The organism is Kriegella aquimaris (assembly GCF_900103215.1).
GTDB lineage: Bacteria > Bacteroidota > Bacteroidia > Flavobacteriales > Flavobacteriaceae > Kriegella > Kriegella aquimaris.
In genome coordinates this window covers 57,672-115,342 of the sequence record NZ_FNGV01000007.1, presented here as the reverse complement: position 1 = coordinate 115,342, position 57,671 = coordinate 57,672, and the positions used below count along the sequence as shown (strand labels likewise).

General features: G+C 38.9%; 40 protein-coding genes (2 of these 40 cut by a window edge). 26 read left to right on the top strand and 14 right to left on the bottom strand.

Features of this window, described 5'->3' with window-relative positions; translation table 11 throughout:
• Positions 1–590: the 5' portion of an AraC family transcriptional regulator gene (locus tag BLS33_RS14615; protein ID WP_089890791.1), read on the bottom strand. The gene continues 295 nt to the left of window position 1, outside the view; only the first 590 of its 885 coding nucleotides appear in the window; its start codon is at positions 588–590; its stop codon lies beyond the left edge, outside the window.
• Positions 591–1,133: 543 nt separating this feature from the next.
• On the opposite strand from BLS33_RS14615, the gene BLS33_RS14610 reads away from it, so the two are divergent.
• On the top strand, positions 1,134–5,375 hold the full coding sequence (locus BLS33_RS14610) for a hybrid sensor histidine kinase/response regulator transcription factor (protein WP_089890787.1): 4,242 nt from the start codon (positions 1,134–1,136) through the stop codon (positions 5,373–5,375).
• A gap of 138 nt (positions 5,376–5,513) precedes the next feature.
• Here BLS33_RS14610 and BLS33_RS14605 read toward each other — a convergent pair whose 3' ends face one another.
• Positions 5,514–7,061 (bottom strand): alpha-L-fucosidase, encoded by a 1,548-nt coding sequence (locus tag BLS33_RS14605; protein WP_089890784.1) that lies wholly within the window; start codon positions 7,059–7,061, stop codon positions 5,514–5,516.
• Positions 7,062–7,451: 390 nt separating this feature from the next.
• On the opposite strand from BLS33_RS14605, the gene BLS33_RS14600 reads away from it, so the two are divergent.
• From BLS33_RS14600 to BLS33_RS14565, 9 genes are all read left to right on the top strand, one after another.
• Complete coding sequence (locus tag BLS33_RS14600) at positions 7,452–8,849, top strand: sulfatase-like hydrolase/transferase (protein WP_089891167.1); 1,398 nt, start codon at positions 7,452–7,454, stop codon at positions 8,847–8,849.
• Between the two features lie 45 nt (positions 8,850–8,894).
• Positions 8,895–10,310: a sulfatase-like hydrolase/transferase gene (locus BLS33_RS14595; RefSeq protein WP_245731470.1), complete on the top strand. Its 1,416-nt coding sequence runs from the start codon at positions 8,895–8,897 to the stop codon at positions 10,308–10,310.
• 39 nt (positions 10,311–10,349) lie between these two features.
• Positions 10,350–10,586, top strand: a complete 237-nt coding sequence (locus BLS33_RS25190) for a hypothetical protein (protein WP_245731468.1) — start codon at positions 10,350–10,352, stop codon at positions 10,584–10,586.
• A gap of 79 nt (positions 10,587–10,665) precedes the next feature.
• The gene (locus BLS33_RS14590; RefSeq protein ID WP_089890779.1) at positions 10,666–12,051 is read left to right on the top strand and encodes a glycoside hydrolase family 28 protein; all 1,386 of its coding nucleotides are present in this window, start codon (positions 10,666–10,668) and stop codon (positions 12,049–12,051) included.
• A gap of 4 nt (positions 12,052–12,055) precedes the next feature.
• Positions 12,056–13,624, top strand: coding sequence for a sulfatase family protein (locus BLS33_RS14585; protein ID WP_089890777.1), 1,569 nt, complete (start codon positions 12,056–12,058; stop codon positions 13,622–13,624).
• A gap of 47 nt (positions 13,625–13,671) precedes the next feature.
• A complete protein-coding gene (locus BLS33_RS14580; RefSeq protein ID WP_089890774.1) occupies positions 13,672–14,667 on the top strand; it encodes a family 43 glycosylhydrolase in 996 nt (331 codons plus the stop codon).
• 592 nt (positions 14,668–15,259) lie between these two features.
• Positions 15,260–18,268 carry a SusC/RagA family TonB-linked outer membrane protein gene (locus BLS33_RS14575; protein WP_176801397.1) on the top strand — a complete coding sequence of 1,003 codons (3,009 nt, stop codon included), beginning with the start codon at positions 15,260–15,262 and terminating at the stop codon, positions 18,266–18,268.
• Positions 18,269–18,299: 31 nt separating this feature from the next.
• On the top strand, positions 18,300–19,910 hold the full coding sequence (locus BLS33_RS14570) for a RagB/SusD family nutrient uptake outer membrane protein (RefSeq protein ID WP_176801396.1): 1,611 nt from the start codon (positions 18,300–18,302) through the stop codon (positions 19,908–19,910).
• A 253-nt stretch (positions 19,911–20,163) separates the two neighbouring features.
• Positions 20,164–21,642, top strand: a complete 1,479-nt coding sequence (locus BLS33_RS14565) for an FG-GAP repeat domain-containing protein (protein ID WP_089890764.1) — start codon at positions 20,164–20,166, stop codon at positions 21,640–21,642.
• A gap of 25 nt (positions 21,643–21,667) precedes the next feature.
• On the opposite strand, the gene BLS33_RS14560 is transcribed toward BLS33_RS14565, so the two are convergent.
• Positions 21,668–22,252 carry a transglycosylase domain-containing protein gene (locus BLS33_RS14560; protein WP_089890761.1) on the bottom strand — a complete coding sequence of 195 codons (585 nt, stop codon included), beginning with the start codon at positions 22,250–22,252 and terminating at the stop codon, positions 21,668–21,670.
• A 578-nt stretch (positions 22,253–22,830) separates the two neighbouring features.
• Between BLS33_RS14560 and BLS33_RS14555 the strand changes: the two genes are divergently transcribed.
• The 6 genes from BLS33_RS14555 to BLS33_RS14530 all read left to right on the top strand — a co-directional run bounded on the left by BLS33_RS14555 (position 22,831) and on the right by BLS33_RS14530 (position 32,259).
• A complete protein-coding gene (locus BLS33_RS14555) occupies positions 22,831–23,406 on the top strand; it encodes a Crp/Fnr family transcriptional regulator (protein WP_089890759.1) in 576 nt (191 codons plus the stop codon).
• Positions 23,407–23,480: 74 nt separating this feature from the next.
• Positions 23,481–23,978, top strand: a complete 498-nt coding sequence (locus BLS33_RS14550) for a GlcG/HbpS family heme-binding protein (RefSeq protein WP_262495077.1) — start codon at positions 23,481–23,483, stop codon at positions 23,976–23,978.
• Positions 23,979–24,006: 28 nt separating this feature from the next.
• Entirely contained in the window at positions 24,007–25,536 is a 1,530-nt protein-coding gene (locus BLS33_RS14545; protein WP_176801395.1) for a Dabb family protein, read from the top strand.
• Positions 25,537–25,613: 77 nt separating this feature from the next.
• Positions 25,614–26,333: a 3-ketoacyl-ACP reductase gene (locus BLS33_RS14540; protein WP_089890756.1), complete on the top strand. Its 720-nt coding sequence runs from the start codon at positions 25,614–25,616 to the stop codon at positions 26,331–26,333.
• Positions 26,334–26,893: 560 nt separating this feature from the next.
• Positions 26,894–30,262 (top strand): VCBS repeat-containing protein, encoded by a 3,369-nt coding sequence (locus tag BLS33_RS14535; protein WP_089890753.1) that lies wholly within the window; start codon positions 26,894–26,896, stop codon positions 30,260–30,262.
• 182 nt (positions 30,263–30,444) lie between these two features.
• A complete protein-coding gene (locus BLS33_RS14530; protein WP_089890751.1) occupies positions 30,445–32,259 on the top strand; it encodes a DUF5060 domain-containing protein in 1,815 nt (604 codons plus the stop codon).
• A 50-nt stretch (positions 32,260–32,309) separates the two neighbouring features.
• Here the strand turns inward: BLS33_RS14530 and BLS33_RS14525 are convergent, their stop codons facing one another.
• The 5 genes from BLS33_RS14525 to BLS33_RS14505 form a co-directional block, all read right to left on the bottom strand.
• Positions 32,310–33,902 (bottom strand): sulfatase-like hydrolase/transferase, encoded by a 1,593-nt coding sequence (locus BLS33_RS14525; RefSeq protein ID WP_089890747.1) that lies wholly within the window; start codon positions 33,900–33,902, stop codon positions 32,310–32,312.
• 10 nt (positions 33,903–33,912) lie between these two features.
• Entirely contained in the window at positions 33,913–35,178 is a 1,266-nt protein-coding gene (locus BLS33_RS14520; protein WP_089890746.1) for a glycoside hydrolase family 88 protein, read from the bottom strand.
• 104 nt (positions 35,179–35,282) lie between these two features.
• The gene (locus tag BLS33_RS14515; RefSeq protein ID WP_143017623.1) at positions 35,283–36,068 is read right to left on the bottom strand and encodes a carbohydrate-binding family 9-like protein; all 786 of its coding nucleotides are present in this window, start codon (positions 36,066–36,068) and stop codon (positions 35,283–35,285) included.
• Positions 36,069–36,082: 14 nt separating this feature from the next.
• On the bottom strand, positions 36,083–39,397 hold the full coding sequence (locus BLS33_RS14510; RefSeq protein WP_089890744.1) for a tetratricopeptide repeat protein: 3,315 nt from the start codon (positions 39,395–39,397) through the stop codon (positions 36,083–36,085).
• Between the two features lie 205 nt (positions 39,398–39,602).
• The gene (locus BLS33_RS14505) at positions 39,603–40,337 is read right to left on the bottom strand and encodes an HAD family hydrolase (RefSeq protein WP_089890741.1); all 735 of its coding nucleotides are present in this window, start codon (positions 40,335–40,337) and stop codon (positions 39,603–39,605) included.
• A gap of 193 nt (positions 40,338–40,530) precedes the next feature.
• On the opposite strand from BLS33_RS14505, the gene rpiA reads away from it, so the two are divergent.
• The 9 genes from rpiA (at position 40,531) to BLS33_RS14460 (ending at position 52,154) form a co-directional block, all read left to right on the top strand.
• Positions 40,531–41,205 (top strand): ribose-5-phosphate isomerase RpiA, encoded by a 675-nt coding sequence (gene rpiA / locus BLS33_RS14500; protein ID WP_089890738.1) that lies wholly within the window; start codon positions 40,531–40,533, stop codon positions 41,203–41,205.
• 173 nt (positions 41,206–41,378) lie between these two features.
• Positions 41,379–42,947 (top strand): protein adenylyltransferase SelO, encoded by a 1,569-nt coding sequence (locus BLS33_RS14495; RefSeq protein WP_089890735.1) that lies wholly within the window; start codon positions 41,379–41,381, stop codon positions 42,945–42,947.
• Positions 42,948–43,122: 175 nt separating this feature from the next.
• Entirely contained in the window at positions 43,123–43,524 is a 402-nt protein-coding gene (locus BLS33_RS14490) for a hypothetical protein (protein ID WP_143017622.1), read from the top strand.
• A 92-nt stretch (positions 43,525–43,616) separates the two neighbouring features.
• Positions 43,617–47,963, top strand: coding sequence for a CusA/CzcA family heavy metal efflux RND transporter (locus BLS33_RS14485; RefSeq protein WP_089890727.1), 4,347 nt, complete (start codon positions 43,617–43,619; stop codon positions 47,961–47,963).
• A 10-nt stretch (positions 47,964–47,973) separates the two neighbouring features.
• On the top strand, positions 47,974–49,107 hold the full coding sequence (locus tag BLS33_RS14480) for an efflux RND transporter periplasmic adaptor subunit (RefSeq protein ID WP_089890724.1): 1,134 nt from the start codon (positions 47,974–47,976) through the stop codon (positions 49,105–49,107).
• Positions 49,108–49,260: 153 nt separating this feature from the next.
• Entirely contained in the window at positions 49,261–49,848 is a 588-nt protein-coding gene (locus BLS33_RS14475) for an HD domain-containing protein (RefSeq protein WP_089890722.1), read from the top strand.
• 212 nt (positions 49,849–50,060) lie between these two features.
• Positions 50,061–50,873, top strand: a complete 813-nt coding sequence (locus tag BLS33_RS14470) for a universal stress protein (protein ID WP_143017621.1) — start codon at positions 50,061–50,063, stop codon at positions 50,871–50,873.
• Positions 50,874–50,889: 16 nt separating this feature from the next.
• Positions 50,890–51,279, top strand: coding sequence for a DUF302 domain-containing protein (locus BLS33_RS14465; protein WP_089890717.1), 390 nt, complete (start codon positions 50,890–50,892; stop codon positions 51,277–51,279).
• A gap of 38 nt (positions 51,280–51,317) precedes the next feature.
• On the top strand, positions 51,318–52,154 hold the full coding sequence (locus BLS33_RS14460; RefSeq protein WP_089890715.1) for a universal stress protein: 837 nt from the start codon (positions 51,318–51,320) through the stop codon (positions 52,152–52,154).
• Between the two features lie 5 nt (positions 52,155–52,159).
• Here BLS33_RS14460 and BLS33_RS14455 read toward each other — a convergent pair whose 3' ends face one another.
• From BLS33_RS14455 to BLS33_RS14435, 5 genes are all read right to left on the bottom strand, one after another.
• Entirely contained in the window at positions 52,160–52,357 is a 198-nt protein-coding gene (locus BLS33_RS14455; protein WP_089890712.1) for a DUF6132 family protein, read from the bottom strand.
• Between the two features lie 265 nt (positions 52,358–52,622).
• Complete coding sequence (locus BLS33_RS14450) at positions 52,623–53,612, bottom strand: Tll0287-like domain-containing protein (protein WP_089890709.1); 990 nt, start codon at positions 53,610–53,612, stop codon at positions 52,623–52,625.
• The gene (locus BLS33_RS14445) at positions 53,609–53,884 is read right to left on the bottom strand and encodes a heavy-metal-associated domain-containing protein (protein ID WP_089890706.1); all 276 of its coding nucleotides are present in this window, start codon (positions 53,882–53,884) and stop codon (positions 53,609–53,611) included. The genes BLS33_RS14450 and BLS33_RS14445 overlap by 4 nt, the downstream gene beginning before the upstream one ends.
• 102 nt (positions 53,885–53,986) lie before the next feature.
• Positions 53,987–54,391: a hypothetical protein gene (locus tag BLS33_RS14440; RefSeq protein ID WP_089891158.1), complete on the bottom strand. Its 405-nt coding sequence runs from the start codon at positions 54,389–54,391 to the stop codon at positions 53,987–53,989.
• A 244-nt stretch (positions 54,392–54,635) separates the two neighbouring features.
• Entirely contained in the window at positions 54,636–55,073 is a 438-nt protein-coding gene (locus BLS33_RS14435; RefSeq protein WP_089890704.1) for a hypothetical protein, read from the bottom strand.
• Positions 55,074–55,302: 229 nt separating this feature from the next.
• Between BLS33_RS14435 and BLS33_RS14430 the strand changes: the two genes are divergently transcribed.
• Positions 55,303–56,631 (top strand): ATP-dependent 6-phosphofructokinase, encoded by a 1,329-nt coding sequence (locus BLS33_RS14430; RefSeq protein ID WP_089890702.1) that lies wholly within the window; start codon positions 55,303–55,305, stop codon positions 56,629–56,631.
• Positions 56,632–56,817: 186 nt separating this feature from the next.
• Here the strand turns inward: BLS33_RS14430 and pckA are convergent, their stop codons facing one another.
• On the bottom strand, positions 56,818–57,671 hold the 3' portion of the coding sequence (gene pckA, locus BLS33_RS14425; RefSeq protein WP_089890700.1) for a phosphoenolpyruvate carboxykinase (ATP). The gene runs 781 nt beyond the window's last position; only the last 854 of its 1,635 coding nucleotides appear in the window; its start codon lies off the right edge, out of view; the stop codon is at positions 56,818–56,820.

Below are 57,671 nucleotides of genomic sequence, written 5' to 3'. Positions count from 1 at the left end.
TTTTCGGTAAGATAAGAAATGATTTTAGCCATTCGTTCCTTTTCACTGTTCTTGAAGGTATTATGAATACCTTCGGAGCAAAGGGGTACATAATTCTCACTAATCGATAAGACATCTAAGATCTTCAGAAGTCCTATAATACTAGATAAGCCCTGACTTCCTACCAACCCTACCATATGGCTATGTACCAAATAAGATACTGCCTTTGAGAATTTCAGGCCGCGATTAGCTTTCTGAAATAAATGCTGCAATTTTCTTGTTTCGTTTAACTCATCAAAACCTTGACCAAACAAATCGCGTTCAAACTTGACCACTATTAGGTCAACAGCACCTTCATCTCCCTCGTCTTCGTAGTACTCTTTGTGGTTTCTAAAAAGATGGGGTAGATTACTACCGATCAAATACAGTTCTCCTTCCTCAAAATTGCCTATCGAATTACCAACATAACGCGTACCTGTACTTTTCAAAAAATAGATGAGTTCCAATTCCTTATGAAAGTGCCAATTTTGCTCAATGCAGGGCATGGTATCCTTTCTGGCCAAAAAAGAACTTTCAGGTCTTAATTCGGTCTGCTTATAAGTCAGTTTCATTTATTAGGTGATTTTGTAAAAAGCATCATCCCACCTATTGAAGTATAGATGTTATAGGAGCCAGTTCCTCATTTATAAATATATAAAAAATTATACGCCAAATAATACCCATTAGGCGCCTTTTGTGTTAAAATAATGCCGATTAAAAAAATCTATTAGAATTTAATTCATCCTAGAAAACAATTCATATCTTATTTTCATAGGGCTAACACATAATTACAGGCACACAAGTTAACTTCATTGTTTATGCGTCATTTCGTGCCAATTCACCTGTAGTAATGCTAGATTTAAAACCCTAAAAGATTTATCACAATTGGATACTAACAAATAAATTTCTGAATTGACGGAGCATTACCTAACAAAATAGAAGTTTTGAAAGTCTAAATAAAAAAGTTAAAACCATATATGCTACGAATCTGAACATATGAAGCTATTGGTCTTAAAAATTCTCATGACCTTTAATCTATCTAAACAATATTGTCTTGTCCTTAGTTTTGAAGATTATCGATAACTTTAGGTTTCAAATGTAATCCGTTCTGTAAAATGTGCATTTCTATAAAATTTACTTTTCAATTGCAGCGGGTTGTACTCGGCATACTGCTCTTCGTATGTGCCGGCCCAAGTTATGGGCAGACTTCTGTTTTTTTCGACCACTTCACGACGAATGAAGGTCTTTCACAAAGTGATGTCAATTGTATTTTTCAAGATAATCTGGGTTTTATGTGGTTTGGAACCCATGACGGACTCAACAAATATAACGGTTACGAATTCACCGTACATAAACCAGAAATAGGTGATACAAACAGTATCAGCAGCAATCTTGTTTTTGATATTGCCGGAGATTCGGATGGAAATCTTTGGATCGGCACCACGGGTAGCGGATTAAATTACTTCGATAGATCAACCGAAACCTTTACCCAATTCAAAAACAATTATGAAGATCCCGAAAGTCTGAGCAATGACCATATCATCAAAGTTTTTCTAGACAGTAAAAAGAGATTGTGGGTAGGTACGAGAAAAGGTCTCAACATGACCGACTTGAAAAAATCAAGCGACAGAATAGGTTTCTTACGTTTGAATTTGGAAAGCAGTGAGCCCGTTTTAAATGTCAATTTCAATATGGTCAGTGCCATATGTGAAGATTCCATAGGTCAAATATGGGTAGGTGGCCCTACCGGATTGTTCAAGCTTACCAGAGATAGTAAAGGCGATTATTTCTTACTGCATATCAACGAGGCAATAGGTCTGCCAGAAGTTGGCGTGACAAGTATTGCGCAGAATGCAGATGGCCAACTTTTGATAGGCACAACTGATGGCCTATTTATGTTGCGTGAAAATGAAAAATCTACATCAATCCTAAAAATACATGAGGGGTATTATAATGATCTCCAGATAGATCAAGATGGTAATTTATGGGGAGCCACCAATGATGGATTGGTACAGTTCAAGTGCCAAAAAGATGATGGTCTTCTTATTTATGATGACCAATTTAAATATGACCCGAAGAATCCGGGGAGTTTAACAAAAAATGTTATTAAATCTCTTTTTCTAGACAAAGCAGGGATTCTTTGGATAGGTACTAACGGAGGTGGCATCAATAAATTAGATCCCTTAAGAAAACAATTCAAGCATATTCGAAAAACGTCAGACACGAATAGCCTTAGTTATGATAAAATAAGATCGATTTACGAAGATAGCAATGGTACGATTTGGATCGGCACAGAAGGAGGAGGCTTTAATATGCTTCAAAAAAGAGGCAATGCCAAGTACAGCAATTTTAAGAGTTTTGATGTAATCAAAAATACCTTTGCCATAACCGAGGTAAGTAGCATGCCACGTAAAACATTACTCGTGGGTGGTGAAGGCTCATTAGGACTATATAAAATTGATATTTCTCGCCCGAATGGTGTAACCAAGCGAAACATAGTTCCTTTTCAAAACTTTAAACATTCTGTTTTCTCATTATTGGAAGATCACAATAAAACTCTTTGGATCGGCACCTACGGCGGAGGCCTTCACCGATGGACACCAAACGGAAAGCTCGGCAGTTTTTTAAAAAGTAATTTCACCAATAATACCTTGGATTCTACAAGTATTTCCGATAATATCATTCGAAATGTGCTCGAAGATCGCCAAGGAAACCTATGGATCGCTACCGGAAATGGTCTCAGTCTAATATCGGCCAATCAGACTATGGCCGATCAACCAAATTTTAGAAATTTTAGAAATACCGTACAAGACAGCAGCAGCATAAGCCACAATTATATTCTATCACTTTATGAGAGTACTAACGGAGATATCTGGATCGGCACTTTTGGTGGGGGGTTAAACCGTTTCGTTCCTGGCAAAGATGGACAAAAAGATAAATTCATAGCCTACAAAGAACTTGACGGACTACCAAACAATGTTATAAAGGGAATTCTTGAAGATGACAATGGCCATTTGTGGCTATCGACCAATAAAGGACTTTCAAAGTTCGACCCGATTCAAAAAACCTTTAAAAATTACAATGTAAATGACGGCCTTCAGAGTAATGAGTTTCAAGAACTAGCATGCCTCAAGCGTAATAATGGCGAAATGCTTTTTGGAGGCGTGAATGGTTTTAATGCTTTTTTTCCAAAAGACATCAAAGATAATTCACAAGCTTCCGAAACGGTCATCACCAATTTTTCGATTCAAAATAAACCCATAGCAACAGGAGAAAAAATAAATGGTAGGACAGTATTAAAAAGATCGATAGAAAAAACAGATCAAATACGCTTGAAACATAATGAGAATAGCTTTTCGTTTGAATTTGTCTCCTTGCATTATGCTGCACCTATAAAAAATCGGTTTGCCTATAAGTTGGAAGGTTTTGACGACAATTGGGTACAGGCACCTTCGAACAACCGCTTCGCCACTTATACCAATATAGCCCCAGGTGAGTATACGCTGAAGGTAAAATCTTCAAATAATGATGGTTTGTGGGATCAAACACCCTCCAAAATTGAGATTACGGTTGTACCGCCATTTTGGAAAACCAATGCCGCCTATATAGTTTACACACTCTTGTTCTTGGGTATCTTGGCCGGGTTTTGGAAATATACGATCATTAGTGCCAGCAAGAAACATCAATTGGAGATGGAATATCTTGAAAAAGAAAAACAAGATGAACTACAGCGTGTTAAATTGGAATTTTTCACTAATATCTCCCATGAATTCAGAACACCGCTTACCTTGATCAAAGCCCCTTTGGAATACCTTCAGAAAAATAGCGGGAAAATCACAGAACGAGTAGTTCAAGAACAGTATGTACTAATGCAGAAGAACACCAATAATCTGCTAAAATTAGTAAACCAATTATTGGATTTTAGAAAAATAAATCAGGGGAAAATGCGCCTGGTCGTGCGACATACAAATATTGTCGCTTTTATAAAAGAGGTAGCCGAACCTTTCCAGTTTTTAGCTCATAAGAAATCGATAGATTTTACAGTAAATTCATCCGAAGATTTTATACGCACTTGGTTCGACCACGACGCCCTAGAAAAAATCACCAATAACCTATTGTCGAACGCATTTAAGTTCACTCCCGAATTTGGAAAAATTACCATTAATATATCAAAACAGAACGACAGTGAAAACGGCGGAGCGTTTGTGTTGATTGAAGTTAAAGACTCAGGAACTGGAATAAAGAGCAGCAAATTGAATACCATTTTCGAAAAGTTCTATGTTGAAAAAACCAAGAAGAAGATAAACGCCGAAGGAGTCGGAATCGGACTCGCATTTACCAAAAGCCTTATAGAATTACACCAAGGTTCAATACAAGTATCGAGTAAGAAAGGATTAGGTGCTAATTTTATAGTACAACTACCCATGTCTAAGGCAGCGTATGAAAGTATACCCGAGATTAGTTGTAAAGAAGTTTTCGACAACGATTTCTTGGTGCGTTCGTCGGAAACGGAATCTTTTGCAATCGGAATCAATGACGAGCTTGAAGATTTAAATCTTTCGAAATCAAGACCGAAATTGCCAGTATTGCTTATTGTCGATGATAATCCCGACATTCTTATGTTCATCAAACAGGCGTTGAGTGAGCAATACACCATTTTTGAAGCCGAGAACGGTAAAAAGGGATTGGAAGTTGCCAAACGGGTCACTCCCAATTTGATTATCACAGACCTTATCATGCCCATCATGGACGGTATTGAATTTTGTGAAGTCTTAAAAACTACGAAGACGACTAGCCATATTCCCTTGGTCATGTTAACCGCTAAGTCTTCACAAGAAAGTGAAATTGAAGGGCTTAAATACGGTGCCGATGCTTACATTCGAAAGCCCTTTAACGTAGAACTACTTGAGCTAAAACTTACAAACATTTTAAAACATCGTGAAGAATTACGGAAACGTTTTAAACAAGAGGTGACCTTACAGCCCAAAGAAATCACTGTAACCTCCCTCGATGAGAAATTTTTGCAGAATGCGGTCGAAGTTGTTGAGAAACATATGATGAATACCGATTTCAATGTAGAAATGCTGGTAAGGGAAATGGGGTATAGCCGTAGTAACCTCTACCTGAAATTCAAAGAACTAACGGGGCTTTCTTCCAGTGAATTCATACGTAACATTCGTTTAAAAAGAGCGATACAATTTTTAGACAGTAGTGATTTATCGGTTAAGGAAATCATGTTCCGGACCGGATTTAGTACGGCTTCCTATTTTTCGAAGTGTTTTAAAAAACAATTCGGTGTAGTTCCCAGTGAATATGTCCGTGGAATAAAAGGTGACAATAAAACCGCAAACCTTTAAAGCCCAAATCGAATACTACCCATACTAAATTCTGAACTATGGATGGTTGTACGTTTTTAACCCACAAACAAAAAAGCGTACCAATAAGTATTGATACGCTAAAAAAACTCAACTAACATTCTTCGACTCTAGATTTTGCTATAACGCAATCTCCAGAACGTGTGCAAATTCACCCGTCTTTTCTCCTAAATTCTTAACTAAAAGCCCTTGTTCAGCTTGTTCAAAACTTACTTTTGCATCACTTCCTAAAAGACGTACTCCCTTAATTTTCAAATCTTTGGTATATTCACCAAGGCTTCCCAATGATTTTATATTGATTTCGCCATTTTCTGGCCATGCCAACATGGTTGCAAACAATCTATTTCCTTTTTGTGTAAAGCGAATATCCTGACCGGTAAACTCTTTGTTCTGACCTTCGGAATGATGTCCTTTTTTAACCTCTGTAGGTCCTTCTCCGAACGTTTTCCAATACCTGGTATCGTAGATGGCATCTCCGTTTACAGCAAGCCAATCTCCAATCTGCAACAAGATTTTCTTTTGATCATCAGGAATAGTACCATCAGCTTTTGGACCAACATTCAACAATAGGTTTCCATTTTTAGAAACTATATCGACCAAATCATCGATTAATTGATTAGCCGTTTTTGAATCCCAATTGGTAACATAAGACCATGAATTTTTACCTATTGAAGTATCGGTCTGCCAGGGCAACTTTCTAATACCAGGAAGTTTACCACGTTCCAAATCGTAGATTACGGTTCCTTCAGGGAAGGCCTCATGATCAAAATTTTTGTCATTAATCAGTACTTCCTTGCCCCACTCTATACCCTTATTATAATAGTAAGCGGCCAATTTTGGACGCAAATCGGCAAAATCATCGATATCCACATAAAAATCGAAGTATAAAATATCTGGCTGATAAGTATCGATTAAATCGGTCGTTCTTTCCCACCAACGCTGTTTGAATTTTTCAGATACCGGTTCTGTAAGGTTCTTGCCCTTGCTCGAATACAAATCTGCATACTCTGGATCGACCGTATCGAACTTATCCTTTTTATTATAAAACGACCAATTAAAAGCAAAATGGGAAGAAGCGCCCATTTTGAGACCTTGCTTTCGACCTTCCTCAAAGAGTTCTCCCAAAACATCCCTTTTTGGCCCCATGTCAAATGCGTTCCAACGAGTGGTATGTGATTTGTACATAGCAAATCCGTCATGGTGATCAGCCACTGGAACTACATACTTGGCCCCTGATTTTTTGAAAAGGTCAATCCACTCTTTCGCATCAAATTTTTCGGCCTTGAACATGGGAATAAAATCTTTATACCCGAACTCCTTTTGATCGCCCCAAGTTTTTTTATGATGCAAATAAGTATCATTTGGCCCTGTTTTGCCTAATTTTAATTGGGCCGAAAATGTTGCGGTATCCATGTACATTTGTCGTGGGTACCATTCCGATCCGAAAGCAGGTACAGAATAGGCGCCCCAGTGAATAAAGATTCCGAATTTATCGTCGCTAAACCACTTCGGGTCTTTGTAATTTTTCTTGATGGATTCCCAATTCGGTTGAAATTTCGGAATCGAATCTGTAACGGCGTTTGCGCTATGTTCTGTTTTCTTTTCTGTCTTGCATGCCCCTAAAAATAAAAGCCCCATAAGTATCAGAAGTGAGTATTTCCCGCCCATAATGTCAATTTGATGATTAGTGTTTTCGAAATAACGATTTACTTCCCCGCTAAATTCCCCTTTTAACGGATAAACCAGAGCTACAGATGTCTTAAATACTGCAACAGATGGTTATTCGTCTATTAGCCAATCCTTTAAAACTGATTTTTTTTAATCTGACTTCCAAAATCCCTCTTAAGTTTCTCAAAGTGCATAGATTCTATTTCAGCAATTCGAGACTTGCCTTTTTTGCTACTATTCTCAATTAAAACATTTTCACTATCACATATGATCAAATTAGCACCATACATGATTTAAAAAACGCTATAAAATGTATGTATTCGTTACATTTATAGCCATATGACTCTGGAACCTATTGGTAAAACAATCAAAAGAATAAATACAGAAAACATGAAATCATTAACTTCTATAATAGTTTTTCTTGTTTTTCTTTCTGGAATCAGCGCTCAGAATCCGGCAGAACATAAAAAACCCAACATCATCGTAGTGCTTACAGACGATCAGGGTTGGGCCGACGTAGGCTTTAACGGAGCAACCGATATACCTACTCCAAATCTGGACAAATTGGCCTCTGAAGGTATTATTTTCGATAATGGTTATGTATCGCATCCGTATTGTAGTCCGTCTCGAGCTGGTTTGTTGACAGGGCGATATCAAGCCCGTTTCGGTCACGATTGTAATATGCCGTATGATGCCGAGAATAATGCTAGCGTGGGCACGCCACTTTCCGAAAAAATGATTCCGGAAGCACTAAAAGAGCAAGGATACCGCACCAGTGCGATCGGTAAATGGCACTTGGGTGATCACCCAAGCTTACATCCTATTCACCAAGGCTTTGACCACTGGTTCGGTTTTGTGGGCGGCGGAATGAACTATTGGGGGAAACCCGACGGTCCTTTAAAAACAATTGTTCGCAATGGCAAACCTGTTCCACAGCATGAATTGCAATACCTTACTGATGATTTTACTGATGAGGCAATCGATTTCATAACTAAAAACAATGAGAAGCCCTTTTTTATGTATTTGGCATATAATGCACCGCATGCACCAGATCATGCGACCGAACAATATCTCGAACACACCAAACACATAGAATATGGCGGTCGAAGTATTTATGCGGCAATGGTGAATGCTGTAGACGCTGGTGTCGGTAGAATAGATTCTACTTTGGCCGCTAATGGAATGAAAGAGAATACGATTTTGGTATTTCTAAGCGATAATGGTGGCCGCACACAACATGCCGACAATAGACCGTACCGAGGTCATAAGGGAATGTTGTTCGAGGGGGGTATCAAAGTACCTTTCTTTATCACGTGGCCCAAGAAGGTGAAAAAGGGTCAGCACTATAAAAAACCAATTAGTTCTTTAGATCTATTTCCCACGTTTCTAGAAGCTGCCGGAGGTCAACTCAAAAATGAAACACAATTAGACGGCACCTCCCTTCTGCCCTATATTTTAGAAGGGAAAACTTCAAATCCGCATGATAAATTATTTTGGCGCTCCGTTGGTGGTTTTGAGTATGCGGTTAGAATAGGTGATTTCAAACTTTATAAGAGTGCTTATAAAAATAAAACCTTACTCTTTGATTTGGAGACAGATCCTTGGGAGAGAAATGATGTTGCCGAGAAGCACCCAGAGCTAATCACCAAATTAGAAGTGGCATATAAAGAATGGGACTCAAAGAACCTAGTACCGGGTTGGTTCGACCCTCACCGTAAAAATGTCATCAAAGAAGAAAAAGCTTTTGAATCACTTCGAAAAAAGGCAACGGGACCTACGGGAGAATAAAATTCAAAAATTGAGATAACGATATACTATCAATTAAGCTCTAAAATGAAAAAGTATTCGAAATTAAAATCTTTCATGGCTTCGCTTATGTTGCTAGTTGTTTACCCGGCATCATCCGGTCAAATTGTGGGCCAAGATCGCCCTAATTTCATTTTCATCCTTACAGATGATCAACAATACGGCCTAATGGGATGCACGGGCAATAAAATTGTACAGACTCCCAATCTAGACGAACTTGCCAATGATGGGGTGCTTTTTACCAACGCCCATATTACCAGTGCCATCTGTACACCAAGTAGGGCAAGTATTCTCACGAGCCAATTTGAACGAAAACATGGTGTCAATTTTAATTCTGGCACCAGTTTGTCAGAAGAAGGCTGGGCGAACACCTACCCTATGGTCATGCGCGAAAATGGCTATTTTACTGGTTGGATAGGTAAAAATCATGTTCCTGTAGGCAAGGGTGGTTACGACAGCGGAGTAATGGAAAAAAGTTTTGATTATTGGTATGCCGGTCATGGCCATTTAGGTTTCTACCCCAAAGATCGCCATCAAATCTTTAAAGATGCCAAATCAGATACTCAAGTAGAAGTTGTAGGTGAAGGAATTCAAGATTTTTTATCGAACGAACAGAAATTAAGCGGCGCCTTAAAATTTATCGATCATCGACCTATGGATAAACCCTTTATGCTTTCGGTCTGTTTCAATCTCCCGCATGGGGCAGGAACCGGTTCGATGCAAATGCGTGATTCAGACGATGAGATCTATAAAACCCTGTATCGTGACAAGAATATTCCCCTACCCAAAAATTACATTGCCAGAAAAGACATTAAAACTCCTAAGCTTCCTGTTGAAATTCATCATGCCGAAGATAGACAAGTAGGCTATGATTATGTAGATACCACTGAAGGCCATCGCGAACGCTATATAAGACAAATGGAGGCCATGACAGGAATCGACCGTTTGATGGGAGAATTGCGTGAAACCCTAAAAAAGGAGAAGTTAGACAAGAATACAATCATTGTATTTACTTCGGACCATGGAATTTTCATGGGGCAGTTCGGACTTGGGGGCAAAGCATTTTGTTATGAGGTTACTACCCATGTACCATTGATTATTTTTGATCCAAAATCAAAAAAATACAATCGTGGAAAAACTTCCGATGCGTTGGTGCAAAGTATCGATATTGCACCAACCATGATGACTATCGCAGGGGTAGACATACCTGCAAGCTACCAAGGCAAGGATTTAACAGGAATACTTTCCGGCACTAAAACTTCTGTGCGCTCCTTTCTCTTTACTGAAAATTTATGGTCGACGCAATTCGGAAATCCTAGATGCGAAGCGGTACAAAATAAAGAGTGGAAATATATTCGGTACTACAAAAACGAAAACTTTTCTGCCCGTAAAAAAATAGAAACAGCGAAAGCAATGGGAATCAATAGTTCCAGCATGCTGTAAAAAGTACATGACCCCGATATTGCAGTTTATCGCGATTTTGTGGAAGGACCCTTGCAAGGTGAACCAGCTGTTTATGAAGAACTTTTCGATTTAAAAAATGACCCTGAAGAAACGACTAATCTGGCTATGGGTGATACCAATACACAAATGCTTGAAAAGATGAGAACTGTTTGGAAAAAGGAAATAAAAAATGCTCGTGGTTCAGATGCCCCCCAAGTTTTACGCTATACTTCAGATAGCGAATCGGAACGTGGAATGATCATTGATCCCAAATAATTTATAATGCAAAAAAAATGTCTTTTAAAGAAAACGCCCACCATATTGCAATTGCTACAAATTAAATTATCCAAATAAAATGCCTAAGACTCTTTATTTCTATAATGTCTTATTATGCCTTGTACTCATAGGATGTCACAAGAACACCCACACCTATCATGTTTCAGATTATGGTGCGATTGGCGACGGAAAAGTGATAAATACGGTTGCCATTCAAAATGCCATTGATGACTGCCATACCGAGGGTGGTGGTACGGTAACTCTTGAAAACGGAAACTATGTTTCGGGTACACTTTTGCTAAAAGACAATGTAAACTTGCATATTGCCGAAGATGCTAAATTAATAGGTAGTTCGAATCCGTTGGATTATCAAAGTATCGATACGTTTACCGATGCAACAGGCCAAGAACGAGGCAATTGTCTCATAGGTGCAAAAAATGCTGCACACATATCCGTCACAGGAAAAGGCACTATCGATGGCAATGGTGAAGCTTTTCTGAACAAGAACATCAAGGCAAAAATTAAGGAACTGAACATTATCGACACCAAAGGTTTTGGAACCAATAGGCCCTTTCTGTTGCGGTTCGTGAATTCTTCACAGATAAAAGTGCAAGATGTTCACTTGCGTCAGCCAGCGGCATGGACCTGCCATTTTTTCGAATCGAACGACATTTTAGTAGAGAATGTTACCATTTATAGTCATGCCCATAAAAATAATGATGGTATCGATTTAGACTCGAGCTATGACGCAGTTATCAGAAATTGTGATATCAATACGGGTGATGATGCAATTTGTCTTAAAACAACGAGCCCAAAACCAACCTATAATATACAAGTTAGCGATTGCAAGCTCAAAAGTGATTGGGGTTCCATTAAATTCGGCACCGAATCTATGGGCGACATGTACAATATAAACATCAAAAACTGCTACATTTATGACACCAAAGGTGGTGGAATCAAAATTTTAAGTGTCGATGGCGCCAATATCCATGATATCACAGTAGATGGTATTCAGATGGATAGGGTCGACATGCCTATTTTTATACGCCTCGGCGAACGCCTACGCACCTACCGAGATGCGAACAAACAAGATGTAGGCACGATTACCAATGTATTTATCAAGAATGTGAAAGGCGGCACTAGAGTTTTAGATAGTTCGAGAGTGAATCCGCCTTCAGGTATATTGATAAGCGGCACTCCCAACCATAAAATCGGTAATATAGTGTTAGAGAATATTGAATTGGAATTACCCGGTGGAGGAAAAGAAGAACATACCATGGTCCGAGTTGAGGAAGATGAAACTCGATATCCCGAGTTTAGTTTTTTTAAGGTGCTTCCGGCTTATGGCCTTTATGGTCGACATATCGATAGCCTGCAAAGTAATAAGGTAGTATTCACCATAACAGGAAATGACAAAAGAGATCCTCAGGTCTTAGTTGATACCCATACAATTCAACCTAAATAATATTATGAATATTAGAAATCGCCTTTCCATATACATTCTAATCATTTTTGGTTTGTCTTTGATCCTTCCCGTCAGGGCACAAAAAATTAAATTAAAAAAACAGAACAGCCCCAATGTAATATTAATCTACACCGACGATCACCGGTTTTCAGGGGTACATGCCTTAGGCGGCATGCAAGTTCAAACGCCTCATATGGATGCCTTGGTCGCCGATGGAGTATCATTTACCAATGCGTATTTAATGGGCGCTTTTTCAGGAGCCACCTGTGTACCCAGTAGGGCCATGTTATTGACCGGAAGAAACGTATTTGAACTTCAAGGGCAAGGGCACAGTATTCCTCCAGAACAAAAAACCATAGGCGAAGTTCTACAAGCGAACGATTACAAGACCCACATTGTTGGAAAATGGCATCAAGACAATGCAGCCTTGGCACGTTCTTTCGATTCAGGAGACAGACTCATGTCTAGGGGAATTTACTTGGTAGACCATTTTCGTATGCCAATGTGGGATTGGAAAAACGACGGTGACTATAAACGAGAAGACGGTTATTTGTTGGTCTTCGATGCGAACGGAAAAGTAATACGCAGGCCAGTGACCAAAAATGACAAAAGAGGACCATCAGGCACAGAGAAAAATGGTCCGCATACTTCTGAAATCTATGCAGAAAGTGCTTCCGAATATATTAAGGGCTATAGAAAGAAAGCTCCTTTCTTTATGTATTTGGCATTTCACGCACCGCACGACCCGAGACAGGCACCACAAAAATATAAAGACATGTACCCTGTTGAAGATATCGTATTACCGCCGTCTTATATGGCGCAGCACCCTTTTGACAACGGTGATATGTTTATAAGGGATGAAGAACTGGCCGTTTGGCCTAGAACACCCGAAGTAGCCAAACAACAATTATCCGATTATTATGCCATCATTACACATTTAGATGATCAGATAGGAAAAGTAATCGCTTCATTGAAAGAGAGTGGTGCTTATGAAAACACTTTGATTGTTTTTGCAGGGGATAGCGGTTTGGCCGTCGGCAATCATGGTCTGATGGGAAAACAGAATATCTATGATGAAGACGGAGTGCATATTCCTTTTGTTTTTTCAGGAAACCTTATAAAAGACAAAGGAAGCAAAAGAGATGCCCTAGTCTACAATTTTGATATCTTCCCTACAATATGTGATTTTATTGGTATTAATACCCCCAGTTCCGTTACAGGCAAAAGTTTGGTACCTGTAATCAATATGGAAAAAACGAATGTTCGCGATTATACCTATCACGCTTACAAACAATTTCAAAGAGCTTACAGAAAAGGCGATTATAAGCTAATTGAGTATGTACGCGCCAACAACTATGATAAAAGTTTAGGTGAGACCGTAAAGGGTTCACGGGTTACCCAACTTTTCAATATTAAAAGTGACCCTTGGGAAGTATATGACCTATCATTCTTTCCTGAATATGCTGAACAGGTCAAAAAAATGCGTGAGGAGATGAAGGAAAAGGCTGCCGAACTAGGTGACACTAAGGAAAATATAGAAGGTGAGAAATATGGATTTTGGGATTACTATTGAGCATCCACATAACCTATAACGACCAGTTAAAATTAAAAAAGTAGTTTATGAAAACACACAAATACATATTCTTCGGATTACTATTTATATTTCTAAGCGCTACTATTGCGACGGCCCAAGAAAGAAGATATATACCTAAACAGTCCAATGAGTATGTTAGAATCTACAAACCTGATGGCGACTATTTTTTTGGTCCGGAAACACCCAATCTAAAAGAGGGGAAATGGTATGATGAATGGGTATCTAACGACCATACATTTGTAAAGGGCGATGACGGCAAATGGCATATTTTCGGTATCACGCACCCGCTTGTAGAAACCAACCCGCTAAGCAAGGGTATTCACGAAGGTGAATATGCCTCTTTTCATGCGGTATCGGCTGCAACCAATTTTAAAGAAACGGTCAAAAAACATCACTACAATGATTTGCCCAAAATACTTGCACCTAAAGACCGCCCTGGCGAGATACCTGCAAATCACGCACCGTATATTATTAGAAAAAATGGACTTTTTCAAATGGTTTACGGTCATAGTCCTATTCGGTTAGCCGTCTCCACCAATTTGTACGACTGGGAACCCAAAGGAGAACTCTTTTCAGATCCTGACGGAGCGCGCGATCCAAATGTACTCTTTCACAAAGGCACCTATTACCTTACCTACTGTTCCATTAAAAGTGTACGGATGGTTACATCGAAAGATTTGATTCACTGGAGTAACCCCCAAACAATTCTTAAAACCAATACGTTCGATCCAGAATCACCTTCAATGATTTTTTATAAGAACACCTTCTATCTGTTTGTATGTGCATGGGAAGATGATTGGGATGGCACAGATATTCAAGGAGCCTATACCCATAAAGCCTACGTATATAACTCAGATGACCTGTCCGATTTTGGGGTTGACAATGAAAAGGAAATTACCGTTCTAAATTCACATGCCCCTGAAATTTTTCAAGGAGAAGATGGACAATGGTACATTTCGAGCGTGGAATGGCCCTATAGAGGGGTAAGTATCGATAAGCTTGAGTGGGAAGAAAAAAAGTAAATTCACTAGCGATAAAACAAATAGCCTACCCCATGCTACATTAAAAAAATAGCGAGACATAATGTCCCGCTATTTTTTTGCTCATTTATCTTAAATCTCTCGATTTTAGGGGTATAACCCAGTTAGCGGCAACTAACATCATCATATCTACTCTCAAATACAGCGATATAAATTTCTAGGCGGACGATTATGCCAAATAAGGTAAAATAGTGTAATCAAGAGGTAATTTCTGTAAATCGAGATATACTGATGTAGCGTTTCTTTGTTTTATTAAATTATCCTTAAAACGCTTATTATAAAAATCTTATGACGATTTCCACTTTGTGTCTTCACATTTTCCATAATAATGATTCAAAAACCATTTGTTATGCAAATCAGACCATTTGTGGCAATCTATTAAGCATATATTAAGAATCTTTGTTTAACTCGTTTTTAGGAGAATTTAAAACAACAACAATTAAAACTTGAGTAGCCTAATCTTGACTTTCTAAACAATAATCAAAGGTATAAAAACACCACAACCGACCAAACTCAAAACAGCCAAAAATTAACTAAACTATCGAACTCAATTTTAACTAAACTTCAAATGATTATGAAAAAACAACTTTTTAATCTTTCAAGAAAATGCTTCTTTGCGGGGCTTTTTCTAGCGTTATTGGGCTTCCAACAGAGTTATGCCCAACAAACGATTACGGGATCAGTTTCTGATGACCTAGGCCCTGTCGCGGGTGCAAATATTCTGATCAAGGGTACTACCTCCGGTACGCAAACCGATTTTGATGGTAATTTCAGTATTGAGGCATCTCCCGAAGATGTTATTGTTATTTCCTACGTTGGTTATGCAACACAGAGTGTTACCGTGGGCAACCAAACTACAATAAATGTTAAGCTCGCTGAAGATGCCAGTCAATTAGATGAAGTAGTGGTCATCGGGTATGGTACATCGAAGAAAAAAGATGTCACCGGTGCCGTTTCACGTGTTTCTTCCGAATCTTTTGAAAATCAACCTTTAACTCGAGTTGACGAAGCTTTACAAGGTAGGGCTGCTGGTGTTACCGTAGCAAAGGCAAATGGAGCTCCCGGTGCGGGCATCAAAGTACGTATTCGAGGTGTTAACTCCATTACCGGAAGTAATGACCCTTTGGTCGTTATTGACGGTGTATTAGGAGGAGACCTTAGCACACTTAATCCGAACGACATCGCCTCGATGGATGTTTTGAAAGATGCTTCGGCGACAGCCATTTATGGGGTCCGAGGTTCTAATGGTGTCATACTGGTATCAACTAAAAAAGGTTCTGGAAAGGGAAAAATTAGTGTCGATTTTTTCACCTCTGTGTCCCAAGTCCCTGATTTACTGCCAACTTTGGCCGATAATGTTGGAGATTTTGCTAGAATTGAAAATATAAGAAAATTAAGTATCGGACAAAACCCGACGTTTACCGATGCTGAGATCGCTGCGCTCGATGCCAATGGCGGAACCAATTATCAAGATGAGATTCTACGAACTGGTTTTAGCAAAAATTTACAGATTTCTGCAAGTGGATCTGAAGGTAAGATTCGCTATTTCTTATCTGGTAATTATAGGGATGAAGAAGGTATCGTTATCAATACCGGATATCAACAATTGTCACTTCGATCCAATATTGACGCTCAAATTAGTGACAAATTTAAAGTTGGTCTTAATATATATGGTAGTCGAGGTGAGAAATATAATAACTTCGAGGCTTTGGGCAACGGCCAAGGAAGTTTAATGTATAAAGCCAATACTTGGGATCCTACAACGCCAGTATATGATGCTGACGGAAATTATAATAGACGCTCAATAAAAGGCATTGCTTCCTTAAACTTGAATCCGGTTTTGACCTTAAATGAAACGCAAGCCAGCGATGTTGACGAAAGATTAAGCGCTACCCTGAACGCTAGTTATCAAATTACCGACAATTTTAGTTATACCATGGTCGCCGGTACCCAAATCAACAATTACAATGTTCAAAGATATGCTGTGGAAGGTGCCGATGACACCCCAGATGCAAATTTTAATACCAATAAGTTTACATCATATCAAATAAGTAACATATTTACCTGGCAAAAACTTTTTAATGACACTCATGATATAAAATTAACGGGTGTTCAGGAATATCAGAATTCAAAAAACGTCTTTAATAGCTATAATGCCGATAACTTATTGTTGCCTAACGGCTTCTATTTTGCCGAAACAGCTTCTGGCTTTTCCATCGGCAATAATTTTGGTGAAAGAGAGCTGTCTTCCTTTATGTTGCGTGCGGAGTATGTGCTTAATGATAATTTATCCGTTACTGCTACCGGGCGTTACGATGGTACATCTGTTTTCAGGCCCGGTAAAAAATGGGGATTCTTTCCCTCTATTGCAGCAGGCTACAGCATTATAAATCCTTCCAAAAGTTCGGGTTATTTTAACAGCCTAAAATTGAGAGCAGGTTGGGGTCAAGTAGGTAACCAAGGTGTTGACAATTACGGAACCTTTGCCAATTTAGGTAGTAATATTTATGCATATAGCGGAGGGTCACCGTCTCCAGGTACGTTCATAACCAGTTTTGCCAATGTTGACCTAACATGGGAAACTACAAGCCAAACTAACGTCGGTATAGATTTGGGGTTTAATGAGGGTAGAGGTAGCTTTAGTGTTGATGGTTACAAAAAAAGGACTACGGATTTACTATTAAATGTACCTGTATCGGGTACCAATGGTGGTGGGAATGTGAATAAAAATATTGGTGAAGTTGAAAATTTTGGTATCGATGTTGCCTTGGGTTACGATATTATTCAAAATGAAAACTTTAATTGGAATTCGAATTTAGCCTTATCACACGTTAAAAACGAAGTAACCCAATTGTTTGATGGTCTTGAACAAATTGATGGCCAGTTTCAAGCACCGGGAGGCCAAGCGAGGGTAGTAAACATTATTCAACTCGGTCAACCCTTGGGACAGTTAAATGGGGCCACATTTTTAGGAACCTGGAAAAGCTCAGAAGCTACAGCAGCAGAAGCTTTTGGCAAAAAACCAGGTGACGCCAAATACCTCCGCGATGCAGATGGCGAGATTGTTTTTGGTGCCATTGGCAATGGCACTCCTACGTTAACTTGGGGGTTCAACAATACCCTTTCTTTCAAAAACTGGGACATCAACATTTTCTTGAACGGTTCGCACGGTTTTGACATTTACAACCTAATGCAAGCCGGTATCACAGGCGGTGCTGGAGACTCTAGAAGTTTTATGGCGGCAGACCAGATAAATCAGTGGACTCCGAGCAACGAAACCGATATCCCGGCCACCGTACAGTTGTTCAACTCTTCAAGATATATTGAAAAAGGAGATTTCGTTAGATTGAGCAACCTCAATATAGGATATACGTTTAAAGACTTTGCTGGACTCCCAAATACCTCACTTAAGCTATATGCCGGTGGGCAAAACCTTTTCTTGATAACTGATTATAGTGGTTACGACCCAGAGTTATCGTCTAGAAGAACGGCTCAAGGAAATGCAGACGTTGCTCCTGGTATTAACGTTGGAGCTTATCCTAACCCAAGAACATATACATTGGGCTTAAAAGTTGGATTCTAAAAAAATGCTAATAGAAAAATACATCGAAAATATGAAAACAATAAATATTTATAAATCATTTAAAAAGCTTTTAGGAGTCTTCGGCCTTATAGCTTTAGCATTAAGTTTCAATGGCTGTGAGCAGTTTGACCTTGATGAAAACCCTGCTGCCTCCCAGTCGCAAGTTGTGACTTACAGTTCCATGCCACAATTAGAGTTGGGGGTTACCGGTATCTATGGCAAGCTAAATAAGGCCGCATGGATGTCTACCTTTTATGTAAACGGGTGGTCAGGCGATGATATCACAACCCATGTTGCTAGTAACAAAGCTGATTTCAGGGAATATGACCAACGATTCGTAACACCTGAAAATTCAAGAACGTTAACCAATTGGAATGGTGTTTATGAGATGATTCGTGCAGCAAATACCGTTTTGCAAAGTGTTGAGGGGCAAACACTGTCCGATCCCGATCCTACAAAACAAGAAAGGTTAATTGGAGAAACGTATTTTTTACGGGCTATTATGTTCAATCATTTAATGCGTATTCATGGTAGAATCCCATTGGTTTTGGAAGTTGATCCATTTCAACAACCAGCCTTGGCTTCCCAATTGGAGGTTTTTGAACAAATAGAACGTGACCTTTTGGAAGCCGAATCAAGATTGCCGATTAAAAGTGCATTTGCGGGCTCTACAACTCCTAGCAGTGGAACAGCCAGGGCATTTTTAGCACGGTTGTATATGGATTGGGCAGGTTTCCCCTTAAAAGATGCCAGTAAATATGCGCAAGCAGTATCAAGCGCTAAAATGGTTATTGACAATGCTGCCGCCCATGGTTTTGGACTTGAACCCGACTTGGCCAAATTATGGTCGTTGGAAGGAAGGTTAAACCAAGAAGGCGTGTTCACTATTGCCTATAGTAATTCTGCTGGCAACCTTACCAATCGTAAAATGGGAAAATTAGGGTTGCCTACAGATTTTGCCGGTTGGCAGGAAACATTTGCGGAAATTCGCTTTTTTGAAGATATGCCGGAAGGAGTCAGAAAAACGGCAACCTATTATGATGAAATTCCGGTTGATGCGGGTGGAACAATTACTGCGGGAACTCCAGACAAACTAATTCCTTGGGAAGAATTTAAAGATCAACAAAGTCCTATTTTTAGAAAAATTGTAGGCGATCTGGCCGATGGTGATTGGAATCAGTTTCAGACGTTGAGAAGCGATCTTTTTATGAGGTATGCCGAGGTATTGTTAATCTATGCCGAAGCATCGGGAGAAACTGGGTCTGCGGGTGCTGATGCCTGGAATGCTTTGAACATGGTGCATCGAAGAGCTGAAGGCATTGACATTAATACGCCAGATGCAAGTGACTTAACGGCCAGCGACGGTGCCATTCAAGATTTGGCCTTTACAGAAAGAAAATGGGAATTTGCTGGCGAATTTATCCGTTGGAACGACTTGGTACGCAAAGAACAAGTTGAAGCGGCCTTGGGCAATAGAAATCCACAGGTTTCAATAGGTACTTCATACGACGAAAACGGTGTGGGTACCCCAAAACCCTTGACCACAGCTCAAAACCCTATTTTGGGGTCTTTGGGTACCGACAATTATTATGCACCCATACCATTACAGGAAATAGAAAAAAATCCGAATTTGGCGAATTAAGATTTTAAGTTGTTTTCGAGTTAGTTAAAGCATAACGGTAAGGTTTGAAATAAATCTTGCCGTTTTGCTATTTATACAAATTTGTAAATGTGTTAGAATTTATATGAATAGTTAATCGTGCTTTTGTATCGGGGCTATCGCTTCTATACCATATTTTAGAATAAAAGTCTAAACTCTCGTCACCCTACAAAAACTAAAAACAAGCGCATTATTTAAAAATATATACTACCTTGACTTCAATCAATACTTTTAAATGCGCAACACAGGTAAACTCAAAAAAGGTATTCTCATCTCCCAAATTGTATCAGGAATTGCCGCTATATTGTTCTTCACTGGTTGTGCTAAAGAAAAGAAACATGCGGAGTGGGAAAAATCCGCCAAAACCAATTGCGCTTCCTGCCATATGTATCCAGACCCCTCAATATTACCTAGAAAGGTATGGGGTGAAAAAGTATTGCCTAATATGGGATATAGAATGGGAATGTCACATGGACCTATATATACCTATGGGGATCCCGATTCTCATAAGGATCTCAATCCAACAATGCCACAAGAAGAATGGGATAAGATAGTTCATTACTATTTGAATGAATCTGTGCATAAAATACCCATAGACACTATTCAACACCAAAAAGTTAGTGCGCTTTTCAAACCTCATGTTTTTCTGCTTGATTCCTTGCCTTTAATAACCATGACCTCGTATGATGAAAAAACAGGAAATTTATTTTTAGGAAATGCCAGTAGTTCAACATTATTAACATTAGACACCAATGGGGCTATTCTTAATTCAGATCTGCTTGAAAGTGCCCCAGTTAAGATTGTAACGAAAGATTCTTTGAATTATATGTTGATGATCGGAAGCCTGAATCCCTCAGATGAACCCAAAGGAAAGCTGAAAATCGGGGATAATGTTATAGAAGGATTAATAAGGCCAGTAGATTTTTTAATTTATGATATAAATTTAGATGGCTACGATGATGTATTCGTATGCAACTATGGTAACAATATTGGAGACTTTAGTTTATTTGAAAATCTAAGGAACGGCACCTACAAGAAGAGGGTAATTCATCCTTTGTCGGGCGCGATTAAGGTCGAAGTAAAAAATATGGATGCCGATGAAGCGAATGAAATTGTAGTCTTATTTGCACAAGAACATGAGTCGATAATGATATGGGATTATAAAAATGACACTTTTATTGGTAAAAAGGCCATCCAATTTCAACCGGCTTTCGGGTCGGTAGATTTTCAGTTAAAAGATATGAACGGCGATGGTCTTACCGATATTATTATTGGAAATGGTGATAATTCTGATTTATCAACAGTTCTTAAAAATTTTCACGGGGTTCGAGTTTTGTTGAATAATGGAAATAAAGAATTCTCCGAAGATTACTTTTACCCCTTTCACGGAGTCAGTAAAATTGAAGCAGACGATTTTGATTTGGATGGTGACACCGATATTTTAGCGATTTCTAATTTTGGCGACTTCTCAAATCCGAATTTCAAAAGTGTTCAGTTACTCCTAAATGAAGGAGGTTTGAGATTCGAACCAAAATACATTGACGGACTTCCTGATTTCAGATGGCAAACCATAGATGTCTCCGATTATGACAAAGATGGTGATTTGGATGTATTTATAGGTTCTTTTAATTTAAACGTAGGACCGAAAGAATCAGATATATCAGAGAGAAAAAATGTTTCTTGGGTGAAATTGGAGAATACATTAAATAATTGATGGCACTAAGAGATGAGTTCAACTTTTAGCGCATACCCTCATCAGTTCTATCAGGAACACTAACAATACTCGGTTTTTTCATTAAAGCTATTATATCATTTAATTCCCTATCACTTAATTCCGATACCTCTTTCTTGAAATAAAAATTGGCTACCTCATTGATACCATGAATATATAAATCGAACTTATAGTTCTCTAAAACCCAATTTAGACATTCCTTCTGAGTTGTTTCTTCTTCTAATTTCCACGCTAAAGTATAAGCCTTACGGTTCGATATTTTTGTGCTGTCTGTGTCTTTGCGACTTATATCTGAAATCATAGCGGCCAAAAGACTTGGACTTTTCATGAAATCACTAGAAAACAAACCGCTAAAAATCTGCCGATTTAAACCATATGATAATATATTCGGATTTTCCTTTTCGTACAATTGATAAAATCGATCAGGCAATTCTTTCGCGAACTTTACTTTTGTCACAAATTCAGTCAACTCCTTTTCCGTTACAAAATCGTCCCAGGTATTTTTTAAATAATAATAACCAAAAAAAGAAACGGCAACACCAATGATAAAAATCCAAATTATAGCTTTTAAAACCCCTTTTTTATAATTCATTTTAAATAACAAAAATTAGCACTTCACTTCATTGGATAATGAAGTTTCTCGTCTACTATTAGTCACAAATTAATGATTTTTATTTTACCAGTATGTATATACTTCATGACTTTCAAAAACAATAGGTATTGGTCACTTGCATCTTATTTTCCAGTGATATCGAATACGGATTAAAATCATAAAATCTATTGATCATCCAACTTATTCAATTAAATCTGCATAACCTTTCTTTAACGTTACATCCTTATCGTTGATCCCGAATTTAATTTTGCGCTTTTTCCTTTCGTATTCGATATGATATTATAAAAAAGTCTAAAACCATTTGTCATACACTTGAAATCATTTGTATTATCTTTCAAATAAATTTTGGAAATCTTTGTTGAACGGGTATTGATACGTTTTTTGATTTTCTGTTACTGTTGCTACGTAAACATCGCACGATATGTGATTCTGGTAGCCCAGTGGATGGCATTAAGAAAACAGCAATAAAATTGGCGCAAAACGAAATTTTTTATGTAATTGGGCTTTCCCGTTAAAAAAATTGGATTGGGTTGTTTGATTATAAAATCTTAAAAACAATGTCGTACGATATACTAAAACAAAACATACAGAAACATATAAATCTTTCTACTGCAGATTTAGAACTTATTTGCTCCTACTTTAAACCTGCTAGCTTAAAGAAAAAGGAATTTTTATTAACACAAGGAAGTGTTTGTAAATTGGAAGGTTTTGTTATAGATGGCTGTTTTAGAGTTTTTACTTTGGATAAAAAAGGAAATGAGAACACCTTATATTTTGCAGCAAAGGATTGGTGGTTAATGGATATTGATAGTTTTATGAATCAAGTTCCCTCTGGCCTAAATATACAAGCGATAGAAGATAGTGAAGTTCTTTTAATTAGTAGACGCGATAAACTCGCGCTTTACGATTCGATGCCCGTGGTCGAAAAACTTTTCCGCATAATATTTCAAAAGGGCCTGGTGTCGTGGCAAAGACGGCTCGTTCGCAATCATCGTTTTACGGCAAAAGAACGCTATTTTCATTTTATCGAAACCTACCCGGGCATCACATCTAAACTTACCGACAAACAAATAGCGGGCTATCTTGGCATTAGTCACGAGTTTTTAAGTAAAATCAAAAAAAGCGAAAAATAATTTACCCGAGTTGAACAAGTTCAACTCTTTTGCCAACTTCATTCAAGATATTTGCATAACGAAATATGTAAATAATGATGAAAAATAAAGTTCTATTATCAAAGAGTATTACATCCTTAATTCTACTAATTCTAACAAATACAGGCGCTCTTTTTGCACAAAGCGCAACTGACATTTCACATGAATATGCGTTAAAAGCAATGTTGGCGGCTAAGGAAAAAGCTGAGAAACTAGATGTCTTGGTAAATATTGCAGTCGTTGATGCCGGAGCGAATTTAAAGGCTTTTATACGTATGGACGATTCTTTCCTGGGAAGCATAGACGTGGCGATTAAAAAAGCAAAAACATCACGTTATTTTGATATAAATACAGGCGATTTAGGAAGGCTTACCCAACCTGGGGGTATTATTTATAATATTGAACTTTCCAACGACGGACTTATGACGTTTCCCGGCGGTGTTCCAATAAAAAATAAAGAAGGAAAAATCATTGGAGCTATTGGTGTCAGCGGTGGAACTATTGATCAAGACCATGAGATTGCTACTGTAGGATCAAATGCCATCATAGAATAACCATTTAAATTCATATAAAGCTAAAATTATGAATAGCATAAAAATATCCATTGTTTTCGTCGCCGTGCTTTTATCACAAATGTGTTGGTCGCAGACCACAGATGATTTAATGCCATATTTGCAGGATTTTAAAAGTGTCTCAGCCAATAATACGGTAACGATTACGAGTTATGAAAAAAATAGTTCTCAGTACGTATATGCAGGAGGCTTCGGAGGAATAGATATATTCAGCTTGAACAAAGAAGGCAAGCTAACCCCCATAGGTACCCAAGAACTATATAAAAAAGAAGGACCTGCTAGAGGAATGGTCGCTGATCGTATCAATGGTACAGACTTTTTATTTGTAGCAAATAAGTACGGTAACGCCATTGAAACATTTAAGATTTTGGATAATGGAACGTTGGAACAGGTTTCCTTAACCATGGATACCGATGAAACCCACCTTGGTATTGCCATAACCCTGCAGGTTGTTCATATGCAACAGGGATCCTATCTCTTTATTGGAGGCTTGGAAGAAACACCTGGGTTAAGTAGTTTTAAAATTCAGTCTGATGGAAAGCTAATTCATATGCAATCCATGAAAGATGATGAAAAAATATATACGGATGGAATCATTGGCATGTTTACCCATAAAATTAAAGGAAAAACATTTTTATATACCGGAGGCTTTCAAGACAATGGTGTAAGTAGTTTTAGAGTGTATGAAAACGGTTCGTTTAAAAATATAAACAATATAGGTGATAATGTCACAGATAGGTATTTAACAGGAGCCTACCCTGTAACCGGAGTGAAATTAAGAGACAATTATTATGTCATAGTTGGTCACAGACATCATAAATATTACAATCAAGAAAGTGGTTTCATTAAAAATCCGGACTTTGTTTATCATGGAGATGGCGTAAGTGTTTTTAAAATAAATAGAAAGGGAGCTTTAGTACCGCATTTCGTTTTAAAGGATGATGAAAAGACCAAGTTACAAGGGCAAACAAGAATTGAAATTGTTTCCGTAAAAGACAATGAAGCAGTATTGGCAGTTGGTACCAGAGACGATGCCAGCATTCAACTTGTCAAATTGGACGAAAACGGAACGCTTACTCCCCTGAACTATTTAGATACCGGATTCTCCATTTATTACGGTTTAAGAGCTGTTCAAATAGAGGATGCCAACTTACTCATAGCTGGCTCAAATAGATTCGATTTAAAAAAGGTAGCAACCTACAAGGTTTCCCCTAAAATTGATAGAAGCAAAAAGGTTTTAAGGCATATCGTAAACCTAAAATATAAAGAAGAAGCTACCGAAGTACAAATTGACGAAGCCGTAAAAGCTTTTGAGAATCTTAAAAACGAAATTCCCGAAATTGAGCATATAGAATGGGGAGTTAACGATAGTAAAGAAGGGGCCAGCAAAGGTTTAACCCATACTTTTACCTTAACCTTCAATGACGACAATGCCCGAGAAATTTATTTATTTCATGAGGCACACATAGCCTTAATAAATAAAATAGCCCCCATAATAGGTGATGTTTTGGTAATGGATTATTGGACAGAAGATAATTGATTCTAAAAAACAGTCAATTCATTTTACACCCAACAGCAGCGAGAATTTGAATATAAACGTATTCCAAAAGATAGGAAATGAAAAGTTTACAAAACAAAAAGGCAATCATAACCGGCGGCGGTAGAGGATTAGGGAAAGCAACTGCCCTAGCATTTGCTAAAGAAGGTATTGATATTGCTATAACGGGCAGAAATGAAAAAGTATTAAAAGAAACCGTTTCTGAATTAGAAACCTTTGGCGTTAAGGCAATCTATTCGGTATTCGATGTTGGTAATTATGAAGCGGTAAAAAGCAGTATTAAAAATATTATAGACACTTTAGGGACTGTAGATATTTTGGTCAATAATGCAGGAATTGCGGCCATTGGTTCGTTTAATGAAATGGAAGTAAGCCAATGGACCCAAATTATCCAGACCAACGTTATGGGCATGTATCATGTAACTAAAGAAGTTTTACCTCTTCTAATCGCTAAGAATGAAGGGGATATTATTAATATTTCTTCAACAGCAGGTTTAAATGGAAATGCGAATGTATCTGCCTATTCCGCATCAAAATTCGCTGTTATCGGCATGTCCGAATCTTTAATGAAGGAAGTTCGTAAAAACAATATAAGAGTAATTACTTTAACGCCAAGTACCATAGAATCTGAGATGACTATTGAATTGGGTATTGCAAATAAAGATTCTCAGGATAGTGTTCTTCAGCCAGAAGATTTTGCAGAATTAATTGTTACCGGCTTAAAGCTACCAAGAAGAGCAATGCTTAAAAGTGCCTCTTTATGGTCTACTAACCCATAAATCAAAATGAAAACCTTCTGAAAAAACAATAAAATTTAATACAGAAGGCCAGATGGCAGTATACAGTGATAAAAAGAGGTGCAATTAAATGGGCAGCTACATTTAGCAATTATAATAACTACCTGTATTTTACTAATTCTATAAGTGTTGGAGCTGCATAACCTTTCTTTGACTTCTTTGACTTGATACCCTTATCGTTGATAAAGAATCTAATTTTACATTTTCCCCCGCCTATTCAATACGATACTCTAAAAAGTCTAAAACCATTTGTCATGCACATCAAATCATTTGTGGTATTCTTTCAAGTAAATTTTGCAAATCTTTGGTAAACGGGTATTGATCCATTTTTTTCTATTGTTGGTACGGAAACTTCACACAATATACGATTGTGGTGGCCCAGTGGGATGGCATAATAATCGGCAATAAATTGGGAAGAGAACTTAACTTTTTAAATAATGGGTTCTTTAGGTTAAAACCAGTACACAAAATTTACGACTACTGCCTAAATCTTCGTATTTTTAAAATGAGTACCGCTTTTTTTATTTAAAATCTTTTACTCAATGAACTACCATCAAAAATCTCATGTACAAAAATTAGTTCCCTCTTTACTGACAAGCCTTCTATTCTTAGTCTTTTCCTGTAAAGATTCTAATAAACATGACACGAAAGACCCTGCACCTACTGGCGAAACAAAACTCTTCACGACCGTACCCTCACAAGAATCAGGTATTGATTTCATAAACACTTTAGAAGAAACCTTAGAGTCGAACTACTACCAATACATGTACACTTATATCGGTGGCGGAATAGCAGCCGGTGATTTAAACAATGACGGACTTTTAGACTTATATTTCACATCCAACTCATCTCAAGACAAAATATACCTTAACAAAGGCGATTTTAAGTTCGAGGACATTACTTCGAAGACCGGTATTTCACAAAATGAAGGTTTTAATACCGGTGTTACTATGGTCGATATAAATAACGATGGAAACCTCGACATTTATGTTTCCCGCGGCGGATGGCAAGACGAGGATAACAAATTCGCTAATCTTTTATATATCAATAATGGTGACCTTACCTTTTCAGAACAAGCGAAAGAAGTTGGTTTGGCCGACAGTAACCGAACAATTCAAGCTACTTTTTTTGATTACGATAAAGACAATGACCTCGACGTTTATGTCTCCAATACGCCTGATATAACGAGCAGGTCAGAAGTGCTTGATCTTGAAAAAATACAGAGAGATCCCAAAACATTGGAACTCAAAGGAAGTGACCGTCTTTATCAAAACGATGGTACTGGCCATTTTACAGATGTCTCAGAAAAAGCAGGATTACAGTTCGATATTGGTTTTGGCTTGAATCCACAGGTAGGCGACCTTAACAATGATGGCTGGCCCGATGTTTACGTCTGCAACGATTTCAACGTTCCTGATCTCGCCTATATAAATAATGGCAATGGTACTTTTACCGAATCTAGAGACAAATTGTTTAAACATATGTCTTTTAATAGTATGGGAAGTGATATGGCCGACATTGATAATGATGGCCTTCTAGACCTCATGACTCTAGATATGAATCCAGAAGATTATATCAGGTCTAAGACAACCATGGCCATGACCTCCATTCCTCAGTTTGAGCTTATGGTCGAAAAAGGGTATCACCATCAGTATATGCATAACATGCTTCAAATGAACAACGGTAACGGTACTTTCAGCGAAATAGGAAAGATGGCCGGCATGGCGGATACGGATTGGAGTTGGGCCCTACTTTCGGCCGATTTCGATCTTGATGGCCTTAATGATATTTTTGTGACAAACGGCGTATATCGTGATGTGATAGATAGGGACAAAAACAATGAGATTCTAGAAATACTAAAAGCAAACCAACGAAAGCCTACCAAAGAAGATTTTCTGAAATTTGCCCAAATGCTACCTCAGCAAAAATTGAATAATTATTTCTTCAAGAACAAAGGAGATAAAACATTTGAAGATACCTCAACAAAATGGTCAGATTCGGTGCCCACTTTTTCCAATGGAGCGGTTTATGCCGACCTTGATAATGATGGTGATCTAGATGTAGTAGTCAACAACATAAATGACCATGCCACCGTGCTGAAGAACACGGCTTCCGATATCGGATTGGGCGATTATTTAAAATTGCAATTTTCAGGACCGCAAAAAAATCGCGCCGGATTGGGCGTAACGGCAAATATTTATCTTGAGGATGGAAGCCTACTGACAAGGCAGCTCATTAATACGAGAGGATTTTTGTCCGCAGTTTCCAATACGTTAAGTTTCGGCATTGGCAAAGACGTTTCCGTAAAGAAAATGGAAATATTATGGCCCGATGGCAAACAAGAAGAATTCATTAATGTTCCAAGCAACCAACTACTCACCGTAGCCTATACCAATGCCACTGACCCTAAAAAAGTATCCGAAAATTCAGGGAATACACTGTTCGCTAAGGTCAAGACGAATTTCTCGCATATAGATCCCTATTTTAATGATTATGACCTACAAATTTTATTGCCACATAAACTTTCCCAACTAGGTCCGGCAATCGCAAAGGGTGATGCAAATGGTGATGGTATTGAAGACATCTATCTCGGCGGCGGCCATACGCAACCTGGGCAAATATTGCTGGGGCAAAAAGAAGGAGGCTTCAAAGAGACTAGTACTACTGCCTTTAATGAAGATGCCCAAAGCGAAGATATAGGTGCGGCTTTCTTTGATTTCGACAACGACGGGGATCAAGACCTTTATGTGGTCAGCGGAAGTTATGAATTTTATGAGAACCCCAGATTATTGATCGATCGTCTTTACTTGAACAATGGACAGGGGGTTTTCTCAAAATCAAGAGGGGTAATTCCTGAAGTGGGAATTGCAGGCTCGATAGTGGTCCCCTCTGACTACGATGGGGATGGGGACATAGACCTTTTTGTCGGTGGAAGGGTAATAACGGGTAAATACCCGCATCCTGCAAGCAGTCTTCTATTACTTAATGAAGGAGGGAAATTTACCATTCAAAACGAAAACCGTGCGCCTGAACTAAATAATATCGGTTTGGTGACCGATGCAGTCTGGACAGATATAAATACCGATGGAAAAATAGATTTAGTGATTACTGGAGAATGGATGGGGGTTCAAATATTCTTAAATGAAAATAACATGCTCAAGCGTAGTGACAATTACCCGAATCTTGCGGCAGCGGTCGGTTGGTGGAACAGACTCTTGATCGATGATATAGATAATGATGGCGACAAAGATATAATAGCCGGCAATTTGGGACTTAATTATAAGTTTCATACTTCCTATGAGAAACCCTTTGAAATCTACACTTCTGATTTTGATTTCAATGGTTCAGAAGATGTTATTCTGGCTAAAAAATATGGCGATAGGCAAGTACCGGTTCGAGGTAAATCGTGTATGACCCAACAATTGCCGCAGCTAGCACAAAAAATTCCGACCTATTCCGACTTTGCCAGTAAAGATTTAAAAGGTATTGTGGGCGATGGCCTAGAATCAGCGTTGCACTATAAGGTTACGGAATTTCGTTCGGGTATTTTCCTAAATCAAGGAAAAGAAGGCTTTGATTTCCAACCGCTTCCCGTCCAGGTTCAACAATCACCGATCAACAGTATAGTCTATGAAGATTTTGATGGAGATGGCAGCAAAGATCTCGTTCTTGCAGGAAACAATTACCAGTCAGAAGTAGAGACCACTAGGGCAGATGCCGGAATAGGTGTCTTTTTAAAAGGCAATGGAAAAGGAGGGTTTACTTTTATACCTGCACTGAAATCTGGATTATTTGTGGATAAGGATGTTCGAAACATGCTGGTCATCACGGATCTTCGAGACAAGTTACTTTTTGTAGTGAACAATAATGACAAGCACGATCTGTTCAAGGTCATTAAACCTAAAAACTAAGCTATTGTTGTCTCAAAATATAAATCTTGACCATCTTATAATCCTAAGATGCTTATTCAACAATATATGCAAACTTTAAACATTTAATGCAACAAAAAACCAAAGGGCATTGCTCGTTTTTGAGTTAAAACTAAAGCCTGAAATTTTACTGTACCAGTATCCAACTGTATAAATCCATATTTATGAGATCTATTAAATCGACCCTGATTATAACAACTTTCTTTATCTTTTTTATCCAAAGTTCAATCCTCGCACAAGAACTGACAGGAGAATTAAAAAAATGGCACAAAGTAACATTATCGTTTGAAGGCCCCGAAACTTCGGAGCAGGCAGAGGAAAATCCGTTTCTGACCTATAGACTGAATGTCGTTTTCAAACATACCCCTTCAGGTAAATCCTATCAAATTCCCGGTTACTATGCGACGGATGGTGATGCTGCCAACTCCGGGGCCGAATCAGGAAATATATGGAGAGTTCATTTCTCCCCGGATGAAATTGGGGAATGGACGTACAACGTAGATTTTCATAAGGGAAAATGGGCAGCCGTTCGTGATTCGAAAAAATTAAAGAGCGGTGAATTCATGGACGGGCTATCAGGAGCTTTTACCATTGCCCCATCCGATAAATCTGGACGAGATTTTAGGGGAAAAGGAATGCTGCAGTACGTGGGCGAACGCTATTTAAAATTTCAAAACGGAGAATACTTTCTAAAATGTGGTTCCGATGCTCCTGAAAACTTTTTAGCCTATGATAAATTTGATGGCAACTTTCAGAACGATGGTCACAAAGACAATCTTGTCAAAACATGGGAAGCACATTTGCAAGACTGGAAACAGGGTGACCCTACTTGGAAAAACGGGAAGGGAAAGGAAATTGTCGGAGCCATTAATTATTTGGCATCCAAGGGTATGAATGCCTTTTCATTTTTAACCATGAATATCGCCGGTGACGATCAAAATGTTTTCCCGTATGTAGATTATGAAACCTATGACCGTTTTGACTCTTCAAAACTCGATCAATGGGAAATAATCTTTGAACATGCCGATAAATTGGGTATGTTTCTCCATTTTAAAACGCTGGAACACGAAAATCAAGGGTTGTTGGACAATGGAGGGACTGGTCTGTACACCAAACTATATTTTCGTGAGTTAATCGCCCGTTTCGGTCATCATCTTGCATTGAACTGGAACCTCGCCGAAGAAACGGGCGACTGGACCGAAAACCCACCCACCTTTCCAATCGATGTGGCCGAACGCATCCGATTAGCGGAATACCTCTCGGAAATAGATCCTTACAACCATCATATCGTAATCCACAATGGTGCTTGGTACGATGGTCTTTATGGTCCTAACACAAAATTTACCGGGGCCTCATTGCAGACCAACAAAGAAGATTTCCGTAACGTACACAAATCGGTCTTGCGAATACTAAAGGAATCTGCTGAAGCAGGAAAAATTTGGGCCGTGGCCTGTGATGAACCTGGTGATGCGCAGCATTCCTTAATTACCGATGCCGAAGATCCCGAACACAACGACGCACGCAAAAATGGACTCTGGGGTGCCATGATGGCCGGGGCATGGGGTACAGAATGGTATTTTGGGTACAAACACCCCCACTCTGACCTTACCTGTCAAGACTATCGTTCGCGCGATTTGTTTTGGGACCAAGGGAAAATTTGTCTCGATTTCTTTAATAATAACCAAATTCCTGTTTGGGAAATGGAATCGAACGATGCTTTGATTTCTTCGGAAGGTGATTATGTTCTGGCCAACAAAGGGGAAACTTATGTCGTATACCTTAAAAATGGAGGGGAATCGACCTTAGATCTAGGCAGTTCGGAAGAAGAGTTTAATGTATCATGGTATAATCCGCGTACCGGTGGGGAACTACAAAAAGGAAAGACAACAACGATAAAAGGTCCGGGAAAAATTCAATTAGGAAATCCTCCTTCGAAAAAAGAAAGAACGGAAGATTGGGTAGTGCTCGTTAAAAAATAGCGCTGGTCAAAACATACGAAAAAAAAGAAAGTTGATTTCTTGAATTTCACTTAGATAGGATAAACAATCAACTCATCGTATCGCCTTTGCTGATACCATGGGTCATTGGCTTTCTTAAGTGCTTTACCCAGTAAAGGCAGTAACTCCTCAGATACGTCAGGTAGGTCTTGTAACTGAATTTTATTTAGCTGATAGGGGTCTTTTTCACGGTCGTAAATATAAGCCTCTTTTAGTGCTTTCGTTTCCGATTTTGATTCTGCCCCTGCCTTTTCATCCAAACAGAGCGTGTATCTATCGGTATAAATCCCCCTTGAATTACTAAGCATTAAGAGTGCCCCGGAGGGCTTCGCCATATAATTGGTTTTTGGGTCAAGTAATAGTTTTGAAAAATTGATACCTTCCACTTCTTCAGGAATTTCTTTTTCCAGACCGGCCAACCCCATTGTTGTGGGTAATACATCGGTAACACTAAAAAGAACATCGGTAACCGTGCCTTTTTTCAATTTATCGGGCCAATGTACTATGAATGGGATGGCCAGAGATTCTGTTTCAAAAGTATTTTTACCAGTTTTACCATGGCTACCCAACATCTCACCATGATCGGCACTTAGAACCACGATGGTATTTTCCAGTTCTCCGAGCTTTTCGAGTTCTTCAAGCACAATTCCAATGTATTTGTCCGTGCTTGTAACATTGGCAAAATAATGCCGGGCATATTGAGCCGTTTCTAAATCGGCATTTTCACGAACCACAAGAGAACGGTCTATGTTTGGGTAATTGTCGGTATCGTAATATGCTTCCAATGCTTCCATATCGGTGTTTTTATCATCCCATGGATTATGCGGAGGATTAATGGACCACATTAAGAAAAAAGGCTTGTTCACATCTCTAACCTCATTTTCATTAGTAAGGTAAGCGACTATTTTTTCAGCTTCATTTTTAGGAGAAAAAATTTTAGGCAAATACAACTCCCCATCTTTTTTTCCCGCAATTGTGTTCGGGTCGCTCGAATAGATATGAGGGTCATAATGGGAGTCCTTTATTGATTGATACATGTACTCAATATTATGACGTGATTTTCCAGGTGGAACATAGGTGTCATAACGATTCATATAGTTGCCCCCTGGACTTTCCGTTGACCCTACATAATTCCCATCGGCATCAAACAATGGATCGTTCTTAAGCCAATGGCACTTTCCAAAATAGGCTGTGCTATAGCCTGATTGATAAAACAAATCAGTGATAACGGGAATATCGTCCCTTAGACTTTCATCCCTGTCATCCCTACAGTTGTTCCATATGCCGTTTTGCTCAGGATATCTACCTGACAAAAGCATACCCCTCGCCGGACTACAAAGGGGGAAATTGCTAATCGCGTGGGTAAAAACAATTCCATTTTTAGCCAACATGTCCATGTTTGGCGTTATTACAGGATCCGGTTTTCCTGATACAAGCTTTTCATACGCTGGCTCTGACCAAAAACCAGCACTATAGCGCCGCAATTGATCCGGATAGATAATTAGAACATTAGGTTGTTTTTCAGTTAAGGACGTTGTAGTTTTTTCTTTGTCAGATTTAGCACCCCTATCGTTACAACCAATTATCAGAATACCAACTACAAGTATTTTAAAAGCAAATTTCATGCAGCTGTCTTTAATTCTTTACGTAGTCATCTTTATACCGTAATAGGGCTTCCAAATAATAATAATCGGCATAATTCAAAGGAACATCAATTTCATTGCCATGAGGAATGCTACCAACACTGTGCTTCAAAATAAAATCATTGTTCTCCCCAATTTTGGCAGTATATGCTTCTGAAGCCAAAGAACCGAGAATTTCATCAATTTGCGCCCCATAAGACTCTTTTGTATAACCATCTAACTCAATAAGGGCAGAGGCGATTATAGCTGCTGCGGAAACATCGCGCGGTTCGTTCGGAATTTTATCGGCATTATAATCCCAATAAGGAATACCATCGGCCGGTCTATTATCATAAATGAATTTGGCTATTTTTTGGGCCTGATCAAGATACTTTTCATCTTTGGTATAGCGATAACAAACCGTATAACCGTACAAACCCCATGCTTGGCCCCTAGCCCAGGCACTCTCATGAGCAAAACCTTGGGCGGTCTCTTTGTTTCTTACGCTTCCCGTATTAGGGTCATAATCGATTACGTGATATGAAGAGTTGTCTTCCCTAAAATGATTCTTCAGGGTGGTATTCGCATGTGCTATTGCAATTTCTTTGTATTTAGTATCTCCAGTAAGTTCACTGGCCTTGAACAACAGCTCAAGATTCATCATATTATCGATAATCACAGGAAACATCCAATTTCTTTCGGATTGCCACCCCCTATCGACGTCCCAACTTTTAATGCAACCGACATTTGGATTAAATCTGGTGGACAGAGCGTTGGCCGCCGTTATCATGACAGCCATAAAATCTTCGTTCCCGGTTAAGTCATATCCATTTCCATATGAACAGTTGAATACGAAACCTAAATCATGATTTGTAGTTAAATTCTTGTGTTCTTCGAACATGGCCTGAAAAGATGTTGCGGCATTCTTCCATTTATCATCTTTAGAATACTTGTACAAATACCATAGGCTACCGGGATAAAAACCTTCGGTCCAATCAAATTTCGGATTCGTCCAATGCATTTCTCCTTCCGGATTCACCGTTCTCGGAATTCTATTTTCTTTCATAGCGTATTCCGTCTGAAGCTCTAATTGCTTCACCGCATTTGATAATGCTTGGTCTACGTCTATATTTTCGTCAATAGTACTGTTGGCCTCTATTTTGTCCGAAACCTTGTCTTTATTCTCTTTGCAAGATGTCAGTAATAGGGTTAAAAGGAAAATAAATTTGATGGTACCGACATAGCTTAGCTGTAGTTTATAGCTATAATTCTTATTCATAGAATTCTGTTTTAATTAAAGCACAAAATACAACTTACCAAACTAATTCTGAACATCATGGCGTTAAGATGGCCTAAAAGATTTGAATGATACTAGAAAGGGAATTATTTATATTCTTCTACAAATTCCATCAACCCAAACCGATTCGCTTGATGTACATTTTTTGAAATGTCGTAAATAGGAAATATAGTAGCTGTAGACCTTCGGTTGCCCTCTGCATCGTTGCGGTCTTGCCGAATGGCTAAAAAGGCCCATTGGCTTCCGGTCTGTACGGGCGCTATCTGCCCCAAAGCACCCAATTCGTCAAGTGGTATCTTGAATTCCATTGTCCACCCGCTATCAATATCGGAATTATCGTTGACCGAACCATCGATTGTAACTTCAACTTCGAATGTGGGGTCGTAAGTCTTAAAAACAGCATCCTTTCCCTGGTAATAATCATTAAAATAAATGAAATCGTTGGAAGCCTTGAACAAATTCAGCTCCAACCCAAAGTGGGTATCTAAACTATCGGCGGCGGGAATTATAAAAATTTCTGCACAATCATCAAAATAGGGTTGTCCGTCACGTTTCGTCTCCCGTGCCGTGATATATTTATCTTTACATTGAAAGAAGGCGTACAGGTTTTCATCGTCCCATAGCATGCGATAAATGGTTTCTTGACTATCGTGAGGTTTTTCAGTGTTGTAGAAGTATTCCATTTTTCGTGCCTCGGTTCTCTGCCATATAGACTCCTCCATTTTTCCATCGACCGTGATGGGTTCACTCGTTTTTAATACCCTGAAGATAGGTTGTTCCCCTAAGACCAATTTCTTTTCAGATTGCCCCCACCCTAACATGGTCGAAACTATTAATAGCAAGGTCGTGCTATGGAACAACAGTTTTTTCATAGCCTTGATTGTGATCAATTGGTTACCATTACCTGAGCCCACAAATTATTCTTATAGGTATCCAACGCTGTTTCGAATAGCTTTTGTGCTTCCGAACTGTTGCCCAGTCCTTTGTTTCCCAAGGCTTCTAGATAATACGAATTAGAGATGGCCTTATTGTTTCCCGATGCTCCCTCTTCTACAGCTATCAATGAATTATCGGTTCCTTTTTCCCGTTGTTCCTTACCTTGACGAATCAAATTCTTGAACATTTCATTCGCTTTTATCGTATTGCCCAATTGCTGATTCGATTTTGCCTTAAAATATTCCAAATCGTGCATCCCTCTTCTGTTTTCTGCCGTAGCACTTTTTTCATAGGAGGCTTTTGACTTCTTTTTATCACCCATATTTTCATAAGCCAGCCCCATATAATAATAAATCATTGCATTTTTTTCGTCATCTGAAGCTTTCCCCACCTCGAGATTTTCAGGGTACAGTAAAGCCTTTTCCAGTTGTGCCACAGCTTCTTTATTCTTACCCGCATTGATAAGCTGACGTGCTTTTAAGGTGTGCGCATCTACATAATGCCAGTAAATAGATCGACCACCTTCCCATGTGCGGAAATGATGGGTTTCAAGTAATGAAATAGCTTCGTCATATTCCCCATTAAGATTATACAATTGAACCAAGGTCTTTGGTGCGGAAACATCTTTTTTGACCATTGTTACATTTTTTCTCAAAATATCGAGGCACTCCCTAAAATCAGCATCGGAAGCATCATAATAGGTTGCCAACTCGGCATACCAACGTGGCACATCGTTTCTTAGCGAAATAGCCTTTTTCATGTAGGCAATGGCCCCATCGGCATCGTTGCCGTGATGAAAGGCCCCAAAAGCCAGATTGCGATAGACCATAGGTATGGTATTGTTTATCGACGCCACCTGTTCCCAGGCCTTATTAGCATCTTCAGGGCGATTGTCGAATAGCAAATTACCCAGTAGATAATACGCTTTGGCATTTTGTGGATCTAATTCAATAGCGTTCTGCAACACACGCTCTGTTTCCTCCCGGTAAGGGAAAATATAATCTAAAGAAGCATTTTGAGCCAATTTCAACATTTCACGCGCCTTGGCAGCATCGCCTATCTGATTATAAAAATAAGAACGGTAATAATTGATCAGTGGGTTACTACTCTTTTCCAAAGGTGAAAGTAGATCGATACCATCTTCGGATAGGCCTGCATTTATATAATTTACGGCAATTTCTAAATAATTATTGTCGACATCTTGCATATTTTTATGCCATTTTTCTATCGAGCGATTGCCTTGCAAAAGCTCCTTTTCGTATAATGCCGAAAAGTTAATGGGATCATAGGCCAATAACTCGTCAATCAGAGCAATGGCTTTGTCGGTTTCACCTGACTTTCTTAGTAAAGCACTATAAAGGACAACGATTCGCCCATCCCTAGTATTGGTCGAATACGCATTTGCACAATATTCGAGGGCTTTTTCAAAGTTTCCTTTATTGCTCTCCATTTGCGCCAATTGATAATTGCCGGCAGAATACCATTGATAATACCAGGTCGATCGCCCAAAATTGCGATAGGCCTCGTCGGTTTTCCCCAATGCTCTTTGGGCCAATCCCATATAATAATATATCTCACCTTCTTTAGGCTGATAATATTTTATTTTAAGCTTATCCGCAGCATTTTGAAGATACCCCAAAGCTTCTTCATACTTTAATTGGTCGGTTTTTCGAATACCCATAGCCAAGTTCACCCGATAATCGTCAGGTGATATTTTTAATGCTTTTAGATAATAATCGTCTGGATCAAGACCCGGACGATTGAACTGATCTACAAATCGCCCTGTGAGGTACAACTCCTCTACCGACTCCAATTCCTTTGCCTTTTTGACGCTTTCTTGCGGTTCTGGCAATTCAGGGTGTGTTGGTTTTTGTGGAGCATAAGAAACCAATTTCTTTCCATCGGCATCGCTCAATTCTATATAGAGCTTATATTCATCGAATGCAGTTTTGCCTTTATATGTTTCTGTAAAAGGATGGGCGGGAGCTATATCCATGGTTTTTTCAGCCAATACCTCATCATTATATTTTAAAACCATCCGTGCATTCTTATAGGTCTTGGTTGTATTGAAACCATAGAAAATCGTTTTAGGGTTTCTCATTTGCAAAGTCACCGATGCGTCAACAGTCGAATTTTTAACGATTTCGAGGTCCCGTAAAGGATACCAATAATTCTTGGCATCTTTTACCGAGTGAGGTGCGATCCAACTATAATCGGGTTGGTTGTTCGAGAATGTGCCGGTCATCAATTCGACATAAGCCTTACCATCATCGGTCAATTTACGTCTAGCATTTTGGCCCTGTAGCCCGGGACCGAACTGCCATAATTTGGATGTTTTATTCTGGAGGGGGTCGCCAACATGTACGGTACCTGCATTTTTGCCGTAATCATATCCACCGAGAAAGCCATCTTTTCCATCCCAGAAAAAGAAAGATACAGGGTCAGGATGATTCTTCCACCAAGTCAAGTCTACTCCTTTGGTGTAATCAACACCCTTATAAACTTGATGCGAAATCGGCCATTCGGTAAAACTTGAATTGTTGTGAAAGACGCCTATTTCTTGACTGGGCGGCCAAAAAGTGCGGAAATCATCATTGGCAGTGATAGCTACATTGGCCCAAAAAAGAAACTTCTTCGTTTTGGTATTGGTATTGTTGATGCGATAATCCGTTTCAATAAAAGAGCGTCCGGGTCGTAAAGTGATACCGATAACCCCTCGCATACCCATAGTTTTTTCTGTCTCTCCGACCCAAACCGTAGCACTACCATCTTCATTTTCAATCATTCTATAATCACTGGGCATCATAGTCGTTGTTCTATGGTGATGTGGAAAACACCATTCGATACCCCCGGACACCCATGCGCCCAAAGTACCGATAAGATCAGGTTTTATAACACTATTGGTATGGAACAATTCATGACCGTTCGTTTTATCAATAGCTGAAAATAGCCTTCCACCAAAAGCGGGCAATATCTTGACCCTCACAAATTCGTTCTCCAGATAGACCATATCATAGGTAACATCAGTTAGCACTTTGTCTCCTAAATCTTCCTGTGAGGCATACGGATAGATGTGCCCTTCGGCTCCCTGCACTCCCCTTCCAGTATAAAAGATAGGACTGACTTCTTCCTTTCCTATTTTGTAAGTAGGAATGGTTTCCTGCCCTTCATATACCTTCACCTGTGCAAAAATGCCCGAAAAGCTCAAGAAGATTACTAAAACAAAAGCGGAAATCAGTTTCAGGAGTTGGTTCTCATTTTTCATAAACTATTTTTCTAATTAATTGATTGTTCCTTTTTCCAATGAATTTGTCAGAGAACGGCATAACGTTATATGGTCTCAAAAACAGTGATTATCTTATCAGTTAAATTTAAGGAGAATCAAATAGAACAATAACAACATATGTGTAATTGTATACTACAAATGGTCTATGTTTCGATAAATTAGGGAGAAATAACAAAGGGACATTTTATAGTCGCTTTTCAATTATAAAATCATAAACCCGTGTTTTCAGTTCTTTAGGGTCATCAATGATAAATTTGTCTTCCAACAAATTTGCAGAATGAACTGCCCGCTTCGTGATACTATTGGTTACGGCAAATACAGGCATTTTAGCGGTCAGCGCCGCTTTTATTCCATTGACCGAATCTTCGATTACAAGGCATTCTTCGCTATCGACCTTGAGTATGTTCGCTGCTTTTAGATATATTTCAGGATGCGGTTTGCCTTGGTTCACATCGTCTCGCGTCAGTATCAAATCAAGATTATCGGTAACCCCCATGGCATCAAGTACTTTTTGAGCCTCAGTGAAATGTGACATCGTTGCCAAAACGGTACGAAAACCATTTTGCTGGGCGCTCTCTAGCAACGCAAGATTAAAAAGACAAAAATGTTTGGACAGAAGCATATAATCATTAAGCATTTCATGATATATCGACAGTCTTTTACGTATAAGTTTTTCCTGAACGGCCTCGGGCGTAGGGTCATAAAGGTTATTTTCCAAATCTTTTCTAAAATCTTTATAAAGACCTTTGACGACTTCAGGCCTCGAAAGACCTACGAACTTACTAAAACTATCCAATACATGCTTTTCCGATACCGAATTAGCAGTCAAACTATGTATCGCCTGAGCATACGATTCTGCTTTTAGCACTTCTGTTTGAATCAATGTTCCGTCAAGATCAAAAATTATAGCTTTTATCATACCCAAGTCAGTTTCTGTAAAGGTTTAAAAATTTCACCAAGTTAACTAGCTATTACTTAGTCGAACCAAATCAATATTCTTTCTTACAATGTACTTTTCGAATCTGCTTCTTAAGTCGATGCCAAAAATAGAATCATTTCACTATTGTTTACCTTTGATGTATATCTGAAGTCTAAGAAGTCTAAAAAGTGATATGGGTCTCGAACAAGAAAAAAAGATGGCGGCCATCAAATCGGTCGCTTTGGTCAAAAATGGAATGCTGGTCGGTTTAGGTTCCGGTTCCACCGCTGCATTTATGATTCTCAAATTGGGCGAAGAAGTCGCCAAGGGTCTTTCGATAAAGGGTGTACCTTCTTCGGATGCCACCGCCAAACTGGCCCGTGAAGTGGGCATACCTTTGATTTCACTCGAAGAAGCAATGAAATTGGATATAAATATTGACGGGGCCGATGAGTTCGACTCGTCAATGCAACTGATCAAAGGTGGCGGGGGTGCGCTTTTAAGGGAAAAAATTGTGGCTTACAACTCGAAATACAATGTAATCATTGCAGATTCAACAAAAGAAGTACGCCGACTCGGTAAATTTAAATTGCCTATCGAAACCATTCCCTTTGCTACGAAGAATATTATAGGGGAATTAACAGAGATGGGATTAAAACCTAAACTGCGATTGGTGAAAGGAAGCCCGTATAAAACCGACGAAGAAAATCTAATTGTAGATCTTGATATTTTTGAATGGGACGATATACCAAACTTAAATGAAATGCTGATTAGAATTCCCGGAATCGTTGAAACAGGACTTTTCCTAGACTCGACAGATCTTATACTTGTCGGAAAAGGCGATTCTGTCATCAAAATCGAAAAATAATAATCGGCCGAAGAAAAACAGGTGTTAAAGTGACAAAAAATTGGTAGCTATACGATCCTTTCCTAACCCCAATTAGATTGTCTCGGCACAAATACTTTAACCCAACTAAAAGGCTAAATAGCTTCGGCATATAAATAATGCCGGGTAATTACAGATCAATAAATGGTGAATACATGAAATTGAATATAAAAGAGACATTTACCAAAGAATTACCGGCTGACCCAATTTTGGAAAATACAAGAAGGCAAGTAGTCGAATCTTGCTTTTCGTTCGTTAACCCCAAGAAAACAGCTCGTCCCAAATTGGTTCATTCTTCTTTTGAAATGGCCGAAGAAATTGGACTGTCCCGTGAAGATTTAGATTCCGAGTCATTTCTAAATGTATTTACCGGCAATAAAGTGATGCCGGATACCAAACCCTATGCGATGTGCTATGGTGGCCACCAATTTGGAAATTGGGCAGGCCAGCTTGGTGATGGAAGGGCCATCAATTTGACTGAAATCGAACATAATCAGAAACGTTGGGCATTGCAGTTAAAAGGTGCTGGTGAAACGCCATATTCCCGTACGGCCGACGGATTGGCCGTATTGAGGTCTTCAATACGTGAATATTTATGCAGTGAGGCCATGTACCACCTCGGTGTTCCTACTACTAGGGCGTTATCGTTGGCACTTACGGGAGACCAAGTTTTACGCGACGTGCTCTACAACGGAAATCCGGCTTATGAGAAAGGTGCAATCGTTTGTCGCGTTGCTCCTTCATTTTTACGTTTTGGTAATTACGAAATTTTCGCGGCACGGCAAGACGATAAAACGCTTCGTATTTTGACCGACTACACACTAAGGCATTTCTTTTCACACTTAGGAAAACCGTCGAAAGAAACCTACTTGAAATTCTTTCAAGAGGTAACTGATCGAACGCTGCATATGATTCTTCATTGGCAGCGTGTAGGTTTTGTACATGGAGTTATGAATACGGATAACATGTCAATTTTAGGATTGACAATAGACTATGGACCCTACGGCTGGTTGGAAAGTTATGATAAAGGGTGGACACCCAATACTACAGACAGCCAGTTCAAACGGTATCGCTATGGCAATCAGTCAAATATCGGCCTTTGGAATCTATATCAATTGGCCAATGCATTGTTTCCCCTAATTGGAGAAGCCGCCCCATTAGAAGCTATTTTAGAATCCTATAAAACCAATTATCAAATCGAATATCTTGAGATGATGAAGTCCAAAATCGGACTATTTACAGATGATTCCGAAGATGTTCAACTTATAAATTCTTTGGAAGAAAACCTTGAATTGACAGAAACCGATATGACCATTTTCTTTCGAAAATTGGGTAACCTCAAAAAAGAAATTAATCGTGAAAATGCCATCTTAGATTTGGTTAACGATGCTTTTTACGCTCCGAACGAGATACAAGGGGAAATATGTAAGAAATGGGAAGGTTGGTTTTCTGCCTATATAAAACGTCTGAACAAAGAAAAATTAACTGACAAAGAGCGTAGGGCAAGAATGAACACCATTAATCCGAAATATGTACTGCGTAATTATATGGCCCAATTGGCCATCGATGCCGCCGATAAAGATGACTATTCAATTATTGATGAATTGTTCCTTCTTTTGAAAAACCCGTACGATGAACAGGTCAAATATGAAAAATGGTTCGTAAAACGCCCAGAATGGGCTCGACATAAAGTAGGTTGCTCTATGTTATCGTGCAGTTCATAAAATCTGTCTAAAAAATTGGTGATTTAGTTACCAATTCTCGGGCTGCCACTGAAAAATGGTGTAGATCTTTGATAATCTTCTCTGGTAAAGAAGAATTAAGCAGAAAGCATAAAAAAATTTCCTTTTGTAACTTTTGTTACTTCATGGTATAATTATTTCTGTTATTTTTGTTTCTATGGTTAAGCTATTTTCCATACTGATGTCTAGTCTCATGCTGGTTCAAAGCGTCGATATTACTTTTAGTGATATTGGGCAATTGGACGAGTTTATGGAGCATGCGAATTATCACGCCGAGAAATACGGAGATAATTTCCTCGTATTCATTTCAAAACATTATGGTGAATTGAAAGAACAGCATAGCAATGACCATAAAGAAGAAAAAGGAGACCACGAACAATTACCCTTTCAAAACCATTGTCATTGTTATTCATCGTCCTCTGCTTTTGTAATCAATACTTTTTCCTCCGAATTGAAATCACTTCAAAACCCAGAGGATAAAGTGACCAATTTCTACTATCAGTTGCCTTCCTCTTCCATGCATACCTTAGGGTTATTTCAACCTCCCCAATTCGTATAATTCATTTACCACAAAAAGTGGTATTTACATGTTAACAAGTTCAAAACCAAAGTGTTTTGAATTTAGTATTAACTTATGTTTTTCAATGAATTATGCTATCACGTATCATAGATTTTAGTATTAAGAACAAATTTGTTGTTCTCTTATTTACAGTATTTATAATCGGATTTGGAGTCTATTCCCTTTCCCAAATCCCCATTGGGGCCGTACCTGATGTAACTAACAATCAGGTTCAGGTTATCACTACCTCCCGTAATTTGTCAACGCAAGACATGGAGCAGTTCATAACCTACCCTGTTGAATTGGAAATGGCAAATTTGCCCGGGGTGAAGGAGATTCGCTCCGTTTCAAAATTTGGACTATCTGTAGTGACCATAGTTTTTGAAGAAAATTTGGGCACCTATTTACCGCGTCAACTTATCGCGGAAAAAATAAAGTCGGCCTCCGAAAAAATACCGGAAGGTTTTGGAACTCCTGAAATGGGACCGATTTCGACAGGATTAGGAGAAATTTATCAATACACTCTGGACATAGAACCAGCCTTCAAAGATCGGTATTCCACAGAAGATTTACGTACCATTCAAGACTGGATCGTAAAACGCCAACTTTCAGGTATCCCGGGAGTAGTAGAAGTAAATACATGGGGAGGTCTCCTAAAGCAATATGAGGTCGCCATAAATACCGAGAAATTGAATGCGATGAACATTACGGCACACGATATTTTCACAGCCTTGGAAATGAACAATAGCGTAAGTGGTGGGGGCTATATCGAAAAGGTAAATCAAGCCTATTTTATACGTGGCGAAGGGTTGGTGACATCTTTGGAAGACATTGAAAATATTGTGGTCAAAAATGTCAACGGTACTCCAATATATGTGAAAGATGTGGCTGAAGTGGGCTTTGGAAGTGCCCTTCGTTTTGGCGCCATAACAGGAAATGCGGAAGGAGAAAAAGTTCTCGGCCAAGTTATGATGCTCAAAGATGCGAATTCGAAAAAAGTAATCGATGCCGTTAAAGAACGTGTAGCCTCAATATCGAAATCGTTACCTCAAGGCGTCTATATCAATGCTTTTCTAGACCGTAGTGAGCTTATTGGCAAGACTACGTTTACCGTAACGGAAAATCTTGTATTGGGCTGTTTGATCGTCATCTTTGTTGTAGTTCTATTATTGGGCAATTTTAGATCGGGCCTGGTCGTAGCATCCGTCATACCTCTTAGCTTGCTCTTTGCGCTCTCATTGATGTACATTTTTGGTGTTGATGCCAATTTAATGAGTCTAGGAGCCATAGATTTTGGGATTATTATCGATGGGGCCGTAATCATCGTGGAATTTATAGCCTTTCAAATTACCCAACGTAAATCGGAAATCGATGCATTGTCTCAACACTCAAATGCTGAAAAGCAAGCGCTAAAAGATGAAATCACCTTTAATGGTGCATCTAAAATGATGAACTCAGCTATATTCGGACAACTTATCATTCTCATCGTTTTTATTCCGATTCTATCGCTAAGCGGCGTTGAAGGCAAGATGTTCAAACCTATGGCATTGACCTTCAGTTTTGCACTTATTGGGGCCATGGTGTTCTGCTTTACGTACGTACCCGTCGCTGCATCATTATTTTTAAAACCGTCTAAAAATTCCGATAAAAATATCTCGGTTCGCTTGATGGCCTGGATCAATAGACGTTACGATCCCATTATTGATTGGGCATTACGAAGCAAACGCATCGTATTGGCTACAGCACTCGTTCTTTTGAGTATTTCGATCTACATATTTACAACCATGGGCAGCGAATTCGTACCCACATTAGACGAAGGCGATTTTGTTATTCAACCTGTTTTAAAAACAGGAACATCCTTGAGCAGCACAATAGAAAAAACGACGCAAATTGAAAAAATATTGATTGACAATTTTCCTGAAGTAAATCAAGTGGTTACCCGTATTGGTGCGGCCGAAGTACCTACCGACCCAATGTCGATGGAAGAAAGCGATGTCATCATCACATTGAAACCAAAAAAAGAATGGGTTTCTGCCAATTCAAAAGACGAATTGGCCAATAAATTTAAAGAGGCCCTTTCTGTCATCCCGGGTATGGAAGTAGAGTTCACACAACCCATTGAAATGCGTTTTAACGAACTGATTACAGGTGTTCGTGCCGATATCGCCATCAAGATTTTTGGGGAAGACTTAGACATCCTTTCAAAGAAAGGGAATGAAATTAAATCGCTTATTTCAAATGTTGCGGGCGCAGCAGATATTTCAGTTGAAAAAGTCGTTGGGCTACCGCAAATGAATGTTACTTACAATCGTGCTAAAATCGCGCGTTACGGCCTTAACATTCATGATGTAAACAATTTGGTTTCTATGGGCTTTGCAGGAAAAACAGCGGGAAGCGTTTTCGAGGGAGAAAAGCGGTTTGATCTCGTCATGCGGTTAGAGAAAAAGAACAGACAAGATATCGACAACCTTAAAAATCTTTATGTCGATTTGCCTGCGGGCGGTAAAATTCCCTTGAGCGAACTTGCCGAAATAACATACAAAAAAGGAGCAGCCAAAATTTCGCGCGACGATACAAAACGTAGAATTGTGGTAGGTGTGAATGTTCGTGACCGCGACCTTCAATCAGTGGTCGATGATGTTCAAAGACTGATTGAAGAAAATATAAACCTACCCATTGGATATTCAATTACTTACGGCGGCCAATTTGAAAATCTACAAAGTGCAAGAGCCAGATTATTGATTGCCGTGCCCATTGCACTACTGCTTATTTTTGTCTTATTGTACTTTGCTTTTAAATCGGTCAAGGAGGCGCTATTGATTTATTCCGCTATTCCTCTTGCAGCGGTTGGCGGTATACTGTTGTTATGGATAAGAGGCCTGCCATTTTCCATCTCGGCCGGCGTAGGCTTTATAGCTTTATTTGGTATCGCGGTACTTAATGGCATCGTATTGATCGAGCATTTCAAGGAACTCAAGAAACAGCCATTTACAACTATAGAAGCACTTATTAAACAAGGCACACAAGACCGTCTACGAGCGGTATTATTAACAGCGTCGGCAGCCGCTTTGGGCTTCTTGCCCATGGCAATCTCGACGAATGCAGGAGCAGAGGTACAGCGGCCACTTGCGACGGTGGTCATTGGTGGTCTTTTTACGGCTACCATACTTACGCTCGTTGTGCTTCCGGTTCTCTATGCTTTCTTTAATAAAATGGAAAAAAAGGACAAGAAATCATCGTCATCCAAAAATATTACGATGATGATAACTGTGGCTACGCTCTTGTTCGGAATGGGCGCACAAGCGCAAGGATCACCAAAAAACTTACAAGAATTGATTCCTATGGCCATTGAAAATAATGCGGCACTAAAGGCGAATCAATTGGAAACCTTCCGTACCGACGCGCTAATAAATAGTGCCTTCAGTTTTAACAAAACGCATCTTTATTATGAATATGACGAGAACAACCTTGCCATCAATGAGGTGCCATTAGATGTCATTGGCATACAGCAAGATTTCTTGTTTCCTACAGTTTACTTTGCTGAAAAACGAGTAAATAAGAATACTTACAAACTGGCAACGAACAGTTACGAAATTCAGAAAAAAGACCTAGCACGCGCGGTGACCGCTACTTATTATGAGTTTCAATACGCAAAGAAAAAAGAAAACATCTACAAGCAATTAGATAGTTTGTATGCCGAATTTTCAAGTAAAGCCGCGCGAAGATTTGAATTAGGAGCCACCACCTATCTCGAGAAAATTACTGCCCAATCGAAAAGACGACAAATTTCTGTGCAGTTTGAAAAGGCACAAAAAGATGTAGAAATTGCCTATAAGGCGTTAATGAAATACGTTCAGGTAGACGAACCTTTGGAAATTGCCGTTGAGCCAGCGACCAAAGCACCTCTTAGAGCCATAGCGCTATCGGACAGTCCCGAATTGGATTTTTACAATAACAGAATTTCGTTGGCTAGGGCCACAAGCGCTTTTGAGAAGCAAAAATTACTCCCTGATATTTCATTCAATTATTTTCAAGGAACCAATTCGCAGCTCAACAACAATCTCTACGGTTATCAATTAGGGCTTAAAATACCCCTATTTTTTAGCGGACAATCATCACGTATTAAGGCTGCAAAAATTGCATCTGACATTGCAACTAAAGAATCGGAGGAATATAACATTCAATTGAATGCCCGATTACAAGAACTGCTTGATGAGTTGGCCAAATATGAAAAAGCACTTATTTATTATAAAGAAGAAGGTACAATGCTCTCTACGGAAATTCTAAAGACTGCAAACGGAAGTTTTAAAAATGGAGAAATAGATTTCTATCAATATATCCTAAGCTTGGAAAATGCGTATCAAGTGCAGCTAGACTACCTAGAGAATCTCAACCGGTACAACCAGGCAGTCATCAAAATCAATTATATCACCCTTTAATTAAGCAGTTATGAAAAATTCTATATATCGAACATTCATTTTAATCACATCGCTTATTACCATCAGTTGTGGTGACAATACCAAGGAAACCACAGAAAAAGAAGCCATCAGCGATGACCGTATCAAGTTAACCAAGGCCCAATTTGAACAAAATAATATGGCATTAGGCACCTTGTCTGAAAAAGAATTTCCGGTTATCGTAAAAGCAACCGGAATGATAGATGTTCCACCGGAAAACCGTTCGGTAGTTAGTGCTACTATGGGAGGTTATATCAAGACCCTGCCCCTACTTATCGGTGATGTCGTCAAAAAAGGCCAAGCAATACTCACTATTGAGAATCCTGAATTTGTAACCTTACAGCAAGAGTACATGGAGGTTAGGCAGCAATTGGACTATTTAAAATCGGAATACGACCGGCAGAAGATAATGTTCGATGAAAACATCACTTCGCAAAAGAGCTATTTAAAAGCCGAGAGCGAGTACAAAACTGCACAGGCAAAGGCTACTGGTTTTCATAAACAATTGGAAATGCTCAATTTTTCCCCTGCTGCTGTCGAAGCCGGAAATATCGCCTCCGTGACAACAATATACGCACCCATTTCGGGAAGTGTGACCGAAGTGAACGTGACCAAGGGTAGCTATGTAGCGCCAGCAACGGCCATTCTTGAAATTATCGACAACAGCCACATTCATTTAGAACTCTCCGTTTTCGAAAAAGATATTATGAAAGTTAAAAAAGACCAGAATATCACTTTTAAAATTCCCGAAGCATCACCAGATTCATTTGAGGCTGAAGTACATTTGGTGGGCACAGTTATCGGGGAAGGTCGCACTATTAAGGTGCACGGGCATCTAAGGGAAGAAGAAAAAAACCACTTTTTAACAGGAATGTTCGTCGAAGCCAATATCATTACCGCAACCGCCAGAGCGAAGGCGTTACCCGACCAATCGGTAGTAAATGTGGGAAACAAAAACTTTGTACTCGTACTAGATAGTGAAGCTGATGGTAATTATTATTTAAAGCAAATGGAGGTGGAGGTAAAAGACAATTATGACGGTTATTCCCTAATTGAAAACGCGCAGAACTATAAACCAACGGATCAATTCTTGATTCAGGGGGCTTTTAATCTTCTAGGGGAGTAATATACATTCCTAAATTGTAAGGACTAAAACAAGAAGTTGTGAACTTATACGGATCTAAATATTTTTATATGCTTGTCATAGTTAGATCAAAACTTCACTCATATTGGTCTTGCCTTTATCCCTTCACTTCAACATGTCTAATAAAAATTTCTCATGATTATTAAAAAAACTAAAGAATATTGTAAAAAAATATTAGCTAGTTCTAATTGTGAAAAGCTACCTTTTCATAATCTTATGCATACCCAAGAAGTAGTCGAACATGCAGCATTGATAGCTAAAGAAATAGGTCTCGATTCCGACCAAACAGAACCCATCATCATCGCAGCTTGGTTTCATGATACGGGACATTCAAGAACTTATTTTGGCCATGAAGAAATAAGTAAAGAACTAGCGAACGAATATCTGACATCAGAAGGATACGGCACCAAAAAAATCGAGATGGTGCTTTCTTGTATCGATGCAACCAAAATGCCCCAGCGACCATCAAACGTCTACGCCGAGGTATTATGTGATGCCGATTTATTCCACATCGGAACCGAATTGTTTTTTTGCAAAAAGCTATTATTAAGACGGGAATGGGAATTGGAAAAGATAAAGACTTACAGCGATTGGGAATGGCATAAAACGAACCTTGCATTCCTAAAGAAACACAAATTCAAGACAAGTTACGGTCAAATTATTCTTGAAAACACAAAACTGAAGAACATAGAAAAGGTAAAAAACATCTTAAGGTATTATTGAACAGGTCTAAACTATTAAGGTTGAAATTAAAATCAGCAATTTTATCCGTTAAAAGGTAAGGTATAAAAAATTTAAAATTTTAAAACTGACAAATATCATGGGTTTACTGTCAGCGCAGGAGTAATTTTGATTTGAATAATTGTCTTTTCTATTAGAATGTAAGTAAGGATAGTTTGTCGACTTCAAGAAAACTGACGAAAAAGCGCGATATTATGAAAATAGTGATTACCACCGATTTTTCACCTAATGCTCAAAAGGCAATAGACTATGCACTATGGCTTTTCCGGGGGAAAACAACCAAGTTTTATATTCTCCATGCTTACCGGAGTATTCCCTCCTCTCCCGAAAACAAAACAACCATCGAAGCAAAGTTGAAAGATTTGGTGAAAAATTTAAAAATAGAAAATCAAAATCCTGAGCATCGATTTAAATCGGTATTGATAAGTGGGTCTATTTTACAGGCAATTTCAGAAACTGTTAAGGAAAAGCAGGCCGATTTTGTTTTCATTGGCACTAAAGGTTCTTCCGCATTGAAGGAAATCTACATGGGAAGTAATGCGGTTAACGTGATCAAGAATATAGACTCGTGCCCTGTAGTAGCCGTTCCCACAACATATGAAGTGAATGCGAATAGCAACGAAATTCTGTTTCCGAACGACCTTAGCTATGCCTTTAGCCCAGAAGAACTGAAGCCCCTAATAAATATGGCCAAGTTAAGCGATAACAAGCTGGTTGTCGTCTATTTCAGTGTGGGAAAAAAGTTTTCTATCGAAGACAAACTGCGGAACAAAGAGTTACTTGGAGACCACTTCAAAGAGATTAAATCAAACTTTATATATCTTGATACTGAAGATTCCATTTCAGCTACAATAGTTAAAATGGAAAAGGAAAATGAGAAAATACAAATGGTTGCCATGTTCCAAAATACACACGGCTATTTTGAAAAATTAATGCGCGAGCCGGTTATTAGAAATGTCGTCTTTAAAACGGAAATCCCATTTTTGGTACTTCCCAAAATCAAATAAATAAAACTCAAAAATTATGGACTATTATTTCAAAAAAGAGCTCGACAATATTAGCTTTGAACAAGCTATTGAGAAAACAACGGAGGCATTAAAAAAGGAAGGCTTCGGCGTATTGACCGAAATAGATATTAAGGCTACCTTAAAGAAAAAGCTGGACGTTGATTTCCGTAATTACAAAATTTTGGGTGCTTGTAATCCGGGTTTTGCCTATAAGGCCCTCTTGGCCGAAGACAACATTGGCACCATGCTTCCTTGCAATGTAATCGTACAAGAAAAGAATACAGGTTCAATTGAAGTCTCTGCCGTTGATCCTGCAGCCTCGATGCAGGCCGTTGAAAACGACTCACTTAACGTCATTGCCGGCGAAGTAAGAGACAAGCTTAGAAGAATGATCGAGAGCCTATAAGCATCGCTGAAAAAGAAGAAATAAACCCAACCCTGAAAATGAAAAAGATACTTGTGCCTATCGATTTTTCGGAGTATGCTGAACTTGCTCTGGAAGTCGCTGCGACCCTGGCAAAAAAATACAATGCCGAAATTGCGGTGTTACATATGCTCGGTTTGTCAGAGACAGAGGTGACCAAAAATGAAACTCAAGAATTTTTGGAAATGGAGCACTACATGATATTGGCAAAAAAAAGGTTCGATATGTTCTTGAACAGACCGTGGCTAAAAGAAATCAAAATTACCCGAATTGTTCAGAATTATAAGATTTTCAGTGAAATCAATAATGTAGCCAAAGAGCAGGATGTTGATTTGATTGTGATGGGTTCAGAAGGCACTGACGGACTTGGTGAAATTTTAGTGGGATCGCATACCGAAAAAGTAGTTAGATCTTCTGAAGTACCCGTTCTGGTAATCAAGAAAAGAACCAAGACCTTTAAAATAGAAAAAATTGTCTTTGGGTTTGATTTTCGAATAGAGAATATAGCCGCCTACCAACGTGCGGTAAAGTTGTTCAAAGCAATGGAACTTGATGTACACATGATTTATGTAAACCAACCTGGAATCAACTTTACAACCACTTCCCAAACCAAATCAAAAATCGATAATTTTCTTAGAGTAGCCCATCATGGCGATTTACCCGAAAATTTACAAATAATGCAAATTTCCGATTATTCGGTAGAAAAGGGTATTTACGCATATGCCAAAGAAATCAAAGCTGACGCCATAGCAATTGCAACTCACGGGCGTATTGGCTTGGCCCACTTTTTAAAAGGAAGCGTAGGCATGGATGTTGCCAACCATTCCAGTTTACCGGTACTCACATTTAAAATTTAAGGGAGCTATTTTTTCGGAGATTTTTCACTGAAAGTATTGAAGAGCAATCCGCCCATTACCCCACCATACAGAGTACTATTCAAAGGTTTTGAAGTTATGGCGCAAGTACCGCTCACACAACCTATTTCAATATAGTATAGATAACCTGCAATTGCCCCGATTACGACGCCGACAATTGTTAAAATAATGTTTTTTGATGTCATTCTTTTTTCTTTCCGCCCGATATCATCGCAACAACGATTCCCACGAGTACTATACAAACTACTACAAAAACTCCAATTATTATCGTTCCACTTTCCCACGAAACTAAAGGAATAATCATTTTACTATTCATTTTTAAAAGGTCTAAAGGTTAATTATATGTTTTATCATACAAGCATAATACTATTCATTTAATTTTTAATTCCTATAATATTAAAATGAAAGCTGACTTCAAATTCTCTATTATTTTCTGTTTTAGAGGGGTGATCATTCGTCAAATTTAATGGCCCAAATACCGCGTACCTCATTAACATCATATCCGACCGCCATATCTTCGGGATATCGCTTTTTTAACATGGCCAAAGTCTCAATCTCAATTTGCTTTTCAGGCTTTCCGTGACATTGTAGGCACATGGCGTTGGTGGTAATGGGGTAATAAAAATCAACTTCTCCGTTCGCTACATTTACAATAGGTTTTACATCCTCCCCAGATGCCACCATTCGCTTAAATAGTTCAATATATCCCAATTCTTCCGTATTGGCACTGTTATTTGGATTTCTGGGCTTATCGGAAACTCTTTTTATAATGGCATTTTTCATTACCGAAATACTATCCGTCAATTTGAGCGCTTCTACATTACAAAATGACACAGCCCCTACTGTTCCGCTTTCCTGTATGGCTTTCACTAAGTTTTTGCCCAATGCCGTTTTGGCGGCCAAGGCATATTCCATTCCTATATCGGTATAGTCGGTTTGATCGTCTTCAAATAACATACACTCACAACCGGCCAATCCTTTTCCTTTCCTATGGGCTTTCTGAAAATGAGCATCCAACCAATCTGGTTTTTCAAGATCATTATCATAAATGTAATCGGCCACTTGTCTCAAAGTCTCATCCGGGTAGGGTAAATAAGGCATGGCTCCAAACCTTTTATGGGCTCCTGGCATTCTTGTTTTTGTTTCGGGATCGTTCACCCAGCGAATCAAATCTTCGGTAAAAGCTTCCTTTGTAGTGCTTGAATCTATATAGTGCTGCTTGATAGCCATCATAGGCGGAGCAACCATACTAGCTTGGGAAGTCTTCGGGTTATGACATATATAACATTCGTTTTCCAAAAATTTCTTTCCAGGATGCGATTTCGTAACTTCTGTCGTATGATTATCAAATGTCTTATCTATGGCCTCTTTTTCAGTTTGCTTACCGTCTTTACAGCCTACAAATATGAATACCAGAACTAAATAGGTTAGTAATTTCATGTCTTCAATAGTTTTAAGACCGCTCCTCCCCCTTCAAATGAAAATGTTTTATTGGGGATGGAACTTTTATAATGTATGGAAGGGTAGCCCATTTCCCTAAGCTTTTCCTTAACGACCAAAGCGTCATTAAAATTCTCATAAACAAAGGAAACCCTGGCCAACTCGACATCTACAGCAAGATTTGAAATTGTAGGAAGTTCCGATAATTTAGCGATAATGGTCTTTGCGCATTCGCGACACCTCAAGTTTTGTACGATAATTGAAGTTTTCATTGTGCAGTTTCTATATTGTCGATTTAAAATTACAACCTTGTTCAATAAGCTACTGTAACCGATGTTACAATAGCCAAAAAATTAATATATTTTGATATCTTTTTAAATTTTCAAAAGCATCCGAAGCTTAGTCAGAAGAATCAATTCCGATTTATTAGCACCCCAGAATGACAATGCAATGTCGTATGCGGTTTTCATAATAAGCTTTTTGATTTCATCGTTGAACTTTTGGGGATGTTCTTTATAAAAGTCAACGAATTCATCAAAATACTGTTGACCTTCCTTATTTTCTTGCTGTAACCAATCAAAAACAATGGCAATCTGATGTGCGGCATCGGTACCATACTCGTCTTCGACTTCATCGATGGAAAGCCAAAACGTATGCACATTTTTATTCAATTCCTCCACTTCGATCGGCCTCACATTTTTGTCCGCCATGGCGATTGCATAAAACAACTTGCCCAGGCTTTGGTAAAGTTCATTTACTATTCTCTCTTTTGGTTTCATAATAATTATTTTTTTGTTGGTACGGGAGAAAATTACCATTAAGACTAAGCCAATATGGATTTTTATTAATAATTCTAATTTCTATAGGCTTACGCCTTAACTTTCCTATCAGCAAGATTACCGTTGAAGCCTTGTTTTACTAAAGCCAAAACATATATTATCATTCGAAAAAACACATTGATTCCCATAATATAAACGGCTACCACGTATTTGCTCCCATAGTATAATCCAACCTTTCGGTATTTCATTCCTCCAAATGATCTTGTAGTTCTTCATTGTCCATCACGTATTCCGTAATTTTGAAAAGCTGACTTCTATTCTCCCTTACCTCTTTAACGAATTCCGCTATTTCATCTTCTAGTTCCTCATGTTCCTTTCTAAAACCTTTCGAATCGTCTTCCGTACTGTTTGCCAAATGGGATAGATGTTGGTCTACCCTCACCAATAACTCATCGCATTCCCTGCTCGCTTTCAAAATAGCTTCCCCTACACTGCGCACGCCATCCAAATTGTCTTGGTTCTTGATCCACATGAAATACTTATCTACCAAATGACGGAGAAATTTAAGGTCATCTTTATAGAACAAAAGATCTGACTTCCAATGTTCGGTCAAAATATACAATTCTTGCCATTGACTGTTTTGAATGTAATCACTTTTTGGCCTACTTCTAAAACTTTCCATGGCTTGTTTATTTTTAATTCAAACTATCCTTTGTTCCCAAAAGTACTTTCGATTTCAAGCTTTTAGTATGATATTTGTCATGTAAGGTCTATTTTTTATCGAGTGACGATAAAGTTTGCGATAATAGCAAATTGAGGCTATCTGCATTAAGAATAATGATGTCAAAAAAATAACCTAAACGTTCTTTTCACTGATTTCCGAACAAGACAAACTTTAAATCCTATAAGATATGGCCAAGGACAATAATTTTAACATACAAACAATCGGTACCGCTACGATTCCTTCCCCCATTCACCTAGACCAAATGACCGGTGATAGCATTTACAAATTTATCGAGGAAAAAGATAGAATATTAAGCGATGTTACATTACAAGGTTTCAATACATGCCTGCAAAATAACGAAGCACCCGTTTGTCTTGAGAAGGCAGGTCCCCGTGAACGCATATTTTTTAGACCTGAAAATACTACGGCAGCCATTGTAACCTGTGGAGGTCTTTGTCCGGGTATCAATAATGTAATACGCAGTCTTGTGATGGCATTACACTATTTTTATGGAATCAAAAGAATTATTGGAATACCCTTCGGATATGAAGGACTATCACCTACGAGCAACCATAGCCTTAAAGAACTTACGCCTGATATGGTAAACGATATTCACGAGTTCGGTGGAACCATGTTAGGTTCTTCCAGAGGGGCACAACCAGTCTCGGAAATGGTCGATATGCTTGAAAACAACAAAATAGATTTGTTGTTTGCCATAGGCGGAGATGGCACGCTAAAGGGGGCCAACGCGATTGGCGATGAAATCGAAAAACGACAACTGCCGATTTCGGTGATCGGAATACCGAAGACCATCGACAACGACATTGACCTTATTGATAAATCTTTCGGATTTGAGACGGCATTCGATACCGCCGCACCTATTATAAGAGACGCACACAACGAAGCAACCGGGGCATACAATGGGGTGTCGATTGTAAAATTAATGGGAAGGGATAGCGGATTTATCGCAGCTTCGGCCGCTATAGCGATGCCAGTTGTCAACTTTGTTCTGGTACCCGAAATGGCTTTCGACCTCTATGGACCCAACGGCTTTTTTGAAGCTTTAAAAAAACGTTTAGAACTCAAAAACCATGCGGTCATCGTTGTTGCCGAGGGAGCTGGCCAACATTTGTTCGAAAAGGAAAAACAAATAACAGATGCCTCGGGAAATGTGCAACATAGGGATATCGGATTATTGTTAAAGGATAAAATTAAGGAGTATTTCGATTCCCAATCTATCAAGACGACCATCAAATACATTGACCCTAGTTATATTATCAGAAGTGCCCCTGCCAATGCGAGCGACAGTGTTTTCTGCAATAGACTGGCATACCACGCAGTACATGGCGCAATGGCCGGAAAGACCAAATTTGTAGTAGGCATGGTCAACAATCAATTTGTGCACCTACCTATATCTAAAGTCGTGCACCAAAGAAAGAAAATAGATTTGGCGGGTGAATTTTGGTTTGCCGCACTTCAAAGCACAGGGCAACCCTTTTCAATGGTACAATCTTGATATGAACTTTTAAGACAATATTCTTCTTTCATACTGGGTTGAACAGCGGCAAGATTTCATTAATACATTCAAGATGAAAAAATAAAGGTGCCAAACAAATGTCTTAATTGCATGTGTTTACTAGCTAGGTAGAAAAAACCCGACACCGCTTCGGTTAACGGTGTCGGGTTTTAATAGACAAGCTATCTAAATATGATCGGCCAATGCGTGGTGGGTATCTATTAAAGGCCCTCCATTCAGAATTTCTTCTGAAGCCTGATTGGCAAATTTGTCAAAGTTTAAATGGAAAGAATGCGCTAGTTGTATGGCTTTGCTCACATAAGCTCCTTTTTGCAACCATGTATTCATGGGATCTAATAATTCAGTGGGCACCGCTTGGCAATATTTCGGCATGTGCAACCCAAAAATAGGATGCTGGTCATAATCGACTTTCTCAAGTTCTCCTTTTAGAATCGCGGAAATCATCGCCCTGGTATATTTCAACTTGATTCGGGATCCAACGCCGTAAGGTCCGCCCGTCCACCCGGTATTGATCAACCAAACATTAACACCGGCTTCGGTCATTTTTTTGCTAAGCATTTCTGCATATACAGTTGGGTGTAACGGCATAAAAGGCTCCCCAAAACAGGCCGAGAACGACGGAACGGGTTCATTTATTCCTGCTTCGGTTCCAGCAACTTTTGCGGTATAGCCCGAAATAAAGTGATAGGCTGCTTGACCAGGTGTTAATTTCGATACAGGCGGTAAAACTCCGAAGGCATCGCAAGTCAAAAAGAAAATATTCTTCGGATTTTTGGCAAAAGAGGGTATCTGAATATTGTCGATATGCTCGATAGGATAACTCACTCGGGTGTTCTGTGTTATCGAAAAATCGGAATAGTCTACCTCTTTTGTACCTTCCTTAAAAACAACATTCTCCAAAAGTGCACCAGGACGGATAGCCCTAAAAATGTCTGGCTCCTTCTCTTCGGTAAGATCGATAACCTTGGCATAACAACCTCCTTCAAAATTAAAAATGGTATTGTCAGCTGCCCAACCAT

Bases quoted from the DNA above. Each gene is read 5' to 3' on its own strand.
- BLS33_RS14610 (WP_089890787.1), top strand. From the start codon at position 1,134: ATGTGCATTTCTATAAAATTTACTTTTCAATTGCAGCGGGTTGTACTC.
- BLS33_RS14565 (WP_089890764.1), top strand. From the start codon at position 20,164: ATGCGCAACACAGGTAAACTCAAAAAAGGTATTCTCATCTCCCAAATT.
- BLS33_RS14430 (WP_089890702.1), top strand. From the start codon at position 55,303: ATGGCCAAGGACAATAATTTTAACATACAAACAATCGGTACCGCTACG.
- BLS33_RS14460 (WP_089890715.1), top strand. From the start codon at position 51,318: ATGAAAAAGATACTTGTGCCTATCGATTTTTCGGAGTATGCTGAACTT.
- BLS33_RS14505 (WP_089890741.1), bottom strand. From the start codon at position 40,337: ATGATAAAAGCTATAATTTTTGATCTTGACGGAACATTGATTCAAACA.
- BLS33_RS14535 (WP_089890753.1), top strand. From the start codon at position 26,894: ATGAACTACCATCAAAAATCTCATGTACAAAAATTAGTTCCCTCTTTA.
- BLS33_RS14605 (WP_089890784.1), bottom strand. From the start codon at position 7,061: ATGGGCGGGAAATACTCACTTCTGATACTTATGGGGCTTTTATTTTTA.
- BLS33_RS14455 (WP_089890712.1), bottom strand. From the start codon at position 52,357: ATGACATCAAAAAACATTATTTTAACAATTGTCGGCGTCGTAATCGGG.
- BLS33_RS14545 (WP_176801395.1), top strand. From the start codon at position 24,007: ATGAATAGCATAAAAATATCCATTGTTTTCGTCGCCGTGCTTTTATCA.
- BLS33_RS14585 (WP_089890777.1), top strand. From the start codon at position 12,056: ATGAATATTAGAAATCGCCTTTCCATATACATTCTAATCATTTTTGGT.
- BLS33_RS14600 (WP_089891167.1), top strand. From the start codon at position 7,452: ATGAAATCATTAACTTCTATAATAGTTTTTCTTGTTTTTCTTTCTGGA.
- BLS33_RS14575 (WP_176801397.1), top strand. From the start codon at position 15,260: ATGAAAAAACAACTTTTTAATCTTTCAAGAAAATGCTTCTTTGCGGGG.
- BLS33_RS14495 (WP_089890735.1), top strand. From the start codon at position 41,379: ATGAAATTGAATATAAAAGAGACATTTACCAAAGAATTACCGGCTGAC.
- BLS33_RS14530 (WP_089890751.1), top strand. From the start codon at position 30,445: ATGAGATCTATTAAATCGACCCTGATTATAACAACTTTCTTTATCTTT.
- BLS33_RS14555 (WP_089890759.1), top strand. From the start codon at position 22,831: ATGTCGTACGATATACTAAAACAAAACATACAGAAACATATAAATCTT.
- BLS33_RS14520 (WP_089890746.1), bottom strand. From the start codon at position 35,178: ATGAATAAGAATTATAGCTATAAACTACAGCTAAGCTATGTCGGTACC.
- BLS33_RS14485 (WP_089890727.1), top strand. From the start codon at position 43,617: ATGCTATCACGTATCATAGATTTTAGTATTAAGAACAAATTTGTTGTT.
- BLS33_RS14525 (WP_089890747.1), bottom strand. From the start codon at position 33,902: ATGAAATTTGCTTTTAAAATACTTGTAGTTGGTATTCTGATAATTGGT.
- BLS33_RS14515 (WP_143017623.1), bottom strand. From the start codon at position 36,068: ATGAAAAAACTGTTGTTCCATAGCACGACCTTGCTATTAATAGTTTCG.
- BLS33_RS14465 (WP_089890717.1), top strand. From the start codon at position 50,890: ATGGACTATTATTTCAAAAAAGAGCTCGACAATATTAGCTTTGAACAA.
- BLS33_RS14435 (WP_089890704.1), bottom strand. From the start codon at position 55,073: ATGGAAAGTTTTAGAAGTAGGCCAAAAAGTGATTACATTCAAAACAGT.
- BLS33_RS14440 (WP_089891158.1), bottom strand. From the start codon at position 54,391: ATGAAACCAAAAGAGAGAATAGTAAATGAACTTTACCAAAGCCTGGGC.
- BLS33_RS14560 (WP_089890761.1), bottom strand. From the start codon at position 22,252: ATGAATTATAAAAAAGGGGTTTTAAAAGCTATAATTTGGATTTTTATC.
- BLS33_RS14570 (WP_176801396.1), top strand. From the start codon at position 18,300: ATGAAAACAATAAATATTTATAAATCATTTAAAAAGCTTTTAGGAGTC.
- BLS33_RS14450 (WP_089890709.1), bottom strand. From the start codon at position 53,612: ATGAAATTACTAACCTATTTAGTTCTGGTATTCATATTTGTAGGCTGT.
- BLS33_RS14475 (WP_089890722.1), top strand. From the start codon at position 49,261: ATGATTATTAAAAAAACTAAAGAATATTGTAAAAAAATATTAGCTAGT.
- BLS33_RS14470 (WP_143017621.1), top strand. From the start codon at position 50,061: ATGAAAATAGTGATTACCACCGATTTTTCACCTAATGCTCAAAAGGCA.
- BLS33_RS14580 (WP_089890774.1), top strand. From the start codon at position 13,672: ATGAAAACACACAAATACATATTCTTCGGATTACTATTTATATTTCTA.
- BLS33_RS14510 (WP_089890744.1), bottom strand. From the start codon at position 39,397: ATGAAAAATGAGAACCAACTCCTGAAACTGATTTCCGCTTTTGTTTTA.
- BLS33_RS14540 (WP_089890756.1), top strand. From the start codon at position 25,614: ATGAAAAGTTTACAAAACAAAAAGGCAATCATAACCGGCGGCGGTAGA.
- BLS33_RS14445 (WP_089890706.1), bottom strand. From the start codon at position 53,884: ATGAAAACTTCAATTATCGTACAAAACTTGAGGTGTCGCGAATGCGCA.
- rpiA (WP_089890738.1), top strand. From the start codon at position 40,531: ATGGGTCTCGAACAAGAAAAAAAGATGGCGGCCATCAAATCGGTCGCT.
- BLS33_RS14550 (WP_262495077.1), top strand. From the start codon at position 23,481: ATGATGAAAAATAAAGTTCTATTATCAAAGAGTATTACATCCTTAATT.
- BLS33_RS14595 (WP_245731470.1), top strand. From the start codon at position 8,895: ATGAAAAAGTATTCGAAATTAAAATCTTTCATGGCTTCGCTTATGTTG.
- BLS33_RS14590 (WP_089890779.1), top strand. From the start codon at position 10,666: ATGCCTAAGACTCTTTATTTCTATAATGTCTTATTATGCCTTGTACTC.
- BLS33_RS14490 (WP_143017622.1), top strand. From the start codon at position 43,123: ATGGTTAAGCTATTTTCCATACTGATGTCTAGTCTCATGCTGGTTCAA.
- BLS33_RS14480 (WP_089890724.1), top strand. From the start codon at position 47,974: ATGAAAAATTCTATATATCGAACATTCATTTTAATCACATCGCTTATT.